General features: G+C 53.9%; 58 protein-coding genes, 1 pseudogene and 1 riboswitch (2 of these 60 running past the window's edge). Of the genes and pseudogenes, 36 read left to right on the forward strand and 23 right to left on the reverse strand.

The annotated features are described in order from the left end of the window. From nudB to ruvB, 5 genes are all read left to right on the forward strand, one after another. Positions 1-176, forward strand: partial view of a dihydroneopterin triphosphate diphosphatase gene (gene nudB / locus AC0TNG_RS07885; protein ID WP_048992232.1) — the 3' portion only. It extends 268 nt beyond the left edge of the window; only the last 176 of its 444 coding nucleotides appear in the window; the start codon falls outside the window, past its left edge; its stop codon occupies positions 174-176. 27 nt (positions 177-203) lie between these two features. Next, entirely contained in the window at positions 204-944 is a 741-nt protein-coding gene (locus tag AC0TNG_RS07890; protein WP_008500447.1) for a YebC/PmpR family DNA-binding transcriptional regulator, read from the forward strand. Positions 945-978: 34 nt separating this feature from the next. After that, a complete protein-coding gene (gene ruvC, locus AC0TNG_RS07895) occupies positions 979-1,500 on the forward strand; it encodes a crossover junction endodeoxyribonuclease RuvC (RefSeq protein WP_003859749.1) in 522 nt (173 codons plus the stop codon). Positions 1,501-1,580: 80 nt separating this feature from the next. Further along, positions 1,581-2,195: a Holliday junction branch migration protein RuvA gene (gene ruvA, locus AC0TNG_RS07900; RefSeq protein WP_023312236.1), complete on the forward strand. Its 615-nt coding sequence runs from the start codon at positions 1,581-1,583 to the stop codon at positions 2,193-2,195. Between the two features lie 8 nt (positions 2,196-2,203). After that, the gene (gene ruvB, locus AC0TNG_RS07905) at positions 2,204-3,214 is read left to right on the forward strand and encodes a Holliday junction branch migration DNA helicase RuvB (protein ID WP_023312235.1); all 1,011 of its coding nucleotides are present in this window, start codon (positions 2,204-2,206) and stop codon (positions 3,212-3,214) included. Positions 3,215-3,273: 59 nt separating this feature from the next. On the opposite strand, the gene znuB is transcribed toward ruvB, so the two are convergent. Together znuB and znuC are read right to left on the reverse strand one after the other, a co-directional pair. Next, positions 3,274-4,059, reverse strand: a complete 786-nt coding sequence (gene znuB, locus AC0TNG_RS07910) for a zinc ABC transporter permease subunit ZnuB (protein ID WP_024909692.1) — start codon at positions 4,057-4,059, stop codon at positions 3,274-3,276. Beyond that, positions 4,056-4,811 (reverse strand): zinc ABC transporter ATP-binding protein ZnuC, encoded by a 756-nt coding sequence (znuC, locus tag AC0TNG_RS07915; protein WP_023312233.1) that lies wholly within the window; start codon positions 4,809-4,811, stop codon positions 4,056-4,058. The genes znuB and znuC overlap by 4 nt, the downstream gene beginning before the upstream one ends. A 77-nt stretch (positions 4,812-4,888) precedes the next feature. Here znuC and znuA point away from each other — a divergent pair, with 77 nt between their 5' ends. From znuA to lpxM, 3 genes are all read left to right on the forward strand, one after another. Continuing rightward, positions 4,889-5,833, forward strand: coding sequence for a zinc ABC transporter substrate-binding protein ZnuA (gene znuA / locus AC0TNG_RS07920; protein WP_032642638.1), 945 nt, complete (start codon positions 4,889-4,891; stop codon positions 5,831-5,833). Positions 5,834-5,848: 15 nt separating this feature from the next. Continuing rightward, entirely contained in the window at positions 5,849-7,168 is a 1,320-nt protein-coding gene (mepM, locus tag AC0TNG_RS07925) for a murein DD-endopeptidase MepM (protein ID WP_024909694.1), read from the forward strand. A 121-nt stretch (positions 7,169-7,289) separates the two neighbouring features. Beyond that, on the forward strand, positions 7,290-8,261 hold the full coding sequence (gene lpxM, locus AC0TNG_RS07930) for a lauroyl-Kdo(2)-lipid IV(A) myristoyltransferase (protein WP_024909695.1): 972 nt from the start codon (positions 7,290-7,292) through the stop codon (positions 8,259-8,261). Positions 8,262-8,306: 45 nt separating this feature from the next. Here the strand turns inward: lpxM and pyk are convergent, their stop codons facing one another. Further along, on the reverse strand, positions 8,307-9,749 hold the full coding sequence (pyk, locus tag AC0TNG_RS07935; protein ID WP_008500455.1) for a pyruvate kinase: 1,443 nt from the start codon (positions 9,747-9,749) through the stop codon (positions 8,307-8,309). 140 nt (positions 9,750-9,889) lie between these two features. Continuing rightward, positions 9,890-10,759, reverse strand: a complete 870-nt coding sequence (locus tag AC0TNG_RS07940) for a MurR/RpiR family transcriptional regulator (RefSeq protein WP_023312229.1) — start codon at positions 10,757-10,759, stop codon at positions 9,890-9,892. A 356-nt stretch (positions 10,760-11,115) separates the two neighbouring features. On the opposite strand from AC0TNG_RS07940, the gene zwf reads away from it, so the two are divergent. From zwf to kdgA, 3 genes are all read left to right on the forward strand, one after another. Beyond that, a complete protein-coding gene (zwf, locus tag AC0TNG_RS07945; RefSeq protein WP_023312228.1) occupies positions 11,116-12,591 on the forward strand; it encodes a glucose-6-phosphate dehydrogenase in 1,476 nt (491 codons plus the stop codon). Positions 12,592-12,824: 233 nt separating this feature from the next. After that, positions 12,825-14,636 (forward strand): phosphogluconate dehydratase, encoded by a 1,812-nt coding sequence (edd, locus tag AC0TNG_RS07950; protein ID WP_024909697.1) that lies wholly within the window; start codon positions 12,825-12,827, stop codon positions 14,634-14,636. Between the two features lie 39 nt (positions 14,637-14,675). Beyond that, the gene (gene kdgA / locus AC0TNG_RS07955; RefSeq protein ID WP_024909698.1) at positions 14,676-15,317 is read left to right on the forward strand and encodes a bifunctional 4-hydroxy-2-oxoglutarate aldolase/2-dehydro-3-deoxy-phosphogluconate aldolase; all 642 of its coding nucleotides are present in this window, start codon (positions 14,676-14,678) and stop codon (positions 15,315-15,317) included. Between the two features lie 42 nt (positions 15,318-15,359). Here kdgA and purT read toward each other — a convergent pair whose 3' ends face one another. Further along, complete coding sequence (gene purT / locus AC0TNG_RS07960; protein ID WP_024909699.1) at positions 15,360-16,538, reverse strand: formate-dependent phosphoribosylglycinamide formyltransferase; 1,179 nt, start codon at positions 16,536-16,538, stop codon at positions 15,360-15,362. A 170-nt stretch (positions 16,539-16,708) separates the two neighbouring features. Between purT and AC0TNG_RS07965 the strand changes: the two genes are divergently transcribed. Then, positions 16,709-17,356 carry a tellurite resistance TerB family protein gene (locus tag AC0TNG_RS07965; protein WP_024909700.1) on the forward strand — a complete coding sequence of 216 codons (648 nt, stop codon included), beginning with the start codon at positions 16,709-16,711 and terminating at the stop codon, positions 17,354-17,356. A gap of 84 nt (positions 17,357-17,440) precedes the next feature. Then, complete coding sequence (gene ptrB, locus AC0TNG_RS07970; RefSeq protein ID WP_032647775.1) at positions 17,441-19,501, forward strand: oligopeptidase B; 2,061 nt, start codon at positions 17,441-17,443, stop codon at positions 19,499-19,501. Here ptrB and exoX read toward each other — a convergent pair. The 3 genes from exoX to AC0TNG_RS07985 all read right to left on the reverse strand — a co-directional run bounded on the left by exoX (position 19,498) and on the right by AC0TNG_RS07985 (position 21,176). Beyond that, on the reverse strand, positions 19,498-20,160 hold the full coding sequence (exoX, locus tag AC0TNG_RS07975; protein WP_010432611.1) for an exodeoxyribonuclease X: 663 nt from the start codon (positions 20,158-20,160) through the stop codon (positions 19,498-19,500). The genes ptrB and exoX overlap by 4 nt on opposite strands. Positions 20,161-20,184: 24 nt before the next feature. Beyond that, on the reverse strand, positions 20,185-20,835 hold the full coding sequence (locus tag AC0TNG_RS07980; protein ID WP_024909702.1) for a carbon-nitrogen hydrolase family protein: 651 nt from the start codon (positions 20,833-20,835) through the stop codon (positions 20,185-20,187). Between the two features lie 110 nt (positions 20,836-20,945). After that, a complete protein-coding gene (locus tag AC0TNG_RS07985) occupies positions 20,946-21,176 on the reverse strand; it encodes a DNA polymerase III subunit theta (RefSeq protein WP_008500465.1) in 231 nt (76 codons plus the stop codon). 137 nt (positions 21,177-21,313) lie between these two features. Here AC0TNG_RS07985 and yobA point away from each other — a divergent pair, with 137 nt between their 5' ends. The 5 genes from yobA to cui all read left to right on the forward strand — a co-directional run bounded on the left by yobA (position 21,314) and on the right by cui (position 24,748). Then, positions 21,314-21,685, forward strand: a complete 372-nt coding sequence (gene yobA / locus AC0TNG_RS07990) for a CopC domain-containing protein YobA (protein WP_032647771.1) — start codon at positions 21,314-21,316, stop codon at positions 21,683-21,685. A 1-nt stretch (position 21,686) separates the two neighbouring features. Continuing rightward, positions 21,687-22,556, forward strand: coding sequence for a copper homeostasis membrane protein CopD (gene copD, locus AC0TNG_RS07995; RefSeq protein ID WP_417927547.1), 870 nt, complete (start codon positions 21,687-21,689; stop codon positions 22,554-22,556). A 16-nt stretch (positions 22,557-22,572) separates the two neighbouring features. Continuing rightward, on the forward strand, positions 22,573-22,911 hold the full coding sequence (locus AC0TNG_RS08000) for a YebY family protein (RefSeq protein ID WP_024909705.1): 339 nt from the start codon (positions 22,573-22,575) through the stop codon (positions 22,909-22,911). 812 nt (positions 22,912-23,723) lie between these two features. Further along, positions 23,724-23,849 (forward strand): hypothetical protein, encoded by a 126-nt coding sequence (locus tag AC0TNG_RS08005; RefSeq protein ID WP_265589657.1) that lies wholly within the window; start codon positions 23,724-23,726, stop codon positions 23,847-23,849. Positions 23,850-24,199: 350 nt separating this feature from the next. Then, on the forward strand, positions 24,200-24,748 hold the full coding sequence (gene cui, locus AC0TNG_RS08010) for a colicin immunity protein Cui (protein ID WP_407858725.1): 549 nt from the start codon (positions 24,200-24,202) through the stop codon (positions 24,746-24,748). 37 nt (positions 24,749-24,785) lie between these two features. Here the strand turns inward: cui and AC0TNG_RS08015 are convergent, their stop codons facing one another. After that, on the reverse strand, positions 24,786-25,898 hold the full coding sequence (locus AC0TNG_RS08015) for a colicin-like pore-forming protein (protein ID WP_417927546.1): 1,113 nt from the start codon (positions 25,896-25,898) through the stop codon (positions 24,786-24,788). A gap of 187 nt (positions 25,899-26,085) precedes the next feature. On the opposite strand from AC0TNG_RS08015, the gene AC0TNG_RS08020 reads away from it, so the two are divergent. From AC0TNG_RS08020 to AC0TNG_RS08030, 3 genes are all read left to right on the forward strand, one after another. Further along, entirely contained in the window at positions 26,086-26,505 is a 420-nt protein-coding gene (locus AC0TNG_RS08020; RefSeq protein ID WP_048992217.1) for an Exc2 family lipoprotein, read from the forward strand. 246 nt (positions 26,506-26,751) lie between these two features. Further along, positions 26,752-27,003: a hypothetical protein gene (locus AC0TNG_RS08025; RefSeq protein ID WP_024909711.1), complete on the forward strand. Its 252-nt coding sequence runs from the start codon at positions 26,752-26,754 to the stop codon at positions 27,001-27,003. A gap of 438 nt (positions 27,004-27,441) precedes the next feature. After that, the gene (locus AC0TNG_RS08030; RefSeq protein ID WP_473713389.1) at positions 27,442-27,753 is read left to right on the forward strand and encodes a hypothetical protein; all 312 of its coding nucleotides are present in this window, start codon (positions 27,442-27,444) and stop codon (positions 27,751-27,753) included. A gap of 531 nt (positions 27,754-28,284) precedes the next feature. Here the strand turns inward: AC0TNG_RS08030 and AC0TNG_RS08035 are convergent. Beyond that, positions 28,285-29,226 carry a VirK/YbjX family protein gene (locus tag AC0TNG_RS08035; protein WP_417927545.1) on the reverse strand — a complete coding sequence of 314 codons (942 nt, stop codon included), beginning with the start codon at positions 29,224-29,226 and terminating at the stop codon, positions 28,285-28,287. A gap of 176 nt (positions 29,227-29,402) precedes the next feature. On the opposite strand from AC0TNG_RS08035, the gene pphA reads away from it, so the two are divergent. Next, positions 29,403-30,047 (forward strand): protein-serine/threonine phosphatase, encoded by a 645-nt coding sequence (pphA, locus tag AC0TNG_RS08040; RefSeq protein ID WP_417927544.1) that lies wholly within the window; start codon positions 29,403-29,405, stop codon positions 30,045-30,047. Between the two features lie 34 nt (positions 30,048-30,081). Here pphA and AC0TNG_RS08045 read toward each other — a convergent pair whose 3' ends face one another. The 4 genes from AC0TNG_RS08045 to yebS form a co-directional block, all read right to left on the reverse strand. Then, positions 30,082-30,321, reverse strand: coding sequence for a YebV family protein (locus AC0TNG_RS08045; RefSeq protein WP_008500472.1), 240 nt, complete (start codon positions 30,319-30,321; stop codon positions 30,082-30,084). 106 nt (positions 30,322-30,427) lie between these two features. Beyond that, on the reverse strand, positions 30,428-31,870 hold the full coding sequence (rsmF, locus tag AC0TNG_RS08050; RefSeq protein ID WP_417927543.1) for a 16S rRNA (cytosine(1407)-C(5))-methyltransferase RsmF: 1,443 nt from the start codon (positions 31,868-31,870) through the stop codon (positions 30,428-30,430). Between the two features lie 77 nt (positions 31,871-31,947). Then, positions 31,948-34,581 carry a PqiB family protein gene (locus tag AC0TNG_RS08055; protein WP_153257554.1) on the reverse strand — a complete coding sequence of 878 codons (2,634 nt, stop codon included), beginning with the start codon at positions 34,579-34,581 and terminating at the stop codon, positions 31,948-31,950. Beyond that, a complete protein-coding gene (gene yebS / locus AC0TNG_RS08060) occupies positions 34,550-35,833 on the reverse strand; it encodes a membrane integrity lipid transport subunit YebS (protein WP_032647758.1) in 1,284 nt (427 codons plus the stop codon). Before yebS ends, AC0TNG_RS08055 begins: the two co-directional genes overlap by 32 nt. A gap of 132 nt (positions 35,834-35,965) precedes the next feature. Here yebS and AC0TNG_RS08065 point away from each other — a divergent pair, with 132 nt between their 5' ends. From AC0TNG_RS08065 to htpX, 4 genes are all read left to right on the forward strand, one after another. Beyond that, a complete protein-coding gene (locus AC0TNG_RS08065; protein WP_032647756.1) occupies positions 35,966-36,463 on the forward strand; it encodes a GAF domain-containing protein in 498 nt (165 codons plus the stop codon). Positions 36,464-36,559: 96 nt separating this feature from the next. Beyond that, on the forward strand, positions 36,560-37,237 hold the full coding sequence (gene proQ / locus AC0TNG_RS08070; protein ID WP_473713390.1) for an RNA chaperone ProQ: 678 nt from the start codon (positions 36,560-36,562) through the stop codon (positions 37,235-37,237). A 19-nt stretch (positions 37,238-37,256) separates the two neighbouring features. Then, complete coding sequence (gene prc / locus AC0TNG_RS08075) at positions 37,257-39,305, forward strand: carboxy terminal-processing peptidase (RefSeq protein WP_024909720.1); 2,049 nt, start codon at positions 37,257-37,259, stop codon at positions 39,303-39,305. A 193-nt stretch (positions 39,306-39,498) separates the two neighbouring features. Beyond that, on the forward strand, positions 39,499-40,380 hold the full coding sequence (htpX, locus tag AC0TNG_RS08080) for a protease HtpX (RefSeq protein WP_014884290.1): 882 nt from the start codon (positions 39,499-39,501) through the stop codon (positions 40,378-40,380). Positions 40,381-40,429: 49 nt separating this feature from the next. Here the strand turns inward: htpX and AC0TNG_RS08085 are convergent, their stop codons facing one another. Next, the gene (locus AC0TNG_RS08085) at positions 40,430-41,803 is read right to left on the reverse strand and encodes an MFS transporter (protein ID WP_024909721.1); all 1,374 of its coding nucleotides are present in this window, start codon (positions 41,801-41,803) and stop codon (positions 40,430-40,432) included. Positions 41,804-41,982: 179 nt separating this feature from the next. On the opposite strand from AC0TNG_RS08085, the gene kdgR reads away from it, so the two are divergent. Then, positions 41,983-42,774, forward strand: a complete 792-nt coding sequence (gene kdgR, locus AC0TNG_RS08090; protein WP_023312208.1) for a DNA-binding transcriptional regulator KdgR — start codon at positions 41,983-41,985, stop codon at positions 42,772-42,774. Positions 42,775-42,840: 66 nt separating this feature from the next. Here the strand turns inward: kdgR and AC0TNG_RS08095 are convergent, their stop codons facing one another. After that, entirely contained in the window at positions 42,841-43,080 is a 240-nt protein-coding gene (locus AC0TNG_RS08095) for a YobH family protein (RefSeq protein WP_024909722.1), read from the reverse strand. Positions 43,081-43,240: 160 nt separating this feature from the next. Between AC0TNG_RS08095 and mgrB the strand changes: the two genes are divergently transcribed. The 7 genes and pseudogenes from mgrB to rlmA all read left to right on the forward strand — a co-directional run bounded on the left by mgrB (position 43,241) and on the right by rlmA (position 48,474). Next, positions 43,241-43,384 (forward strand): PhoP/PhoQ regulatory lipoprotein MgrB, encoded by a 144-nt coding sequence (gene mgrB / locus AC0TNG_RS08100; RefSeq protein WP_006175995.1) that lies wholly within the window; start codon positions 43,241-43,243, stop codon positions 43,382-43,384. A gap of 74 nt (positions 43,385-43,458) precedes the next feature. Beyond that, positions 43,459-43,749, forward strand: a complete 291-nt coding sequence (locus AC0TNG_RS08105; protein WP_024909723.1) for a YebO family protein — start codon at positions 43,459-43,461, stop codon at positions 43,747-43,749. 23 nt (positions 43,750-43,772) lie between these two features. Continuing rightward, a complete protein-coding gene (locus AC0TNG_RS08110; protein WP_024909724.1) occupies positions 43,773-44,762 on the forward strand; it encodes an MBL fold metallo-hydrolase in 990 nt (329 codons plus the stop codon). 525 nt (positions 44,763-45,287) lie between these two features. Next, positions 45,288-45,432 (forward strand): annotated as a pseudogene (locus tag AC0TNG_RS08115) (DUF2627 domain-containing protein). A 13-nt stretch (positions 45,433-45,445) separates the two neighbouring features. Beyond that, positions 45,446-45,655 (forward strand): transcription antiterminator/RNA stability regulator CspE, encoded by a 210-nt coding sequence (gene cspE, locus AC0TNG_RS08120; protein ID WP_001062678.1) that lies wholly within the window; start codon positions 45,446-45,448, stop codon positions 45,653-45,655. A 237-nt stretch (positions 45,656-45,892) separates the two neighbouring features. After that, positions 45,893-47,593, forward strand: a complete 1,701-nt coding sequence (gene ftsI / locus AC0TNG_RS08125; RefSeq protein WP_090419808.1) for a peptidoglycan glycosyltransferase FtsI — start codon at positions 45,893-45,895, stop codon at positions 47,591-47,593. A 65-nt stretch (positions 47,594-47,658) separates the two neighbouring features. Continuing rightward, positions 47,659-48,474, forward strand: coding sequence for a 23S rRNA (guanine(745)-N(1))-methyltransferase (gene rlmA, locus AC0TNG_RS08130; protein ID WP_473713391.1), 816 nt, complete (start codon positions 47,659-47,661; stop codon positions 48,472-48,474). Here rlmA and mntP read toward each other — a convergent pair. The 5 genes from mntP to manX all read right to left on the reverse strand — a co-directional run bounded on the left by mntP (position 48,471) and on the right by manX (position 52,625). Beyond that, on the reverse strand, positions 48,471-49,037 hold the full coding sequence (gene mntP, locus AC0TNG_RS08135) for a manganese efflux pump MntP (protein WP_032642447.1): 567 nt from the start codon (positions 49,035-49,037) through the stop codon (positions 48,471-48,473). The genes rlmA and mntP overlap by 4 nt on opposite strands. 10 nt (positions 49,038-49,047) lie before the next feature. Further along, positions 49,048-49,237: riboswitch (yybP-ykoY riboswitch) on the reverse strand. A gap of 198 nt (positions 49,238-49,435) precedes the next feature. Beyond that, positions 49,436-49,894: a DUF986 family protein gene (locus AC0TNG_RS08140; protein WP_473713392.1), complete on the reverse strand. Its 459-nt coding sequence runs from the start codon at positions 49,892-49,894 to the stop codon at positions 49,436-49,438. 54 nt (positions 49,895-49,948) lie between these two features. Then, positions 49,949-50,800: a PTS mannose transporter subunit IID gene (locus AC0TNG_RS08145; RefSeq protein ID WP_006810994.1), complete on the reverse strand. Its 852-nt coding sequence runs from the start codon at positions 50,798-50,800 to the stop codon at positions 49,949-49,951. 12 nt (positions 50,801-50,812) lie between these two features. After that, positions 50,813-51,613, reverse strand: a complete 801-nt coding sequence (manY, locus tag AC0TNG_RS08150) for a PTS mannose transporter subunit IIC (RefSeq protein ID WP_024909729.1) — start codon at positions 51,611-51,613, stop codon at positions 50,813-50,815. 46 nt (positions 51,614-51,659) lie between these two features. After that, entirely contained in the window at positions 51,660-52,625 is a 966-nt protein-coding gene (gene manX / locus AC0TNG_RS08155; RefSeq protein WP_032647745.1) for a PTS mannose transporter subunit IIAB, read from the reverse strand. 316 nt (positions 52,626-52,941) lie between these two features. Here manX and AC0TNG_RS08160 point away from each other — a divergent pair, with 316 nt between their 5' ends. After that, positions 52,942-53,100 carry a protein YoaL gene (locus AC0TNG_RS08160; protein WP_370883520.1) on the forward strand — a complete coding sequence of 53 codons (159 nt, stop codon included), beginning with the start codon at positions 52,942-52,944 and terminating at the stop codon, positions 53,098-53,100. Then, a complete protein-coding gene (gene yoaE, locus AC0TNG_RS08165; RefSeq protein WP_032647743.1) occupies positions 53,088-54,647 on the forward strand; it encodes a CNNM family cation transport protein YoaE in 1,560 nt (519 codons plus the stop codon). Before AC0TNG_RS08160 ends, yoaE begins: the two co-directional genes overlap by 13 nt. A 6-nt stretch (positions 54,648-54,653) precedes the next feature. Here yoaE and AC0TNG_RS08170 read toward each other — a convergent pair whose 3' ends face one another. Both AC0TNG_RS08170 and sdaA read right to left on the reverse strand, forming a co-directional pair. Next, positions 54,654-56,252, reverse strand: a complete 1,599-nt coding sequence (locus AC0TNG_RS08170; RefSeq protein WP_208763014.1) for an EAL domain-containing protein — start codon at positions 56,250-56,252, stop codon at positions 54,654-54,656. 130 nt (positions 56,253-56,382) lie between these two features. Next, positions 56,383-56,464 carry the final stretch of an L-serine ammonia-lyase gene (gene sdaA, locus AC0TNG_RS08175; protein ID WP_024909859.1) on the reverse strand. 1,283 nt of this gene lie beyond the right edge of the window, so only the last 82 of its 1,365 coding nucleotides appear in the window; its start codon lies off the right edge, out of view; its stop codon occupies positions 56,383-56,385.

Genomic DNA, 56,464 nt, shown 5'->3' on the forward strand with positions numbered 1-56,464 from the left:
CGGGTACCAGGCGCAACACGGAGTCGTGGTTCTGTCTCGCGCTCCCACATGAACGGGAGATCGTGTTTACCGAACACCTGACCTACCGCTGGGTGAATGCGGCGGAGGCCGCCGCACTGACCAAGTCGTGGAGCAACCGGCAGGCGATTGAAGAATTTGTAATTAACGCTGCCTGAAAAGGCGGGCTCTTTGAGGATATTTTTATGGCAGGTCATAGTAAGTGGGCCAACACCAAACACCGCAAAGCGGCACAGGATGCCAAGCGCGGTAAGATCTTTACCAAAATCATTCGCGAGCTGGTGACGGCAGCGCGTCTGGGCGGCGGTGACCCGGCTTCTAACCCGCGTCTGCGCGCGGCGGTTGATAAAGCGCTGTCCAACAACATGACGCGTGACACCCTGAACCGTGCTATCGCACGTGGTGTGGGCGGCGATGAAGACGCGAACATGGAAACCATCATTTATGAAGGTTACGGCCCTGGCGGTACGGCGGTGATGGTTGAGTGCCTGTCCGACAACCGTAACCGTACCGTTGCGGAAGTGCGCCACGCGTTCACCAAAACCGGTGGCAACCTGGGCACTGACGGTTCCGTTGCTTACCTGTTCAGCAAAAAAGGCGTCATCTCCTTCGAGAAAGGCGATGAAGATGCGATCATGGAAGCGGCGCTCGAAGCCGGTGCGGAAGACGTGGTGACCTTCGATGACGGTGCTATCGACGTTTACACCGCATGGGAAGAGATGGGTGCCGTGCGCGACGCGCTGGAAGCGGCTGGTCTGAAAGCGGACAACGCTGAAGTGTCCATGATCCCGTCCACCAAAGCGGACATGGATGCGGAAACCGCACCAAAACTGCTGCGTCTGATCGACATGCTCGAAGACTGCGACGACGTGCAGGAAGTGTACCACAACGGTGAAATCTCTGATGAGGTTGCAGCGACTCTCTAATGAGAGCGTGTAAATCCGTTACAGGAGACGCGTGATGTCGATTATTCTCGGGATTGACCCAGGCTCACGCGTCACCGGTTATGGCGTTATCCGTCAGGTGGGACGCCAGTTAACCTACCTCGGCAGCGGCTGTATTCGCACCAAAGTGGACGATCTGCCGTCGCGCCTGAAGCTCATTTATGCGGGCGTGTCGGAGATCATTACCCAGTTTCAGCCGGACTATTTCGCTATCGAGCAGGTCTTTATGGCGAAAAACGCCGATTCGGCGCTAAAGCTCGGTCAGGCGCGCGGGGTCGCCATCGTCGCTGCGGTCAACCAGGATTTGCCGGTATTTGAATACGCGGCACGTCAGGTCAAGCAGACGGTGGTGGGCATTGGTAGCGCGGAGAAAAGTCAGGTGCAGCACATGGTGCGTACCCTGCTGAAGCTGCCAGCAAACCCGCAGGCCGACGCCGCGGATGCGCTGGCGATTGCGATCACCCACTGTCACGTCAGCCAGAACGCGATGCAGATGAGCGAGTCGCGGCTTAATCTGGCGCGAGGCAGGTTACGATAATGAGAAATCAGGCTGGATAAACATCCAGCCTTTTTTTATTATGTCGGCAGTTAATTTCTCCCAGAACGCAGGAGCGTCACGTGATAGGCAGACTCAGAGGCATCATCATTGAAAAACAACCCCCGTTAGTGCTGCTGGAAGTGGGTGGCGTGGGCTATGAAGTCCATATGCCGATGACCTGCTTCTATGAGCTGCCGGACGCGGGCAAAGAGGCGATTGTCTTTACTCAGTTTGTGGTGCGTGAAGATGCCCAGCTGCTGTACGGCTTCAATAACAAGCAGGAGCGGACCCTGTTCCGCGAGCTGATTAAAACTAACGGCGTTGGCCCGAAGCTGGCGCTGGCGATTTTATCCGGCATGTCAGCGCCACAGTTTGTGAATGCCGTTGAGCGCGAAGATCCTGCTGCGCTGATTAAGCTTCCGGGCATCGGCAAGAAAACGGCAGAGCGCCTGATTGTCGAGATGAAAGACCGCTTTAAAGGTCTGCATGGCGATCTGTTCACGCCGGCTGCCGATTTGGTACTGACCTCGCCAGGCGGCCCTGCCACGGATGATGATGCCGAGCAGGAAGCGGTTGCCGCGCTGGTGGCGCTGGGCTATAAACCTCAGGAGGCCAGCCGTATGGTGAGCAAAATTGCCAAACCGGACGCCAGCAGTGAAACCCTGATTCGCGAAGCGCTGCGCGCTGCATTGTGAGGTAAAGGATGATTGAAGCAGACCGCCTGGTATCGGCAGGCACTATTCAGGCAGATGACGTGGTGGATCGCGCGATCCGCCCAAAACTGCTTGATGAGTATATCGGCCAGCCGCAGGTTCGTTCCCAAATGGAGATTTTCATCCAGGCGGCAAAGCTGCGCGGCGATGCGCTCGATCACCTGCTGATTTTTGGCCCTCCGGGTTTGGGGAAAACCACGCTGGCGAATATCGTCGCCAATGAAATGGGCGTCAACCTACGCACCACCTCCGGCCCGGTGCTGGAGAAGGCGGGCGATCTCGCTGCGATGCTGACCAACCTCGAACCGCATGACGTGCTGTTTATCGATGAGATCCACCGCCTGTCGCCGGTGGTGGAGGAAGTGCTCTATCCGGCGATGGAAGATTACCAGCTGGATATCATGATTGGCGAAGGCCCGGCCGCGCGCTCCATCAAAATCGATCTGCCGCCGTTTACCCTGATTGGTGCAACGACGCGGGCCGGGTCGTTGACCTCTCCGCTGCGCGACCGTTTCGGTATCGTGCAGCGTCTTGAGTTTTACCAGGTGGCGGACCTCCAGCATATCGTTGGCCGTAGCGCCCGCTATATGGGGCTGGAAATGAGCGAAGAGGGCGCGTTTGAAGTGGCGAAGCGTTCCCGCGGTACGCCGCGTATCGCCAACCGCCTGCTGCGCCGCGTGCGTGACTTTGCCGAAGTGAAGCACGATGGCTCTATTTCCGCCGAGATCGCCGCTCAGGCGCTGGATATGCTGAACGTCGATGCCGAAGGCTTTGACTATATGGACCGTAAACTGCTGCTGGCGGTGCTGGATAAGTTCTTTGGCGGCCCGGTCGGGCTGGATAACCTGGCGGCGGCAATCGGGGAAGAGCGCGAAACCATCGAGGACGTGCTTGAACCGTATCTGATCCAGCAGGGCTTCCTGCAGCGCACCCCGCGTGGACGTATGGCGACGGTGCGGGCGTGGAATCATTTTGGCATTACGCCACCGGCAATGCCGTAATGCATTGTTCCCTCTCCCTGTGGGAGAGGGCCAGGGTGAGGGCATCAGCGCCCTCGATGTTAATTTGCGGTCTTCTTCATCATACTGAAGATAAACAGCACCGCTGCACTCAACACCACAGACGGCCCCGCAGGCGTGTCATAGAACGCCGAGAAGGTGAGTCCACCCGTTACCGCAATCATTCCGACAATCACGGCCACACCGGCCATCTGCTCCGGCGTACGGGCAAAACGACGCGCCGTAGCCGCAGGGATGATCAGCAGCGACGTAATAATCAGCGCGCCGACAAACTTCATCGCCACGCCTATGGTTAACGCCGTTACCAGCATCAGCAGCAGCTTAACGCGCTGCAGCTTCACGCCGTCGACAAACGCCAGGTCCGGGCTGACGGTCATGGCCAGCAGGTTACGCCACTGCCAGAGCAGAATAGCGAGCACCACCACCACGCCAATGGCGATAGCGATGAGATCGTCTGGCGTGACGGCCAGCAGGTCACCGAACAGGTAAGCCATCAGATCCACGCGGATATTCGACATCAGGCTGACCACCACCAGGCCCAGTGACAGGGCACTGTGCGCCATAATGCCAAGCAGCGTATCAATTGCGAGGTGAGGGCGCTTCTCCAGCCAGACCAGACCGGCGGCCAGCAACAGCGTGACGACGATCACCGCGTAAAACGGGTTCACATTAAGCAACAGACCAAAGGCAACACCCAGCAGGGACGCGTGCGCAAGGGTATCGCCGAAATAGGACATTCTGCGCCAGACGACAAACGAGCCGAGCGGACCCGCGGCGCAGGCAAGCATAATCCCGGCCAGCCAGCCGGGCAGTAACAGTTCAATCATGAGTGTCCATTTCCCCGACGCAGTACGATTCGTCCCTGTAAATCATGGCGATGATTATGATGATGGCGATAGATGCCCAGCTGTTCAGCGCCGCGAGGGCCGAACATAGAGATAAACTCCGGGTGCATGGAGACCACTTCTGGCGTGCCGGAGCAGCAGATATGGTGGTTGAGACACAGCACTTCGTCGGTTTTTGCCATCACCAGATGGAGATCGTGAGACACCATCAGCACTGCGCAATCAAGCTCTCGACGTAGCTGGTCGATCAAATCATAAAGCGCAACCTGACCATTCACATCCACACCCTGAGTCGGCTCATCCAGCACCAGCAGCTGCGGGCTGCTCAGCAGCGCGCGGGCAAGTAAGACTCGCTGAGTTTCACCGCCGGACAGTTTTTGCAGCGGCGCATCGACAAGATGGCCCGCCTGCACGCGTTTCAGTGCCGGGAGAATATCGGCTTTACGCGTTCCGGGGCGCAGACGCAGGAAGCGGCTGACCGTCAGCGGCAGCGTGGCGTCGAGATGAAGTTTTTGCGGCACATAGCCGATACGCAATTTTTCCTCGCGCTTGATCACGCCTTCATCGGGGGCGACCAGACCCAGCACCACGCGCACCAGGGTGGATTTGCCTGCGCCATTGGGGCCGAGCAGCGTCAGAATTTTGCCGGGCTTCAGATCGAGCGACACGTCAGAGAGGACGCGGCGCTGGCCAAATGAGACCGAAATATTTTCAAGGGAAACCAATGTCGTCATGTCATTTTAAGCTTGAAGAAGTCAACGAATGTTATAATATCACATTCCACGCATTCACTACGATGATTAGTCGCATTATGTTACATAAAAATACGCTTCTTTTCGCAGCATTATCCGCTGCCCTTTGGGGTACAACCGCACAAGATGTTAACGCTGCGGTTGTCGCTTCGCTTAAACCACTCGGATTCATCGCGTCGGCCATTGCAGACGGGGTCACGGAAACCCAGGTTCTGCTCCCTGATGGTGCATCCGAGCATGACTATTCCCTGCGCCCGTCAGATGTAAAACGCTTACAAAACGCGGACTTAGTCGTCTGGATTGGCCCGGAAATGGAAGCGTTCATGCAGAAGTCAGCAAAACAGGTTGCTGGCGAAAAGCAGGTCGCGATTGCAGACCTCCCCGGCGTGAAACCGCTGCTCATGAAAGGGGCGGATGACGATGGTGACGAACATGACCATCACGCTGCAGAGGGTGAAAAAGGTGATGGAGATCACCATCACGGCGAGTACAACATGCATCTTTGGTTATCCCCAGAGATAGCGCGGCTTTCAGCGGTTGCAATCCATGACAAATTAGTGGAACTTATGCCGCAAAGTCGAGCCAAACTAGACGCCAACCTGAAGGATTTTGAGGCACAATTAGCCGCAACCGATAAGCAGGTAGGTAATGAGCTCGCACCGTTGAAAGGTAAAGGGTATTTCGTTTTTCATGACGCCTATGGCTATTACGAAAAACACTACGGTTTGACCCCGCTGGGTCATTTTACCGTCAACCCTGAAATTCAGCCTGGTGCGCAGCGTTTACATGAAATCAGAACACAGCTGGTTGAGCAAAAAGCGACATGCGTTTTTGCTGAGCCACAGTTCAGGCCAGCGGTCGTAGAAGCCGTGGCCAGGGGAACATCCGTGCGCATGGGAACCCTTGACCCGCTAGGTACGAATATCCAGTTGAGCAAAGCGAGCTATTCGCAGTTCCTCAGCCAACTGGCGAACCAGTATGCGAGCTGCCTGAAAGGAGATTAACGAGGAAGTGAATACGTGCAACAGATAGCCCGCTCTGTCGCCCTGGCATTTAACAATCTGCCTCGACCCCACCGCGTTATGCTGGGGTCGCTTACAGTACTCACCTTAGCGGTCGCCGTCTGGCGGCCCTATGTTTACCACCCGAGTTCTGCCCCTATCATCAAAACCATTGAGCTTGAAAAGAGCGAAATCCGTTCTTTGCTGCCTGAAGCCAGTGAGCCTATCGACCAGGCAGCTCAGGAAGATGAAGCCATCCCGCAGGATGAGCTGGACGATAAAACCGAGAACGAAGCCGGTATTCACGAATATGTTGTGTCTACCGGGGACACGCTGAGCAGCGTGCTGAACCAGTACGGCATCGACATGGGCAATATCAGCCAGCTGGCGGCTGCGGATAAAGATCTTCGTAACCTGAAAATCGGACAACAGCTCTCCTGGACACTAACGGCGGATGGCGATCTCCAGCGTCTGACCTGGGAAATGTCCCGCCGCGAAACCCGCACCTACGATCGCACTGCAAACGGTTTCAAGATGACCAGCGAAATGCAGAAGGGCGACTGGGTTAACAGCGTTCTGAAAGGCACCGTGGGCGCGAGCTTTGTCTCCAGCGCGCGAGATGCGGGCTTGACCAGCGCTGAAATCAGTTCGGTGATCAAAGCCATGCAGTGGCAGATGGATTTCCGTAAGCTGAAGAAGGGCGATGAGTTCTCCGTTCTGATGTCCCGCGAAATGCTGGACGGCAAGCGCGAGCAAAGCCAGCTGCTGGGCGTACGTCTGCGCTCTGAGGGCAAAGATTACTACGCGATTCGTGCCGAAGACGGTAAGTTCTATGACCGCAGCGGTACGGGTCTTGCGAAAGGCTTCCTGCGTTTCCCGACGGCAAAACAGTTCCGCGTCTCCTCGAACTTTAACCCGCGTCGTCTGAACCCGGTAACCGGGCGCGTCGCGCCGCACCGTGGCGTTGACTTTGCCATGCCGCAGGGCACGCCGGTACTGGCGGTAGGGGATGGCGAAGTGGTGGTGGCCAAGCGTAGCGGTGCCGCCGGATATTATGTCGCGGTACGTCATGGTCGTACTTATACGACCCGCTATATGCACCTGCGTAAGCTGCTGGTCAAACCGGGCCAGAAGGTGAAGCGCGGGGACCGTATCGCGATCTCCGGAAATACCGGACGCTCTACCGGCCCGCACCTGCACTATGAAGTGTGGATCAACCAACAAGCAGTGAACCCGCTGACCGCGAAACTGCCGCGCACTGAAGGCCTGACAGGTAAAGATCGTACTGATTATCTGGCGCAGGTGAAAGAGGTGATGCCGCAGCTGAGCTTAAACTAAGTTCTCTGTTTTTGTTAAAAAAGCCGGCGCACACTGACGCCGGCTTTTTCTTTTGTGCGTGGACGACTGCCTCGCTACACTATCTGAATAAAATTTTGCGTCATCAGACCCTGGATCCAGCATGGAAACCCAAAAAAACAATATTGAATACATTCCTGAGTTTGAAAAATCCTTCCGCCATCCGCGCAACTGGGGCGCCTGGCTTGGTGTTTACGCCTTTGCGGGGATGGCGATGCTGCCTGCCTCTGTTCGCGATCCCGTTCTGGGTAAAATTGGTCGTCTGGCGGGGCGTTTAGGCAAGAGCGCCCGCCGTCGTGCGCAGATCAACCTCTATTACTGTTTTCCTGAGAAAAGCGACGCCGAGCGCGAGGCAATCATTGATGAGATGTATACTACCGCGCCGCAGGCCATGGCGATGATGGCGGAGCTGGCGCTGAAAGGGCCGGATAAAATCGTCGATCGCATTGACTGGAAAGGGCTGGAGATCATCGAGGAGATGCGCCGCAATGACGAGAAAGTCATTTTCCTCGTCCCCCACGGCTGGGGCGTTGATATTCCGGCGATGCTGATGGCCTCTCAGGGCCAGAAGATGGCGGCAATGTTCCACAATCAGGGCAATAAGATTTTCGATTTTGTCTGGAATACGGTGCGTCGTCGTTTTGGTGGACGCCTGCATGCCCGTAACGATGGCATTAAGCCCTTCATTCAGTCGGTACGTCAGGGGTACTGGGGCTACTATCTGCCGGATCAGGATCACGGCCCCGAGCACAGCGAGTTTGTTGATTTCTTTGCGACCTATAAAGCGACGCTCCCCGCGATTGGTCGCCTGATGAAAGTCTGTCGTGCCCGCGTGATCCCGCTATTCCCGGTCTATGACGGCAAAACGCATCGTCTGAGTATTGAGGTCCGTCCTCCGATGGACGATCTGCTGACCGCAGACGACCACACCATCGCGCGTCGAATGAACGAAGAGGTAGAGATACTGGTGGGGCCGCATGCCGAACAGTACACGTGGATTCTGAAGCTGCTTAAAACGCGCAAACCGGGCGAAACAGAGCCGTATAAACGCAAAGAGCTGTATCCAACGAAATAAAAAAAGCCCTCTCCATCTGGAGAGGGCTTTTTAACAGAGACGTTTTTACTCGACGGTCATAACGCGGGTGGTGTTGGTTGAGCCGATGGTGCTCATTACATCGCCCTGGGTGACAATGACGATATCACCGGACACCAGATAGCCTTTGTCGCGCAGCAGGTTTACGGCATCGTGCGCGGCGGCCACGCCGTCATTGGTGCTGTCGAAGTGGACCGGCGTCACGCCGCGGTACAGCGCCGTCAGGTTCAGGGTACGCTCATGACGGGACATGGCGAAGATCGGCAGACCCGAGCTGATACGCGAGGTCATCAGCGCGGTGCGGCCAGATTCGGTCATGGTGATGATCGCGGTAACGCCCTTCAGATGGTTTGCCGCATACATTGCCGACATCGCAATCGCTTCTTCCACATTGTCGAACTGCACGTCCAGACGGTGTTTAGAGACGTTGATGCTTGGGATCTTTTCAGCGCCCAGGCAGACGCGCGCCATGGCGGCCACGGTTTCTGCCGGATACTGGCCCGCTGCGGTTTCTGCGGAGAGCATCACCGCATCAGTACCGTCCAGCACGGCGTTTGCCACGTCCATGACTTCTGCACGGGTTGGCATTGGGTTGGTGATCATCGATTCCATCATCTGAGTCGCGGTGATCACCGCGCGGTTCAGCTGACGTGCGCGACGAATCAGCGCTTTCTGGATACCGACCAGCTCAGGGTCGCCAATTTCCACGCCCAGGTCGCCGCGCGCAACCATCACCACGTCAGACGCGAGGATCACGTCGTCCATGGCATCCTGATCGCAAACGGCTTCCGCACGCTCAACTTTGGCGACGATTTTGGCATCGCAACCTGCATCGCGTGCCAGGCGACGCGCATAGTTCAGATCTTCGCCGCAGCGCGGGAAGGAGACGGCCAGGTAGTCAACGCCGATCAGCGCCGCAGTCACGATGTCCGCTTTGTCTTTATCGGTAAGCGCTTCAGCAGAGAGGCCGCCACCCAGCTTGTTGATGCCTTTATTGTTGGAGAGCGGGCCGCCGACGGTGACTTCGGTGAACACTTTCATGCCCTGAACTTCCAGCACTTTCAGCTGTACGCGACCGTCATCGAGCAGGAGGATATCGCCAGGTACCACGTCAGCCGGCAGGCCTTTATAGTCGATACCGACTTTTTCTTTATCGCCTTCGCCTTTGCCCAGGTTGGCATCCAGCAGGAATTTGTCGCCGATATTGAGGAAAACTTTACCTTCTTTAAAGGTTGAGACACGGATTTTGGGACCCTGCAAATCACCGAGGATAGCCACGTGGCGGCCCAGTTTTGCTGCGATTTCACGCACTTTGTCGGCACGTAATTTATGGTCTTCTGGCGTACCGTGAGAGAAGTTCATACGCACCACGTTGGCACCAGCGGCGATAATTTTCTCAAGATTATTATCGCGATCGGTGGCCGGGCCTAAGGTGGTTACGATCTTGGTTCTGCGAAGCCTTCTGGACATGTAATACTCCGTTGACTGAAACAACTTTGGTGTTGCGTGAACATTGAATCGGTCTTCATCTGCTGCAAGGCAGCGGAGAGTGGACCGAATGCCGTAAATCGTTACATCGTAATTATTGGTTACGTCTTCGTTATCAACTATCAGGGAACATCGCTCTTTATAAGCAATTCTTTATCAAAACGCGATTCCTTCAGCGCTTCCTTGACCCGCTTCAAGTTATCCCGGAATTTTGCGCCCCGACGTAAGGTAAAACCGGTCGCCAGCACGTCAATCACGGTGAGCTGCGCCAGTCTGGAAACCATCGGCATATAAATGTCGGTGTCTTCCGGCACGTCGAGGGTGATTGCCAGCGTTGCTTCACGCGCCAGCGGCGTGCCTGCCGTGGTGAGGGCAATCACCATGGCATCGTTTTCACGGGCCAGCTGCGCCAGCTCTACCTGACTCTTGGTGCGGCCGGTATGTGAAATCAGTACCACGACGTCATCCTCACTGCAATTCATACAGCTCATGCGTTGCAGCACAATGTCATCGGAATAAATAACCGGAACGTTAAAGCGGAAAAATTTGTTCATCGCGTCATGCGCCACGGCCGCCGATGAGCCGAGACCGAAGAACGCAATCCTCTTCGCCTGGGTAAGTAAATCCACCGCGCGATTCACGGAACTCATGTCCAGAGACTGTCGGACGTGGTCAAGCGAAGCCATAGCCGACTCAAAAATTTTCGCGGTATAGGCATCAACGCTGTCGTCTTCATCCACATTACGATTAACATAAGGGGTGCCGTTAGCCAGACTTTGTGCCAGATGCAGTTTAAAATCAGGGAAGCCGCGCGTTTCCAGGCTGCGGCAAAAGCGATTGACCGTGGGTTCGCTAACACCCGCTTCCTGTGCCAGAGCGGCGATGCTTGAATGAATCGCCTGAGCAGGAGAGGCGAGAATGACCTCGGCCACTTTTCGCTCGGATTTGCTAAGGTGTTCCAGTTGAAACTGGATTTTTTCCAGCATGTTCATGTTAACAGGATGCTCATGGGTGTAAACGATTTCATAAATTGATGAAATCGTGATTCGATTTAGCCGATATTACCCTCGTGGCTTCCATAAAGGGTAATAATCGACAAGATAATGTTGTTGTTTTTTTTCATTACTTGATCGGTGTCGGGTTTTGCTGTGACCCTGTTGCGCAAAGAAACGACGGTTGTTGCGTCATTAAGCCGTCGTAATCATCCAAAGGGTGAAAAATCGCGGTATCGCACGCGACGATAAGCGCTAATGGTTTCGGGAATGACGTAAAAGCAGTACAGTGCATTGTAATAAAATTACAACGATACCTGGCAGAAGTACCAGGTGATCCAACTGAGGAGAATGACATGGCGGTAACGCAAACAGCCCAGGCATGTGACCTGGTCATTTTCGGCGCGAAAGGCGACCTTGCACGCCGAAAATTGCTGCCTTCCCTGTATCAACTGGAGAAAGCGGGTCAAATTCATCCGGATACCCGTATCCTGGGTGTAGGGCGCGCCGACTGGGACAAGGACGCTTATACCAAAGTCGTCCGCGAGGCGCTCGAAACTTTCATGAAGGAAAAAATTGATGAAAGTTTGTGGGATACCCTGAGTGGACGTCTCGATTTCTGCAACCTGGACGTTAATGACGTCAGCGCGTTTACCCGCTTAGGCGCGATGCTGGATCAGAAAAACCGTGTCACCATTAACTATTTCGCCATGCCGCCAAGCACCTTCGGCGCCATCTGCAAAGGCCTGGGCGAAGCCAAACTGAACGCCAAACCGGCGCGCGTCGTGATGGAGAAGCCGCTGGGTACCTCGCTGGCAACCTCGCGTGAAATCAACGACCAGGTGGGCGAGTTCTTTGAAGAGTGCCAGGTCTACCGTATCGACCACTATCTCGGTAAAGAGACGGTACTGAACCTGCTGGCGCTGCGTTTTGCTAACTCCCTGTTTGTAAATAACTGGGACAACCGCACTATCGACCACGTGGAAATCACCGTGGCGGAAGAGGTGGGGATTGAAGGTCGCTGGGGTTACTTTGACCAGGCCGGTCAGATGCGCGACATGATCCAGAACCACCTGCTGCAGATCCTGTGCATGATTGCCATGTCTCCACCGTCTGACCTGACGGCGGACAGCATCCGTGACGCCAAAGTGAAAGTGCTGAAGTCACTGCGCCGCATCGACCGCTCCAACGTGCGTGAGAAGACCGTTCGTGGTCAGTACACCGCCGGGTTTGCGCAAGGCAAAAAAGTGCCTGGCTATCTGGAAGAAGAGGGCGCGAACAAGTCCAGCAATACCGAGACGTTCGTGGCGATCCGCGTGGATATCGACGACTGGCGTTGGGCGGGTGTTCCGTTCTACCTGCGCACCGGTAAACGTCTGCCGGCCAAATGTTCCGAAGTGGTTGTTTACTTCAAAAACCCGGAACTGAACCTTTTCAAAGAGTCCTGGCAGGAGCTGCCGCAGAACAAACTGACCATTCGTCTGCAGCCGGACGAGGGCGTGGATATCCAGATCCTGAACAAAGTGCCGGGCCTGGATCATAAACACAACCTGCAGACCACCAAGCTGGATCTGAGCTACTCTGAAACCTTTAACCAGACGCACCTGGCCGATGCTTACGAGCGTCTGCTGCTGGAAACCATGCGCGGTATCCAGGCGCTGTTCGTGCGCCGCGATGAAGTGGAAGAGGCGTGGAAATGGGTCGACTCCATCACCGAAGCCTGGGCTGCCGACCAGGATGCGCCAAAACCGTATCAGGCGGGCACCTGGGGACCGGTCGCGTCGGTGGCGATGATCACCCGCGATGGCCGCTCCTGGAACGAGTTTGAGTAAGATAATCCGCTAGCCCGAAAGTGTTATTTTACCGGTAACATGATCTAACTCAGCTAGTGGCACAATTTTCAACTTTTAAGCTCCGCGTGGATTCACCCGCGGAGCTTTTTTTATTACACTGCCGGAAGTGATTTTGCCCCTGAGCTCCGGACAGCAAGCGTTTCAGCGTTGTTAACAACTGCCAGCGACTTTGTAAACTCCCGAGCCCGGACAGATAAATTAGAGGAGCTTTTATGAATCCGACATTGTTACGCGTAACACAACGCATTATTGAGCGCTCGAAAGAGACCCGCTCGGCCTACCTCTCCCGGATTGAACAGGCAAAGAGCAACACCGTCCACCGATCTCAACTGGCCTGCGGTAACCTGGCGCACGGTTTCGCCGCCTGCCAGCCTGATGATAAAGCGTCGCTGAAAAGCATGTTGCGTAACAATATCGCCATCATTACCTCCTATAACGATATGCTCTCCGCGCACCAGCCCTATGAGGTTTACCCGGATATCATCCGTAAAGCGCTGCACAGCGTGAATGCGGTCGGCCAGGTGGCGGGTGGGGTACCCGCCATGTGCGACGGCGTGACGCAGGGCCAGGACGGTATGGAGCTCTCCCTGCTGAGTCGCGAAGTGATTGCTATGTCCGCGGCGGTTGGCCTGTCGCACAACATGTTTGATGGCGCGCTGTATCTCGGCGTGTGCGACAAGATTGTTCCGGGCCTGGTGATGGCCGCGCTGTCGTTTGGGCATCTGCCTGCGATCTTCGTGCCGTCGGGCCCAATGGCAAGCGGCCTGCCGAACAAAGAAAAAGTGCGTATCCGCCAGCTGTACGCGGAAGGGAAAGCAGACCGTCAGGCGCTGCTGGAGGCGGAAGCCGCGTCCTACCATGCGCCGGGCACCTGTACGTTTTACGGTACCGCGAACACGAACCAGATGGTGGTGGAGTTTATGGGGATGCAGCTTCCGGGCTCATCCTTTATCCAGCCGGACGCGCCGCTGCGCAGGGCGCTGACCGAGGCTGCGGCCCGTCAGGTCACGCGTCTTACCGGCAACGGCAACGAATGGATGCCGATGGGCAAAATGGTCGACGAAAAGGTCATCGTCAACGGGATTGTCGCGCTGCTGGCAACCGGGGGGTCAACCAACCACACCATGCACCTGGTGGCCATGGCGCGTGCGGCGGGCATTCTGATTAACTGGGATGACTTCTCCGAAATCTCTTCCGTGGTGCCGCTGATGGCACGCCTGTACCCGAACGGTCCGGCGGATATTAACCACTTCCAGGCCGCGGGCGGCGTACCGCTGCTGATGCGCGAGCTGCTGAAAGGCGGACTGCTGCATGAAGACGTAAATACCGTGGCAGGCTTTGGCCTTCAGCGCTATACCCAGGAGCCGTGGTTGAACAACGGCGAGCTGGACTGGCGCGAAGGGGCGAGCGCGTCTCTTGATGCGCAGGTGATCGCCACCATCGACAAACCGTTCTCTCCTCACGGCGGCACCAAAGTGCTGAGCGGCAACCTCGGTCGTGCGGTAATGAAGACCTCTGCCGTACCGGAAGAGAACCAGATTATCGAAGCGCCGGCGGTGGTGTTTGAAAGCCAGCACGACGTGTTACCCGCCTTTGACGCCGGTCTGCTCGACAAAGACTGCGTGGTGGTGGTGCGTCATCAGGGGCCTAAAGCTAACGGGATGCCAGAATTACATAAACTTATGCCACCACTTGGTGTATTATTGGACCGCCGTTTCAAAATTGCGTTAGTAACCGATGGACGCCTCTCCGGGGCATCCGGTAAAGTGCCTTCAGCCATCCACGTGACGCCTGAAGCCTACGACGGCGGGTTGCTGGCGAAAGTGCGTGACGGTGACATGATCCGCGTTAACGGTCAGACAGGCGAGTTAACCCTGCTGGTGGATGACGCCGAGCTGGCGGCACGTCAACCCCATATTCCTGACCTGAGCGCATCGCGCATGGGGACCGGACGCGAAATGTTCAGCGCGCTGCGTGAGAAGCTCTCCGGTGCGGAGCAGGGCGCAACCTGTATTACGTTTTAAGACGACTTGATTTTAACGATCTGGCGAGAGAAGACTCTGATGAAAAACTGGAAAACAAGTGCAGAAGCAATCCTGACCACTGGCCCTGTCGTGCCGGTTATCGTGGTAAACAAGCTGGAGCACGCTGTACCGATGGCGAAAGCGCTGGTTGCGGGTGGCGTTCGCGTTCTGGAAGTGACCCTGCGTACCGCCTGCGCGATGGATGCCATTCGCGCGATTGCTAAAGAAGTGCCGGACGCCATCATCGGTGCGGGTACCGTGACGAACGTAAAACAGCTGGCTGAAGTGACCGAAGCGGGCGCGCAGTTTGCCATCAGCCCGGGCCTGACCGAGTCGCTGCTGAAAGCCGCGACCGAAGGCACCATTCCGCTGATCCCGGGCATCAGCACCGTCTCTGAACTGATGCTGGGCATGGACTACGGTCTGAAAGAGTTCAAATTCTTCCCGGCTGAAGCGAACGGCGGCACTAAAGCGCTGCAGGCGATTGCGGGTCCCTTCTCTCAGGTACGCTTCTGCCCGACGGGGGGTATCTCTCCTGCCAACTACCGTGACTACCTGGCGCTGAAAAGCGTGCTGTGCATCGGTGGCTCATGGCTGGTTCCGGCGGATGCGCTGGAAGCGGGCGACTGGGATCGCATCACAAAACTGGCTCGCGAAGCGGTGGAAGGCGCGAAGCAGTAAGCCATTCGCCGCATGAAAAACGGGCCTTTCGGCCCGTTTTTTTTATCCCTCTACCTTAACGCTTGCTGCGGCCGCTTTCGCTCTCGCCACCGCGTCGTCAATATTATCCCCGGTGGCTAATGCCACGCCAAGACGACGGGTACCGTCGATCTCCGGCTTGCCGAACAAACGTACCTGCAACCCGGCACCCACTGCCGCGTCGACGTTATCAAACGTAACGTTCTGGCTGGTTAACTGCGGCAGGATGACCGCCGAGGCGGCCGGGCCGTACTGACGGATACCCCCGACGGGCAGGCCGAGGAAGGCGCGCACGTGCAGGGCGAACTCGGAAAGATCCTGCGAAATCAGCGTGACCATGCCGGTGTCATGCGGGCGAGGGGAGACTTCGCTGAAAATCACCTCGTCGCCGCACACAAACAGCTCTACGCCGAACAGGCCATAGCCGCCCAGCGCGAGGACGGTTTTACGGGCGATCGCCTGCGCACGCTCCAGCGCCAGGGCGCTCATCTGCTGCGGCTGCCAGGATTCGCGGTAATCGCCATCTTCCTGACGGTGGCCAATCGGATCGCAGAAATGGACGCCGTCAACGGCGCTGACGGTCAGCAGGGTGATCTCGAAATCAAACTTCACGACGCCTTCAACGATGACGCGACCGGCGCCGGCGCGGCCACCCTGCTGGGCGTAATCCCACGCCTTATCGAGCGTGCTGCTATCGCGAATGAAGCTCTGCCCTTTACCGGAGGAGCTCATCACCGGCTTAACGATACACGGGTAGCCAATCTCCTCTACGGCCTGCAGGAACGCGACTTTATCGCCCGCAAAACGGTAGCTCGAGGTGGGCAATCCCAGCTCTTCTGCCGCCAGGCGACGAATGCCTTCGCGGTTCATGGTCAGCTTTGCGGCTTTCGCGCAGGGCACCACGCGCTGGCCTTCCTGCTCCAGGGCGATCAGCGTATCGGTGGCAATCGCTTCAATTTCCGGTACAACGAAATCGGGCTTCTCGCGCGTAATCAGTTCGCGAAGGGCATCGCCATCCAGCATGTTAATCACATAAGAACGATGGGCGACGTGCATGGCGGGTGCGTCGGCGTAACGGTCTACGGCGATGACTTCCACACCTAAACGTTGGCACTCAATGGCGACCTCTTTTCCCAGCTCGCCCGATCCCAACAGCATCACTCGCGTCGCCGCAGGTCGCAGCGCAGTTCCTAAACGAATCATAACAATCCCCCTAAAAAAGTTGCGCGCAGTATAAACGAAAACGTTTGCGTCTGTCTTGCGCAGGGATAAACGCGAGGGCAGAAATTTGCGCTTCTTTAGCCCGACCAGACATTTCCTGACGCCCGCTCGCTTACGCTGTGGAACATGTTCACCGTTAAGTGAGGGAAATCATGTCTGGCTGGTTAAATCAATTGCAATCCCTGTTAGGGCAGAAAACATCATCTGGCGAACGGGACCTCAGCAAACTGCTGGTACCCGGAGCGCTCGGCGGGCTGGCAGGCCTGCTGGTCGCGAATAAATCCTCACGCAAGCTGCTGGCAAAATATGGCACCGGCGCGCTGCTGGCCGGCGGCGGCGCCATCGCGGGCACCGTGCTGTGGAATAAGTACAAGGACCGGGTACGGACCGCGCACAGCGATGAACCGCATTATGGCGAGCACACCTCGCCGCTGGATCTGCGTACCGAACGGCTCATTCTTGCTCTGGTTTTTGCCGCGAAAAGTGACGGGCATATTGACGACAAAGAACGATCGGCGATCGAGCAGCAGCTGCGTGAAGCCGGCGTTGAAGAGAAGGGCAGAGCGCTGGTGGCGCAGGCTATCGAACAGCCGCTTGAGCCGCAGCGTCTTGCGCAAAGTGTGAAAAATGAGGAAGAGGCGCTGGAGCTCTATTTCCTCAGCTGTGCCGCCATCGATATCGATCACTTTATGGAGCGGAGCTACCTTAACGCCCTGGGCGATGCGTTAAAGATCCCTCAGGACGTGCGCGAGGGCATTGAGCGGGATATCCGCGAACAAAAACAGGCGTTACAGGGATAGCCTCCGCCGTCGCGACGCTGTTTCGCTTGCATCATGCGTGGGTTTTGCCAACCTTATAGGGTGTAAACTTAAAAGAATGATGACATGCCACCGAAAGCCCGACGTACTCCTTATGCGATCACCACGCATGGCGATACGCGCATAGACAACTATTACTGGCTGCGGGACGATTCGCGCTCCCGGCCAGAGGTACTCGACTACCTGCACGAGGAAAACGACTATGGCCGCAAGGTCATGTCCAGCCAGCAGACGCTTCAGGACCAGCTGCTGAATGAGATGGTGCAGCGTATTCCTCAGCGCGATATCTCTGCGCCCTGGACCAAAAACGGCTATCGCTATCGCCATATTTACGAGCCCGGCAATGAGTATCCCATCTACCAGCGTCAGTCGGTATTAAGCGCCGAATGGGATGAGTGGGATATTTTGCTGGATGCCAACCAGCGCGCCGCCCACAGCGAATTTTATACCCTGGGCGGCATGTCCATTTCGCCGGATAACGCGGTGATGGCGCTGGCGGAGGATTATCTCTCCCGTCGCCAGTACGGCCTGCGTTTTCGCAATCTGGACACCGGCAACTGGTATCCGGAAATGCTGGAAAACGTCTCCCCGGATTTTGTCTGGGCGAATGATTCCGAGACGGTTTACTACGTCAAAAAGCACGCCTCGACGCTGCTGCCTTATCAGGTGTGGCGACACACCGTGGGAACGGACTCCGCTGACGACGAGCTGGTCTATGAAGAGAAAGACGAAACGTTCTATGTCAGCCTGCATAAAACCTCCTCGCGCCACTATGTGATTATCTTCCTGGCCAGCGCGACGACCTCGGAAGTTCTGCTGCTGGATGCCGAACTGCCCGACGCCCAGCCGCTCTGTTTCCTGCCGCGCCGCAAGGATCACGAGTACAGCCTGGATCACTTTCAGCACAGCTTTTATTTGCGCTCTAATCGCGAGGGTAAAAACTTTGGTCTCTATAAAACCAAAGTGCGCGATGAGCGCAAATGGGAGGTGCTTATCCCCGCGCGGGATCAGGTAATGCTTGAAGGGTTCACCCTGTTTACCGACTGGCTGGTGGTGGAAGAGCGTCAGCGAGGGCTGACCAGTATCCGGCAAATCAACCGTAAAACGCGGGAAGTGGTGGGGATCGCGTTCGACGACCCGGCCTATGTGACGTGGATTGGTTTCAACCCTGAACCTGAATCCTCGCGGCTGCGCTACGGCTACTCATCGATGACCACGCCGGACACCCTGTTTGAGCTGGATATGGATACCGGGCAGCGTCAGGTGATTAAACAGACCGAGGTCAAAGGGTTTGAGTCTGAAAACTACCGCAGCGAGCACCTGTGGGTCACCGCCCGGGATGGCGTCGAGGTCCCCGTCTCGCTCGTCTATCACAAAGCCCACTTCCAGAAAGGCAAAAACCCGATCCTGGTGTACGGTTACGGCTCGTATGGCTCAAGCATGGACGCCGATTTCAGCAGCAGCCGGTTAAGCCTGCTCGATCGCGGCTTTGTTTTTGCCATCGCCCATATTCGCGGTGGCGGTGAACTGGGGCAGCACTGGTATGAAGACGGGAAATTCCTGAAAAAGAAAAATACCTTCAATGACTACCTCGACGTCTGCGATGCGCTGATTGAGCAGGGCTACGGGGATCCGCAGCTTTGCTTTGGGATGGGCGGCAGCGCGGGCGGCATGCTGATGGGGGCGGCGATCAACCAGCGTCCCGACCGCTTTAAGGGGATTGTCGCACAGGTCCCGTTTGTCGATGTGGTGACGACCATGCTCGATGAATCCATCCCGCTTACGACAGGGGAGTTTGAAGAGTGGGGGAATCCGCAGGATGAGATGTACTACCGCTATATGAAAACGTACAGCCCGTACGATAACGTGGAAGCGAAAGCCTATCCCCACATGTTGGTCACCACCGGTCTGCATGATTCTCAGGTGCAATACTGGGAGCCGGCAAAATGGGTGGCAAAACTGCGGGAGCTGAAAACCGATGACAACCTGCTGCTGCTGTGTACCGATATGGACTCCGGTCACGGCGGGAAATCGGGACGATTTAAATCCTACGAAGGAGTTGCCCTGGAATATGCCTTTTTAATAGGCCTGGCGCAGGACACGCTGCCAGGCCGTGCGGAGCGTTAAGCGTCGCCCAGATAATGTTTCAGCGTTAAGCGCAGTTCCGGGCTCATTCTGTCGAGGTTGTTATACAGCCAGCGCAAATAGCCCGGGTCTTTATCCGCCACCTCGGACACCGGCTTCCCGCGATATTTCCCAAAGGTAAATGTGGTCAGAAGTGCAGGACGGCCGGTGATGGTCGCCATATCATCCGGCGTCCAGCCAGAGATATTCATAATATCTATCAGTAACGCGGCGGTGATATAGCAGTCATACAGGGCCCGGTGATGGTGCAGTCCCTCAGGCGTTCTGACGCTGAGCTTGCGGGACTTGTACAGCGCCATGTTGCTGTATTTAATTCCCGGCCAGAGGCGACGCGCCAGCTTCATGGTACAAATCCATTCCCCCGGCATTTCAGGTAACACCCGGCGGTCAAAACTGGCGTTATGCGCGACGTACCACGGGCTACCGTAGTAGTGCGGAATGATCTCTTCGATCCACGGCTTATCCGCCACCATCGATTCGGTAATGCGATGGATAGCCATCGCCTGAGGGCTGATGGGTCGGTCGGGACGCACCAGATGGCTCATAGGGTTGACGATTTTACCATCAACCACGTCGACAGAAGCCACTTCCACTATTCCGCCCTGAAGATCGCAAGTTTCGGTATCGATGACGCGCAGCATTGAACACTCCTGAGCTTAAAACGCCTAGCCTAAAGGAATGATATCGCCTTGCCAACCCTCTCCGCCGAGCGTGCCGGTCAACAGCAGCTCGCCCCGATCGGCGCGGACGATCAGCTGACCTTTTTCATCCCACAGCGCGCTACCGCCGCAGGCGTTCGCCATCAGCACCGCAATGGCATATTTATGCGCGAAGCGCTGCAGGGTACTGATGGACTGCCGCCAGCGGTGATCTTCCACGGACTGGCTGCTGGTAAACAGCGACGCTCTGGGATCGAGATTGGGGGAATCGGCATGCGCATCAATAATGCTGAGCTGTTTTTCCCCCGGCACCAGGCTGGCACCGCTACCTTGCGGGTAGCGCAGGATGCGGTGACGGGCGGGCGTGAAGAGTGCGAGGCCTTTCTGGCGCTGACCGTTCCGTTCCAGGGGGAGCCCGGCAATCACGGTAATCCGGTAAAAATGTGCCGCGTCAAGCAGCGGTTCCAGCTGGGCGTCATCGGGTGGGGGAGGTAACGTCGGTGCGCCTGAGCCCGTTAATGAGAGTTCAGGGAAGACCAGCAAATCACAGCGCTGCCGTGCTGCTTCGGCGATGAAGCGCAGGTGGTGCGTAACATGGTCATCCACACTCTGGTGCTGACCGCCATACTGAGCTGCCGCTATATTCCAATGTGACATCGTGACTTCCTTATACACTGAGTCGCAGAGATTTAAGAATACACCTAAATTTATCAGGGTTTTCTTATCCTGCCAGATTCCGCGTAAGGAAGTGTAACGACTCGTTAAGCTTATTTAACTTTAGGTTCGTACGGTAAACGGGAGAGGTTAACCGAGGCGAGACGGTGGGCGATTAATCTTTCGCGAAACCAGTCGCGCAGATGGGCGGGCTGTTCCCGTTCAACGACTTCAGCCACGACGGGCATGTTGTAACGCTCTTTAAACGCGACGCCAGCGGCTGCGAGATCGACATTTACTTTATCCATCTCGTCCTGCGGAAGGGCGGCCAGATTGATCTTCATTTCCTTCTCCTTTTTCTGCGGCGGCAACGTTACCGCGATTGCACGACGATGACAAGCGGAGGCAGGATGTTCCTCGACTCGCTTATTATACAGCGTTATTCTTTAGCATACAGACATAACAAAAAGGAATGATTGCGATGGGTTTCTCCACCTCCCGCGCGGTATGCGCACTGGTTTTTGTGGCTTCAACGATGATGACACCCTCCGTGCTGGCACATGCACATCTTACACAGCAGATCCCGGCAGCAGACAGCGTAGTGACCGCACCGCAGGCACTGACGCTGAATTTTTCGGAAGGTATCGAACCTGGATTTAGCGGTGTGGTGGTGACGGACGTGCAAAAGCAGGTCATCAAAACGGGTACCGCTACGCGAGACGAAAAGAACAAGGCGCAACTCACCGTTCCGCTGGAACAAACGCTGACGTCAGGGACGTACCAGGTGGACTGGCATGTCGTCTCCGTAGACGGTCATAAAACCAAAGGCAGCTATCACTTTAGCGTGAAATAGCATGCTGGCGCTGTGTTATATCGGGTTGCGCTTTATCCATTTCGGGGCGCTGATGCTGGTTTTTGGTAATGCGCTTTACAGCGTCTGGTTTGCGCCTTCCTCTCTCCAGCGACTGATGTCCCGGCGTTTCCAGCTGCAGCAGAAAGTTGCTGCCTTGTTGAGCCTGGCGGCTGCACTCCTGATGTTTATGCTTCAGGGCGGACTGATGGGTAACGGCTGGGGCGATGTATTTGCTCCGCAGGTCTGGTATGGCGTACTGAGGACACAGTTTGGTGGCGTCTGGCTGTGGCAAATTATTCTTGCTGTGATGACGGTCGGTGCGGCATGGCTCGCGCCGCTGAAGGGGTCGCGGCTGCTGCTGCTCGCCATGGGCCAGCTTATCCTGCTGGCTGGGGTAGGTCACGCGGCGATGAACGACGGTCCGATGGGGTCATTGCAGCGGCTTAACTATGCTTTTCACCTGATCTGCGCGGCAGCCTGGCTTGGCGGATTGCTGCCCCTGTTGTTCTGCATGCGTCTGTCGAAAGGACGCTGGCAGAATGCCGCCATCTATACCATGATGCGCTTCTCGCGTGTGGGGCATTACGCCGTTGCGGGCGTGCTGCTCACCGGCGTGATAAATGCGCTCATGATACTGGGCGTCCATGTACCCTGGCAGGCTGGCTACGTGCAGTTTTTGTTGTTCAAATGTGCGCTGGTGGCGTTGATGGTGGTAATTGCGCTGGCAAATCGGTATTTTCTGGTGCCACGGTTTCGTCCGGAGACCGGGCGAGCACAACAGATTTTTATCAGGATGACACAGGCAGAAGTGGTGCTGGGCGCGCTGGTACTGGCAACGGTCAGTCTGTTCGCTACCTGGGAACCCTTCTGACAAGGTTAAATATCATATGAAAAAGACAGTACTTTCTCTCATATTGCTGGCCTGCACGGGGAGCGCGCTTGCCGCACCGCAGGTTATTACCGTCAGCCGTTTTGAAGTCGGTAAGGACAAATGGGCGTTCAATCGCGAAGAGGTGATGCTGACCTGCCGTCCGGGCCATGCGCTGTATGCCATTAACCCGAGCACGCTGGTGCAATACCCGTTAAATGATACCGCAGAGCAGCAGGTAGCCAGCGGCAAGAGTAGCGGCCAGCCGATCAGCATTATTCAGATCGATGACCCGGCGCATCCGGGACAAAAGATGAGTCTGGCGCCGTTTATCGAGCGTGCCGACAAGCTCTGCTAACGCTCAGGTTTCCAATAAAAAACCGCAGATGCTTGCGAAAGCACTGCGGTTTTTCACATTTTATGATGCTCTGGCGCTTTTTTTCCGACCGCTTTAGCTGTGGACTGGAAAACCTGGCGTCGTCATCTATTCTTAAAAGGCAAGGCGACTTAGCCTGCATTAATGCCAACTTTTAGCGCACGGCTCTCTCCCAAGAGCCATTTCCCTGGACCGAATACAGGAATCGTATTCGGTCTCTTTTTATCTGTCTTATATTTCAGTCACTTACGGCGCTCTGTCCGAAAATGTCCCAAAATTGTCCGAACTTCAATATCCGGCAATTCCCGTTATACCACACCGTTTTTTAAATTAACAACCAAACTCATGCAATGCTGGGAATGCTCTGCACAGACGATCTCAGAGTTTTGCAACCATGCGATCTCTCGTTTCAAGGCAAGACTGCTTATAAGGTGCGTTTACCTTAACTCGGCGATTCATGATCCTCACACTTCCAGTTGGGAGAATTGAGAACAGACATCCTTTCGCAAATGCCACAACCCCCATGGCCTGAAAGTCGTTAATGTTAACTTCTCCATCATCAATTGTTTCGAAATCAAAAATTTCAGGATTTGTGGCAAGTAATTGAAGAACATCATTATCTATAGAGTTAAGTACCGAGGCATACGCAGATGCTGTCCCCATGTATGCGTGAGTCTGTTTTTTGCAATCATATGAACTCGAGGAAGGGCTCTGTTTACACTGTTGAGCTTGTTAGCAAATGCATAAGAGGCGTAAATATCAGGATGGTAATTTAAGACCGTAAATGAGAGAAAATGCATTTCGCCAGCCGCCCAGATGATCTGATTATTCCGTCATCGCGCCATATCTCGACCGAAATCGGCCGCACGAAAGCGAAGCTGGCTAATTTTCAGCGTCTGCAGGGGCTGGGGAATGACTGATCTACCGAAATGCCCCAATTGTGGCATGTCCTCTTCACTGAAGGTCCGAAGTCGTGAGTTGAACTGGGGGGGCGCAGAAATTAGGTGCTCTAACGGTTGTTCAAAATGGCGAGTTGGATTCTCTTTTCCGCCAGGAGGGGAGAGGGGGGCTCGAAGAGAGCTTGCAGATAACTGGCATAAGGTTGTGGAGAAAACTTAACCCACTAATTGTATTATTTGCTTTTATGTATGAAAAAAATTCAACAACACCGACAAAATGGATCGGCTAGCAGATCTGCAATATAATTATTCTATTATTCAATCCACTGACTAAACTCAGAGGGACAAGTTCCAAACACAGGGTAGGTGATATGTCTATGAAGCAAATTAAATCAAGGGATATGACAAACATTGCGGCAAAAAGGATGTATTATATTTTTCTTGTCGGGGTTATACCTTTGCTTCTGATTTTTTTATTATATGCTAACAACCAAGGGAGCGATTTTCTAAATTATTTGTATACTTTATCTGGTAAAGTTCCTGAGCTGATTTCAGCCAGTAACCCATTATTAAGTGGTATTATGAGTTTTTATGTTAAAATCGCTCCTTTGTTAGGTGTTTTGTTTTTTTTGATTGCGCGGAGAGAGTTAAATTTAAAAACCACTTTTTCTTTCACGAAAGGTATTTTGGCTTTTATGCTATTCACCGTGTTTTATATTGCAATTGTTTATTATTTGTTGGTGTGTAACGTGGAGTTAACTGAATCAGGACGATTTATGAGGCTTTTATCAGGGAACGATTATCTTCTTACCGTTTTTTTTGTAAGCGTATTTTATGTGTGTTATATACTCACCTGCTATTACATCAGCTATGCTTATGCAGTTTTCTTGATTTTAAAGTTAAAAATAAAACACCGTTGAAAGCTAAGGGGCAGATAACATCTCTGCCCCTTTTAGATTAATGAGCTGGTCTGATTATTTCATTGTTGATTTTATCAACGATTTTATCGTCAATGAATGAAGCCAGATAACTGATACCGATAATTCCAGCAATTGTTAATGCAGTAATAGGAAGCCCGACGGTTGTCGCAACAAAAGATGCCAGGGCGCCAAAGATTCCCATAGCCACACCGACAGCAATGCCACTAATAACCCAGGACTCTACCTCTAGCATCAATGGACCCCAGTTTCCTGTTTCATACCCTTCAATACTTTTCTCTCGGATTTTTTCGACTTTGATCACCAGATCTGCAGTCTTAAATGCTTTGCTTAGATTGCCGAGTTTGTTTGCCATGTCACTTGCATTCAGACTTTTCCATGCGTTAACGATCGCAGTTTTATCACCTTGATTAATTTTCATCCCCGGATTGGCAATAATCTTATTCAGAGAGGTCATTGCATCATTGTAGTTACGAATTTTTTTACCTTGGAAGTTTTTAACGTTACTTGCGATGTCCCTTGACACATCTTTATATTTTTGCCCCAGGTGACTACCAACTTTTTCCCCCATGTCAGCAATAATTTCGCTGGCTTTTTGTAATGCTTCAATTTGATTATCTTCATCGAGCATCTTCTGGACATTTTCGCGCAAATTACCCCGGGCTGCTTTTGGTATACTTCCATCCCGCACTGCTTGTTCATATAAGTTCTTAAGCGCTTTTCGGGAAACTTTATCACTGGAGCCATAGTACTTTGCCGTCCTATCCCAGGTAGATGGAGCACTCGTAGTGCTATTTCCATTTTGATTCTGGGAGTTATTACTACCAGACTGTGAACTTGAGTTACCACCATTACCACCGGAGCCTTTACCTGAATGACTGTCTACTCCGGAACTGATAGCAATTGCACCACCGGCAGAAAATACTCCAGCCGCATCACCTCTGTTAGCAGCATTCACCTGTGCACTGTTGTTTGGATCCACAGAAAATCCATTAATATTCTGTGTACGGCCACCATTCCCTCCATTTCCTGATGTACCGGAATGGCTGCCAGAACCAGAGTTACCGATGCCAGGATTTTTGCCACCACTGAACGCATTGTTGTGTGCGTTGTCGCCACCATTACCACTCATAGTTAATTCCTCTTTGACGGTTAAAAGTTAGACAATACTGTATATAAACACATTGCTATATATACAGTGGTTCGAATCCTACGCCGCTGTTTCTAACGTGTCAATGACAGATTTTGGGGTATGACTGAGAGCGGAAAATCCTGATAAGCTACTGATGGGAATATTGTTTACTGGAAAGGAGATCTTCATGAATAAATCTAACGGATTATTCGTGTGTGCGCTGTTAACATCATCTTTGATGAGCAGCGCATGCACCCCTCAAACAAGTGCAGAACGCCATGCACGCCAGTATGTATATGCTGCAGATGACGGCTTTGACCCGAATGTACGCGTTATAAAAGCCGACAGTATTAAGATGGCGGTGCCATTCTTTAAAACTTTTCATGATCTGGGAGCAAAAGACCGCTTATCAGGCATGTCTTTAGAGGACGCGAACAAGCGTGCAGATAAGTTTCGTAGCGAGGCATTTCTGAACTCCATCCAGAGTGAAACTATTTTTGCGGGCACTCGTTACGTCGACAATAAATCATGGTCTGCTAAACAGCGTAAAGCCATGAGCGACGCTATCTCTGAAGCTTACATTGATGGTTATAAAGGAAGGATGTGAGTAGTAATAACAGTAGATTTCGGTACCCGTTTCTGCATTACATTCACGAAAACACCTGGTTGTGGTTCATTAACATCAAAGTTTTAGTTAGAGATGATTCTGTATGGTTTCTCTTGAGTCAGAGAATGGTGTTTAGTGCTTTTTTATTAATCGCTTACCCGCTTGTGCGGTTTTTTGACCCAAATTCTTGACCCTCAGTTTTTAGTTGAGCTCTATAAACATACAGTTAGGTGTTAGGGGGCTATCATGGGTTTTCAATCACCTGCATTAGACCTCGCTGAGGAGATACTCACTATTACCAACCTTTGCGGTCATGAGGACAACTGCCGAACTATCGAAACATCAGCTGAGTACGTGATAATTAATATTGCCAGAAATCCGGAAATAGGTGACACCATCCTGATTGCGCTCTGCGGTAGGCTGGACTTCGCAAAAGTTCAGAGGAAGGCATTAATAACTCAGGATGGCGAGGCTATAGCGGGTGATTCAGATCATTAAAATTAATGGTGTGAAGGGTAAGTTGATTTTTGCGTATAATAAGCAATCCACTTACATTGGCTGAGGCAGAAGAATGGAAAAGTTGCAATTGAAGATTGGGTTAACTGATTTGGTTTATTCAATTACTGTTCATAGCTTTCATATTTTTTGGGTCGGCATTGGGCTTCTGTTGATAGGTGACATTGGGGTGGTGTTCAGTGGTGCATAGTCCAACATACTGACCGTATTAGGTGGCTATATGATTTTTGTAGCTTTGATAATGGAAGGTGTAAAAGCGCTTTTCAATAAGCTGGTCTGGAAGCAGTTTCTCTAAACTCATAGTCTTTAATCTATAAGACTTCTTCAGGAACAGCATAAAATAGATCTATGAGATTAGCATTCCTACATACACATTTGTTGTAGTTCTTTTAGAGTAAAGTGATGACTGGAGTTTGTGTAATGGAAGCATTTACTGAATCTGTTTATTTGGTTATTTTTAGAGAGCATGCAGCGAAGGCGGTTCAGGGTATGGAGAGACATGGCTGTTACTGGTTTACGGGTATCAGGCCATCATATGGGATTGTTGTTGAGTTGCTGGAAGATGCTGGGTATTCAGTGATAACTTTCAACCCGCCGCCTGTATACGAGTTCGCAATATATCTCTCTGATAGTTATCCATCTCAAGTTGAGCTGGAGAGAATCGCAATGTATCGACAGTCACTACGAGACAAGGGCGTATCAGAGGATAAATTACCCGTTTCATTAGCATAGCCCCCTACGGGCGGTTTTTATTGTAATATCGCTAACAAGAAAACGAGATGACAGTAAACACAGCTACGCTATGAAATATCCAGGTGTTATCTCACTATGCCTTCAGGCACTCAACGAGTTAAATCATAAGGTTGAAAATTTACAATCAGGAAGCCGCAACCCGTAGTATGCAGGAACGGGGGCGGCTGGTAAATTTGATATGAATCGGTCCGAATTTGTCCGGAATTTTAAGTAACTATATGATTTTTAGTGCCTGAAAACGCATCACCAGATGTATGCTTTTTAATCTGGTTGATGCGTATGTGTTTGATATACCGCAGAAATATAAATTGCAGGTATAAACAGGAATCGCATTCGGTCTCTTTTTATCTGTATGAAAGTAAACGAGTAATCCCAATAGTTCTTTCTCATACAGCGCGCTCGTCCTGTTCGACTGCTTAAAACATAACGCAACACAGCATGCGGAAGTCCAGCCCTTTTTGCCTGTTTTGTTAAATTTTCGTGTGCAATCAGTAAAAGCCAGAACCGTGTTTAAAAGCGGGATTTAACGGATGCCTCAATTTCATCAAGCAGTTCAAAGCGACGGCGGTATTCGGCACGCTTTTTACTGGCTATCTCCTCAAGGGATTTGCGCTCCATCTGCAATGGCAACTGCCAACTGAAGGTTGAACGTTTTTGACCGTCGATAGAGGCCCAAAACTCATCGTAACTGGCGTGGAAATGGCGACCTTTACTCAGACGATAACGCAGTGCACGGAAGATATGACCTTCATCGCTGACCGCATAAATGGCTTTGATGCCGGAAAGTGTGGCCAATTGGAAAAGCACTTCCATCAACACGCGTTTCGGGAAAAGACCATTGCAGGCTCGGGTTGCCTGTTTGATCACATCACGGGATACGCTGCGTCGCGGGCCCTGAAGACCGCCAATCACCAGAACATATTCTCCGTTTTCGCGAGCAACGCAAAATGTCACACTGGCAAGCAGGGTATTTTCGTTATCACGCAGCCACAGCGTACATTCGCCCTCACGCTCTGCTTTACTGGCATTCATGGCGTTGACGTTATAGCTCACGCCATCTTTGGCATGAAACTCAACAATGGATTGCTCTTGTGGTCCGGTTAAGGCCTTGACCAGGCCGACGTCTTTCAGGGAGTCAATCCACTGATAATGGCTGACGATAGCATCAGCACGCGCATTGGCGTTCATGCCACGCATCAGATACTGGCGATGTGTTTTGCTCGGCAGGGTGATCTGCGAAGCCAGTAACTGATCAAAATCGTCGCGGCGAGCCAGTGCATCGAGCATGCGATGCGTAGAAGACCAGAACAGCAATGAACGTAACAGAAATTTAAGACGGTACTCGCGTTTTTGCCAGATAGGGCCTGGAACGAGTTTGCCTTTCACCAGTTCGGAAATGATATGGGTACGATGCGATTGTGGCGCATCGTTTTGCAGGCGCGTATTTGACACGGGAAAACCTCAAAGTTTATGCAATGCATATTTTAGGGGGCATGCAAAAGAGTATTAATACTGGTGAAACATTTATTTATCCTTAGTTTACTGTTTGTTTAGCTTCATGAAAAGCGCTCCTGTGCAGCGTCCCTACACATAAGTCAACTGTAACTATACTTCCTATGGGAGGGCTTATGTATCAGCGAATTGAAGGTGGGATGTGGCGTCACGTCTGGGTTGTCAGCGATATACACGGCTGTTATCAGTGGCTTATGGATGAGCTTAAACGCCGTCATTTTAACCCGTATGAGGATTTGCTTATTTCTGTCGGGGATATCATCGATCGTGGCCCTGATAGCGTGAAATGCCTGCAGTTAATACATGAAAAATGGTTTCGTGCCGTGCGGGGCAACCACGAGCAAATGGCGCTCGACAGTCTGGATAATAACGATTTTTCGCTCTGGACGATAAATGGCGGAATGTGGTTTGCGCATCTTGAACGCGACCAGCAACAGCTTGCGCTGTCGTTGCTTGAGGCCTGTCGCGATTTACCGCATATCATCGAGATAACCTGTGCGAACGGTCTGAATGTGATAGCCCATGCGGATTATCCGGCTGCGGAATACCAATGGCAAAAACCGGTCAGCGCTCAGCGCGTCTTATGGAACCGCGACAGGTTGATGGGATTTATGGTGGGCAAAGGGCAGGGCATCAGCGGCGCGGATCATTTCTGGTTCGGACATACGCCCCTCGACAGAAGGTATGATTTTAATAATCTCCACTACATTGATACGGGCGCCGTATTTGACGGTTACTTTACGCTGGCGCAGCTGCAGTAATAAATAACCCGCCTTCGGGCGGGTTCTCTTTAGGTCAGGCAAGACGCATGACCCAGGCATCGGTTTTACTATCGTAATGCTCACGGTAAAGGACAGAGTGTTCGCCATCAAGTATTGCCGGGACGCTGGTATCTGCATCCCATGCATCGAGCTGCATGCACAAATCCGGGTCGGATTTGCAGGGAATACTTAACGTTCGATCGCCTTGTGCTTCGCCGCGCAGCTCTGCGTCGTCGATCTCAAAAGCGCCAATACGCACGCTGGTTTTCGTCATAGTGCTCTCCGGTTCTGTTGTCAAAATCTGGTATGACCAGTGCAGTCACCCATTTTTGATCGTAGACAAGGAGAGCAAAATCGCCAGTAAAAAAATGCGCTTTTTTTCAGCCCGTGCGATCGTTACCGGTAAACAGCCGACCATCCCGAACCAACTCGCGCGGATAGCTGTTTTTCAGCCTTGAGCCGACCTTTTTTGCCAGCCCCAGCGGGTATCCCTGATACGTCACTATCACTTCATCGCCTGATGGCGCGCTGTCCGGATAGACATCGCGACCACGATACCACTCTTCGGCTTCCTGATGCGTCAGGGCAAAGGTATTCTCGCGTCCGGCAAGCGCGATAACGGCCTCATGCTGCCAGCGATACCCTTTGTTATGCACTTCCGCCAGGCGGATCCCGATTCGCGAAAAACGGACCTTTCCGATGAGCGGCTCGATCTGTGCCGGGAACAGCCATATCTCTTTATCACGCATCCAGGGGCACAGGCTCTCATCCCAGACCAGCCCAACCTTTTTGGCGGCGGCTTCAAGCTGTGCTGCATCGCGACCTTTAAGAGGGGCAAACGGGAAGTTGCCGACCTTGAATTTAGGTGCGGGCAGGGGAGCAACCGCCTGCGTTTTACGAAGACGCGCCACAAAGAACCCTTCGCAGTCGTAAATCTGCGGGAACACGTGGAGGAAACCCTCGGGGGTGACCGCCTCTTGTGCCGAGGCAAACAGATCGTTAAGCGGCAGAAACTCGACTGCATCCGAATAGTTCGCTTTCAACCACAGACAGACGTCTTCGTTTTCATCGCGGTTAAGGGTGCACGTTGAATAGACCAGCGTGCCGCCAGGGCGCAAAGCGTGAAATGCGCTCTCGATCAGCTCTCGCTGCGTGGCGGCGATCTCCAGGTTGCTTTCCACGGACCAGTTCTTTAACGCATCTGGATCTTTGCGCACCACCCCTTCGCCGGAGCAGGGGGCGTCCAGCAGAATGGCATCGAAGGCTTCCGGTAGGGCGGCGCCAAACACGCGTCCGTCGAAGTGCGTCAGTGCAACATTATGAATACCGCAGCGGCTGATGTTGGCATGCAGCACCTTCACGCGGCTGGCGGAAAACTCGTTAGCAAGGATCGCCCCCTGGTTACCCATCCGGGCGGCAATTTGCGTGGTTTTTGAGCCGGGCGCCGCGGCAACATCCATCACGCGCTCAGGCGAATTGCCATCGGTAAACAGGGCGGCAACAGGCAGCATCGAGCTGGCTTCCTGAATATAGAACAGGCCGCTCAGATGTTCAGCGGTGCTGCCCAGCGGGAGTGAGGCTTCGTCATCGCGCTCGATCCAGAACCCCTCAGCACACCACGGTACCGGCGTAAGCTGCCAGCCGTACGGCGAGACCAGTGCCAGAAAATCATCGACGCTGATTTTCAACGTGTTGACGCGAATACTTCGGCGTAACGGACGCTGGCAGGCGGCGATAAAATCGTCTAACGACAGGTGAGAAGGAAGCGCCTCGCGCATCTGCGCCAGGAATTGTTCAGGAAGAAATACGGAGTTTTGAGCCACGGGCACACCACAGGGAAAAGTTCAGGTGCGCAGTGTAACATAAAGGCTCCGGTGCGTTGACACCGGAGCCTTGCTGTTTAACGTGGCAGGGCGGTTCCCCATTCGCGCCACTCTTTCGGTTCGCTTTCGAGCAGCAGGAAGTGTTTACCCGGCTGCGCTTTCGGCGCCAGCGGCGTTCCCGGCGGCGTGGCAAACGCGATACCGCCGCGAATGAACTGGTTGAAGGTGCCGGTTTTCACCACGCCACCCGTCAGGCCGAAGTCCAGCGAGTAGCCTGATGCCAGCCAGAATACCGAGTTATTTCGAACCAGGTGCTGGTAGCGTTCGCTGATGCGTAACGCCACCATCACGCGATCGGAGAGTGTACCGAGCGTCAGGCCCGTGACCGTACCCACCTCAATGCCGCGGAACAGTACCGGCGTGCCGATGTTCAGCGAGCCTGCTTCCGGCACTTCCACCACGATGCTCAGGCCGCCAAGGTAGCGTGAGTCGGTGATCGTGGCTTCCTGCAGCTCGAAATCGCGACGGGCATTGCCCTGGCCGGGCTCAACGTTGATGTACGGCTGCAAAATGGTGTCGAGATGCTCAACGCCCGCGGCCGAGATCTGCGGCGTGACCACCGAGAAGCGCGAGCCCGTGCGGGCGAAGGTCTGCACATATTCCGGGTAAAGCACGGCGGTGGCCTGCACCTCGTTACGTGAGGTAATCAGCGTCAGCTTCTGGATCTGCCCGATATCAATACCCAGATAGCGAATTGGCATGCCTTCCGCCAGCTTACCGGCATCAAACGCGTGCAGGGTAATCTGCCCGCCTACTGCACGTGCGGCGGTTTCGGACGGGAAGAGAATACGCTTATCACCTTTGCGCAGATTCGCACCCGCGCCGCTGAGATTATCGAAGCTAATCGCCCCGCGCAGCGCGCGTGAGAGCGGGGAGGCCTGCACGGTCAGCCCGTTACCGTTAAGCTGAACTTTCGCGCCGCCTTCGGCCCAGAAGACGCTGTTTGGCGTCAGCAGCTTGCGGTACTCCGGCTTGATGTGCAGTTCGATATCAAAGGCGTCCGCACGCGGGCGAACGGTGATCACTTCCCCGACTTCAAACTTGCGATACAGCACCACGGATCCCGCCTGTACGTCCGGCAGCGTTTCGGCGCTTAGCGTCAGCGTGGTGGTAGGAAGATCGCTCAGACTGTTTTCAATCGCTTTCTCGAGGTTGGCATACAGCGGATAGCTGTCGCGCACGGGGCCTTTATCGCCAGGCAAAATACGGATGCCGCCGTTAACCCATTCGCTGGCGCTGGCGCCGAGGAACTCCACGCCGTCCAGACCCACCTTCACATCGACGCGACTGTTCACCACGAATTTGCTGTCACCGTGCACCAGGTCGCTGTATTGCGGATCGATGGCGACCGAGAACGTCACGCCATCCGCGGAGAGCTTACGCTCCAGCACCTGACCGACCTGCACGCCGTGTAAAATTAGCGGCTGCCCGGCTTCGATACCGTAACTTTCTGGCGCATTCAGCGTGACGGTTACCACGCCCGGTTTTTGCAGCAGGGCTTTATCCGCCGGGGCAATCACGAAGCTATTGCTGGGTTCACCTTCACCGGGGATGAGCTCAAACGTATTGCCGGTCAACAGCGTGCTGAGGCTGGCATCGTTCAGAGAGAGCTTTGGACTGCGCATTTCGATGCGCGTTTTCTCGCGCAGGAGATCGACCACGCTCGGGTCGACCGTCATTTCGCCGGTGACTGAGCCGCCCGGGTTGAGCGTCATTTTGGTGAGCTGACCAACCTGCAATCCCTGATACATCAGCGGCGTTGAGCCCGCTTTTAGCCCTTTAGCATCGGGCAGGGCGAGTTTGACGATCACGCCGCGCTGGCTGTGCGCCAGGTCAGCATACAATCCAAATGAGTCATCAGCGGTGGCAGGGCTTGAGTTTTCCGGGGAGTCAAAGGCAATAGCGCCATTCACCAGCGCGGCCAGACTCTCCAGCTTCACTTTCGCACCGCTCAGGCTGAGATCCGCATCCACGCCGGAGACGTTCCAGAAGCGGCTGCCTTTTTTCACCAGATTGGTGAAGCGACGCTCGATCAGCACGTCGATGGTGACGCCCTGTTTATTCGGGTTAATCGCGTAGTCGTACACGCGGCCAACCGGGATCTTGCGGAAATAGACCAGTGAGCCACTGTTCAGAGAACCGAGATCCGGCGCCTGCAGATGGATCATCAAATCGCCGTTATTGAGGCGGTACTTGGGCTGCGTATCCAGAGCAACAAAGTGATCCTGCGGCTCGCCTTTACCCGGCATCATGCCAATATAGTTACCGCCCACGAGCGCATCCAGCCCGGACACGCCGGCCAGAGAGGCTTTAGGCGTCACCAGCCAGAACTGCGTTTCGCTGCGCAGGGCATCCTGCATATCAGATTTAATACTGACCCGCACCTGAATCTTGTTCAGCCCTTTTCCAAGGGAGATGTCCTGAACCGTACCTACTTCAACCCCCTGGAAGCGAACGGGCGTTCGCCCGGCGACGATGCCGTCCGCGGTCTGGAAATCAATGGTGACCGTACTCCCGCGATCTTCATAGCTCGTCCAGATTAGCCAGCCTGCAATCATCAGGGCGATGACGGGCAGCAACCAGAATGGCGAAATGCGGCGTTTTGTTTTAATTCTCGCTTCAGTCGGCGAAGCGGGGGTTTCCTGACTCATGTGCATCCCAAAGTAAGCGGCTATCCAGCCATTCCACAGCAAGAATAGTCAATATCACCGCAGAGCCGAAATAAAAAGCCGCGGGTCCCATTGTAAAAGCAAGTAGCTGGTCGCGATTGATGAGCGACATCATCAGCGAAATCACGAACAGATCTAACATTGACCAGCGGCCAATCCAGGTGACGAACCGCAGAAGCAGAATGCGTGTTCGTAAGCCTTGTTCACATTTAAAGTGAATGCTGATGAGCAGGGTAAACATCACCACCACTTTGGTAAAGGGAACCAGGATACTGGCAATAAAGACGATCGCCGCCACCCCGACGTTACTGTGTGCAAGGGAGATAATCCCGGAGAGGATAGTATCCTCCTGACGCCCGCCATTCACGTAAATGATAGAAATCGGCAGCATATTGGCTGGGATCAGAAACACCAGGGAGGCGATCAGCGCGGCCCAGCATTTTTGCAGGCTATTGTTGCGGCGCAGTCTCAGCGGAATGTGGCACCGCGGGCAGCGTCCACGCGCGTCGGGTAAGCCGGTATAGTGGCATCCCAGACAGACGCGCAGATTTTCATCGGGGCGTGTAGCGGGGCGCTGAGGGTAAAACCGTTCCCAGAGCTGCTCAACGTTCAGGTGGATCAGCGTCAGGATGCTTAGCAATACCAGGCAGATGAAAGCAAAGAGCCCGATACCGGGCTGCAAAAAGGCGTAGTCCTGTACCTTTATTGACGCAACGCCCACGCCCACCAGATAAATATCCAGCATCACCCACTCTTTGAGCTTATCCAGCATCAGCAGCACCGGGCGAAGGTTCATGCCGAGGATATTGCCAAACCAAAGATAGGCAATGGCGGCAACCAGCACCAGCGGCGCGCCAACGGTGCAGAACAGCACCATGGCGGCGGTGATGGGATCGCCCTGACGGGTCATCTGCCAGATACCCTGCAGCACGTTGGCGTCAATGCGCACGCCAAGCAGGTAGAGTTTCAGCAGCGGTTCGCTCCAGGCGAAGGGCATCAGCAGCAGCATGGTGACGGCCATGGCGGCGAGACGGGTTAACGACCAGTCTCGGCCATCGCGAATTTTGGCGTCGCAGCGGGGACAGAAGGCACTTTGGTGCGATTTCATCTTCGGCAACATAAAAAGCGTATCGCACTGGGGGCAACGCTGATAATGTGCACGTGGCAAAGCTTCGCTTACCGTATGGACAGTTATCTTTCTTGTCGGCGTAATTTTGGTTGTTTTTAAGGCCATCAGCTGCGCACAAATAAGTATTGTTGAAAGTTATAATAACTCATGAACGGATTCATCTTGAGCATGAGCGCATTTAATGCTTATTTTAATAGGCTATGCGGTAAATTTGTAAGACAACTAAGTGATTGAATAATGAACAAAACAGAATTCTACGCGGATCTGAACCGCGATTTTAAGGCATTGATGGCGGGTGAGACCAGCTTCTTAGCCACTCTGGCAAATACTAGCGCATTGCTGTTTGAACGTCTCTCTGAGGTGAACTGGGCCGGCTTTTACCTTCTGGAAGGTGAAACGCTGGTGCTCGGTCCGTTCCAGGGCAAACTGGCCTGCGTGCGTATTCCGGTAGGGCGCGGCGTATGCGGCACGGCGGTGGCCGAGAATCAGGTCCAGCGTGTGGAAGATGTTCATGCATTTGACGGGCACATTGCCTGCGATGCCGCCAGTAATTCTGAAATCGTTCTGCCTCTGGTGGTCAAAAATCAGATTATTGGCGTTCTGGATATCGACAGTACGGTCTTCAGTCGCTTTACAACCGAGGACGAACAGGGGCTGCGCGAGCTGGTGGCTAATCTGGAAAACGTACTCGCGGCAACCGATTATCAAAAATTCTTTGCGAGCGTCGCAGGATAATCAACGGATAACGTAGCATTTACTGATAGCGTCATTATAATGACGCCTGTTCATGCCTGCGCTTGTTGGCAACGTCCGTTGTAATCAGGAAATTTCATGGAAAATCAACCTAAGTTGAATAGCAGTAAAGAAGTTATCGCATTTCTGGCCGAGCGTTTCCCGCAGTGCTTCAGCGCGGAAGGTGAAGCGCGTCCCCTGAAAGTCGGTATTTTTCAGGATCTGGTGGCACGTGTTGAAGGGGAAATGAACCTCAGCAAAACTCAGCTGCGTTCCGCCTTACGTCTTTATACTTCGAGCTGGCGTTACCTGTACGGTATCAAAGCTGGCGCGACCCGTGTGGATCTCGACGGCAACCCGTGTGGTGAGCTGGACGAGCAGCACGTTGAGCACGCGCGCAAGCAGCTTGAAGAAGCCAAAGCACGCGTTCAGGCACAACGTGCAGAACAGCAGGCGAAAAAACGCGAAGCCGCCGCGGCAAACGGCCAGGAAGATGCGCCTCGTCGTGAGCGTAAACCACGCCCTGCGCCGCGCCGTCACGATAATAACGATCGCAAACCGCGTGCAGACAAACCAGCAGCAAAAGCCCCTCGTGAAGAGCCGCGCCATACGCCGGTTTCTGACATTAACGCCCTGAGCGTAGGTCAGGCGCTGAAGGTAAAAGCGGGTAACAATGCTATGGACGCCACCGTACTGGAAATCACCAAAGATGGCGTTCGTGTACAGCTGACTTCTGGTATGTCAATGATTGTACGCGCAGAACACTTGTTGTTCTGAAACGGAGGCCAAGCCTGGCATGAACACTTTTTTTAAGCTCACCGCGCTGGCGGGCCTGTTTGCCATAACAGGTCACGCTTTTGCAGTGGACGATATCACGCGTGTTGATCAAATTCCGGTTCTCAAGGAAGAGACGCAGCACGCGACGGTGAGCGAGCGCGTGACCTCACGTTTTACCCGCTCGCACTATCGTCAGTTCGATCTCGATCAGGCCTTTTCGGCCAAAATCTTTGACCGCTATCTGAACTTGCTGGATTACAGCCATAACGTTTTGCTCGCCAGCGATGTCGAGCAGTTCGCTAAGCGCAAATCCGAGGTGGGTGACGAGTTGCGCTCAGGCAAGCTGGATCTGTTCTACGATCTCTACAACCTGTCGCAAAAGCGCCGCTTCGAACGCTATCAGTACGCGCTGAAAGTGCTGGAACGTCCGATGGACTTCACCGGCAACGACACCTTTAATCTGGATCGCAGTAAAGCACCCTGGCCGAAAGATGAAGCCGAATTGAATGCGCTGTGGGACGGTAAAGTTAAATACGATGAACTGAGCCTCAAGCTTACCGGCAAAGACGAAAAAGAGATCCGTGACACGCTGACGCGTCGTTACAAATTCGCCATTCGTCGTCTGGCGCAGACCAACAGTGAGGATGTCTTCTCGCTGGCCATGACGGCCTTTGCTCACGAAATCGATCCGCACACCAACTATCTTTCTCCACGCAACACCGAACAGTTCAATACCGAGATGAGCCTGTCTCTTGAAGGTATCGGCGCGGTGCTGCAGATGGACGATGATTACACGGTGATCAATTCGATGGTCGCAGGCGGCCCGGCATCCAAAAGCAAAGCGATTAGCGTAGGCGATCGTATTGTGGGTGTAGGACAAACCGGACAGAACATGGTCGACGTGATCGGCTGGCGTCTTGATGACGTGGTTGCGCTGATCAAAGGTCCGAAAGGCAGCAAGGTTCGTCTGGAAGTCCTGCCAGCCGGAAAAGGCACCAAAACCCGTATCGTTACCTTGACCCGCGAGCGTATCCGTCTGGAAGACCGCGCGGTGAAAATGTCGGTGAAAACCGTGGGTAAAGAGAAGGTGGGTGTCCTGGATATTCCTGGCTTCTACGTAGGGCTGACTGACGATGTGAAAGTTCAGCTGCAGAAGCTTGAAAAGCAGAACGTCAGCAGCATTATCATCGACCTGCGCAGTAACGGCGGCGGAGCGCTGACGGAAGCGGTTTCACTCTCTGGTCTGTTCATTCCATCGGGTCCCGTGGTGCAGGTGCGCGATAACAACGGTAAAGTGCGTGAAGATGCCGACAACGACGGTGTGGTCTACTACAAAGGCCCGCTGGTGGTCCTGGTTGACCGCTTCAGTGCTTCCGCGTCTGAGATCTTTGCCGCTGCCATGCAGGATTATGGCCGCGCGCTGATCGTCGGTGAGCCAACCTTCGGGAAAGGTACCGTTCAGCAGTATCGTTCTCTTAATCGTATCTACGATCAAATGCTGCGTCCGGAATGGCCTGCACTGGGCTCGGTTCAGTACACCATTCAGAAATTCTACCGCGTGAATGGCGGCAGTACGCAGCGTAAGGGCGTAACGCCGGACATTATGATGCCGACAGGCACGGAAGAGACGGAAACCGGCGAGAAGTTTGAAGATAACGCGTTACCGTGGGACAGCATCAATGCCGCGACCTACGTGAAAGCGGGTGATATGACGCAATTTGGCCCTGAACTGCTGAAAGCGCATAACGACCGCATCGCGAAAGATCCGGAATTCCAGTACATCATGAAGGACATCGCACGCTTCAATGCCCTGAAAGATAAGCGGAATATCGTTTCTCTGAACTACGCACAGCGTGAGAAAGAGAACAACGAAGACGATGCAACCCGCCTGGCGCGTATCAACGATCGCTTCAAGCGTGAAGGCAAGCCTCTGCTCAAAAAACTGGACGATCTGCCAAAAGATTACCAGGAGCCGGATCCGTATCTGGATGAGACGGTGCATATCGCTCTCGACCTGGCGAATCAGGAAAAAGAGAAACCTGCCGTACAGCCCGCTCCGGCAAAATAATCTCCCAACAGGCACAAGAAATTGTGCCTGTTTCTTTTTGTTCTTCATCCTTCCGTCAGCCAGATTTCCAATTGTGTAAAGTTGTGTCTTTCTGGTGACTTACGCCCGCCGGATGCTTGAAAATAACCGGAATACCCATACGATGTGGGTAATCGCATAGTGCGTTTTGTTAAACTGAGGTAAAAAGAAAATTATGATGCGAATCGCGCTCTTCCTGCTCACCAACCTGGCGGTCATGGTGGTTTTCGGGCTCGTGCTAAGCCTGACAGGAATTCAGTCGAGCAGCGTTCAGGGTCTGTTGATTATGGCGCTGCTGTTTGGTTTTGGTGGCTCGTTCATCTCCCTGCTGATGTCGAAGTGGATGGCACTGAAATCGGTGGGTGGTGAGGTTATTGAACAGCCGCGTAACGATATGGAACAGTGGCTGATGAATACGGTGGCTCAGCAATCCCGTCAGGCCGGCATCGCCATGCCGCAGGTGGCGATTTACCATGCCCCGGACATCAACGCGTTTGCCACGGGCGCCCGTCGCGATGCGTCACTGGTTGCCGTCAGCACCGGTCTGCTGCAGAACATGAGCCGTGACGAAGCTGAAGCGGTTATCGCCCACGAAATCAGCCATATCGCAAACGGTGACATGGTGACCATGACCCTGATTCAGGGCGTGGTGAACACCTTCGTGATCTTCATCTCCCGCATCCTGGCGCAGATTGCGGCAGGCTTCATGGGCGGGAACCGCGACGAAGGCGAAGAGAGCAACGGCAACCCGCTGATCTACTTCGCCGTGTCGATGGTTCTGGAACTGGTATTCGGTATTCTCGCCAGCATCATCACCATGTGGTTCTCTCGTCACCGTGAATTCCACGCGGATGCCGGCTCTGCGAAGCTGGTTGGTCGTGAGAAGATGATTGCCGCGCTGCAGCGTCTGAAAACCAGCTACGAGCCGCAGGAAGCGAACAGCATGATGGCCTTCTGCATTAACGGTAAATCCAAATCGCTGAGCGAGCTGTTTATGTCTCACCCGCCACTGGATAAACGTATTGAAGCGCTGCGCAGTGGTGAATACCTGAAGTAACGCAGGAACCCTAATAAGCCGGGCAGGAGTACACTCTGCCCGGCTTTTTTTATGCCTGAACCCTGGGCTGTGTCACCCGCAGGCCGCTGACGACCGCCGCGAGTGAAGCAAGGGCACCTGCGGTGAGAAGCGCAATGTGGTTACCGTTTTGTCCGGCAAGGTTAAACATCAGGGCGACCAGTGCCGCACCGCTGCTTTGGCCCAGCAGACGCGCGGTCCCCAGCATACCGCTGGCTCCTCCGCTGCGATGACGCGGCGCGGAGGTGATAATGGTGTGGTTGTTAGGGGACTGGAACAGACCAAACCCCGCGCCGCACAGGATCATGCGCCAGATGATGTCCAGATCGGTTGGCGATGACGGTAGCAATGCCAGCGCGAAAAGGCCTGTCGCCATCACCGCCAGTCCCAAAGCACCCAATAAACCGGCATGGACGCGTTCAATTAAATAACCTGCCAGCGGTGCCATCACCATGGTCGCCAGCGGCCAGGGGGTGAGCAGCAGGCCGGTCTCCACCTCTGAACGTCCAACCACGCTTTGCAGAAAGAAGGGTAGGGAGACCAGTGCCAGCATCTGGGCGCAGAACGAGCAGACAGACGTGCAAATGGAGAGGGAAAAGAGGGGAATACGCAGCAGATCAACAGGCAGTAGAGGCACAGGGAGAGTGAGCTGGCGGCGAACAAAGAAGAAGCCGATCGCCAGCAGGGCGATAAGCTCCGCGCCGGTAAGCATCAGAGACTGTCCCTGCGCAAAGCCGCTCAGCGCCGTAATCAACAGGCCAAAGGTCAGGGCATTCATCACCGCACTCGCCACGTCGAAGCGCGGCATGGTGCTTTTGGGACCGTTAGCGGGAAGAAAGCGCAGGGCAAAGAAGATGGCGACAATACCCAGCGGCACGTTGATGGCGAACAGCCACTGCCATGACGCAACGGAAAGGATCGCCGCCGCAATCGTTGGCCCGGCGGCAGAAGAGACGGCGACAATAAACGAGTTTATCCCCATTCCTCGCCCCAGATGACGCTGCGGATAAATTAAGCGGATCAGCGCCGTGTTTACGCTCATGAGCGCCGCGCCGCCAAAACCCTGCGCAATGCGGGCAAGCGTCAGGGTATGCAGTGAATCTGAAAGAGCACAGAACAAAGACGTAAAGGTGAAAACCACCAGACCGCACTGATACACCCGACGGTAACCGAACATATCGCCCAGGAAAGAGAACGAGAGCAGGGAAACCACGATCGCAATCTGATAGGCGTTAACAATCCATATCGAACTGGCGGGAGAGGCGTGCAGGTCGCTGGCGATGGTTGGCAGGGCAACGTTTGCGATTGCGCCGTCAAGGACCGCCATTGATATACCGATAATGATGGTCGCTATCGCGCCATACCGCTGGGGTAAAGGCAGGCCATCGGAAAGGGTCTTTTCCATTAGGGTTAAAAAAGCTCAGCGTGAAATTATTCTCAGGGTAACTATTTTAGCATTGTTACAGCCGCGATATGTCGCAGATTTGTAACGAAGTAAACGGGGATTGATTGCAGGTGACATGACGGGAACTTATAATAAAAACCGGTTCTGATTTTTATAAAACACTCGCTATGAGGTGGTAAATGGCTATTGCGGATTTGGATAAACAGCCAGATTCTGTTTCTTCCGTGCTGAAGGTGTTTGGCATCTTACAGGCTCTGGGAGAGGAGCGTGAAATAGGTATTACAGAGTTGTCACAGCGCGTGATGATGTCAAAAAGCACCGTATATCGCTTTTTGCAGACCATGAAATCGCTGGGTTACGTTGCCCAGGAAGGCGAATCTGAAAAATACTCCCTGACGCTGAAGCTGTTTGAGCTGGGTGCCCGCGCGCTACAAAATGTTGACCTGATCCGCAGCGCCGATATTCAGATGCGTGAAATCTCTCGCCTCACTAAAGAGACCATCCATCTCGGCGCGCTGGATGAAGACAGCATTGTTTACATCCATAAAATCGACTCCATGTACAATCTGCGCATGTATTCGCGCATTGGTCGTCGCAACCCGCTCTACAGTACCGCCATTGGTAAAGTTCTGCTGGCGTGGCGCGATCGTGAGGAAGTGAAGCAGATCCTCGAAGGCGTGGAATACAAGCAAAGTACCTCACGAACCATTACCAGCACGGACGCGCTGCTAACGGTGCTCGATCGCGTACGCGAGCAGGGGTATGGCGAAGATAACGAGGAGCAGGAAGAGGGACTGCGCTGCATCGGCGTTCCGGTATTTGACCGTTTTGGCGTGGTGATCGCGGGCTTAAGTATCTCCTTCCCAACCTTACGTTTCTCCGAAGAGCGTCTGCATGAGTATGTGGCTATTCTCCACACTGCCGCACGTAAGATTTCTGAACAGATGGGGTATCACGACTACCCGTTCTAATCTCTGTTCACATAAAAAAACGCCGCATCTGTTGCGGCGTTTTTTGTCGGTCATTTACCCGGCTGACTAGCCATTATCAATCACGACGGAAGTCTTACGCAGGACTGGACAGTGGGTTAAGCCAACAATCCCGCTGTCAGTATGCAGATATTGTGCAGTGCTCATTCCTTGTGCTGTTAAGTATTTACACTGAATGCCTAACCCGGCAGCGTTTTCGGTGCTTCCCACAAGCACGCCATAACCCGTTAGAAGAAGGCCAATCCAGACAAGGGCCAGTGCAATAATTGTTCGAATGATTAAGCGCATCATTACCTCTTTTATCGTTGTTATCATAATGCTAGCGTAAACGGTTTACGAAACGAAACAAGTGCAGGATTCTGAAAAAAGCGCGATGGCGGCACAGTTAGCCCTTGTTTAAGATAAGCGTGATAACCTCGTTACATCAGGTCATTAGACGGAGTGTGGAGTGAAAAAAATACGCTGGGTAATTCTGATTATCGTGCTGATAGCGTGCGTGGTGTTATGGACGCAGACGATCAATGTGATGTGCGATCAGGATGTACAGTTTTTTAGCGGCGTTTGCGCAATCAATAAATTTATTCCGTGGTAACACGCATTTTTTCTCAAGGTGATTTCCTTCCTTCGCGCCAGTGGTAAAATAGACGTTTTTATTGAGGTGGTGAAATGGGTGAGTTACTGAATTCAGGGCTGCTGAATATAGCATCCCTGATGATTTCTTTGGTTGTTCTGCTTGTCGGGCTGGTCATTTGGTTTTTTGTGAATCGCGCCAGTTCCCGTACTAACGAGCAGATTGAACTGCTGGAAGCGCTGCTCGATCAGCAAAAACGTCAGAATGCGCTGCTACGCCGTCTGTGTGAGGCTAACGAACCGGAAGAGAAAGACGCGCCGAAAGACGCAGTCGCTGAAGATAACAAAGACGAAGACGACTTTATCCGCCTGGTGGCTGAGCGTTAATTTTTTTGTCCTGGGAGGTGGCTGTGGTCTGGAAAAACCCCTGGTATGACCCCTCCCTGAAACATCACACCCCGAACGGTTTTCGTAATACCGATCCTGTTGGACATCAACCCGGCGACCTTGACCGCTGGCGTAAAGCGCGTAAAGAGGCCGGATTACCGAAGCCGCCCGCGCTGGGTTATGAAGACTTTATCCGCCAGTGGTGGCAACCGGTTGAGCTTACGCAATCTCAGGAAGATGGGGTATGGTGGCTCGGACACGCGAGCGTGTTGCTGCAGCTGGACGGCAATATCATCCTTACCGATCCGGTGTTTTCTCGACGTGCTTCTCCGCTCCCTTTCCTGGGACCACAGCGCAAAACGCCTCCCGCGCTGTCAGTCGACCAGCTTCATCAGCTTGATGCGGTCGTCATCTCCCATAATCATTACGATCATCTTGATGACGCAACCCTTCGCCGAATCCTCAAACGCTTTCCCGACGTCAGTATTTTTGTTCCGTTGGGCCTCGCCGACTGGTTTCGTCGCCGGGGAGCAAAACGCGTGGTCGAACTCGACTGGTGGCAGAGTTTCACCTCGCAGGGGATGACGCTGACCGCCGTACCGGCACAGCACTGGAGCATGCGCACGCCATGGAACCGCAATCGTTCCTTATGGTGCGGCTGGGTGATGGAAGGACGGCATCACCGTTTCTGGTTTAGCGGTGATACCGGTTATTCACCTGAGCTGCTGTTAATTCCTGAACGCCTGGGCCAGATAGATGCCGCCGCGTTACCGATTGGTGCCTATGCCCCACGATGGTTCATGGCTGTCCATCATATGGATCCGCAATCTGCGGTGGCATTGTGGCAGCAGCTGGGCTCACCTCTGGCGTTCCCTATTCACTGGGGCGTGTTTGAACTGGCAGATGAATCCTTAGATGAACCTGTGCAGGAGTTAACTCACGCACTCGATAATTTAGCACCAGTTAACCATTCTTTCAGGATACTGAAGATTGGTGAATATTTATCCTTATAAACGAAGCGATAAATTGTTGCATATATTGTTGATGTAAAGGCGCGCAGGAATGTTTTATTTTTATCGAAACGTTTTGCTTGCCTTCTTTTGATGCAGAGTCATAAAAATTTCATTATTTTGGTGCATAACGCTGTTTATTCGCTGGTGCATTTTAATACAGCTGGGCGCGGGTTATTAACACTGTTTTTTCTCTGAAACAATTTGGTCGCGTTACAATGATTTAAGCATAAGTTTTCACAAATTGTTCTAACTCAATCAAGACGTAAGATTTCTTTTCCTGTTTGCTGGACGGTTCGTTATGATTGAGCTATGTTAAAAAAGTCTTAGATTACAGCGGTTGTGAAAGCAACGCTGGGTCTTTGTTACGCAGCAGGGCTGTCTGTACGTGATGCGCATAATTGTGCAAAACCTGACAGGCACTGTTCGAATTTGTGCGGCGGATCGAGACATGTTTAAAAATGGCTTGCCATATTAAACATAGTGTGTGATAACACGTTTTGGGTCAAACGAGGTACAGTTCTGTTTATGTGTGGCATTTTCAGTAAAGAAGTCCTGAGTAAACACGTTGTCGTTGAATACCGCTTCTCTGCCGAACCTTATATTAGTGCCTCATGCAGTAATGTCTCAGTTTTATCTCAGTTAATGCCTGCGGGCTAAGAAAACACTCTAAGGAATTTTGCAAAATGGCAAAGATTAAAGGTCAAGTTAAGTGGTTCAACGAGTCTAAAGGTTTTGGTTTCATTACTCCTGCTGACGGCAGCAAAGACGTGTTCGTACACTTCTCTGCAATCCAGGGTAACGGCTTCAAAACTCTGGCTGAAGGCCAGAACGTTGAGTTCGAAATTCAGGACGGCCAGAAAGGCCCAGCTGCAGTTAACGTAACTGCTATCTGATCGAACCGCTGCTGACTGAAGCGCTTAGCACTTCACTCTCAGACATAAAGCCTCGCATAACGCGGGGCTTTTTTATGTCCTTAATCTTTCAAAATATTACCATTCACGGTCTTGTTAGTAACTTGTTGCAAAGCTGCGAGGTTAGTAGCACTGTTTCGCCTCCCTAAGCGCATCTTTTCCCGTTAAATCAGGGCGTTGTTTAACAGTCCTGGGGTTCAGGTGAAGAAGAAATTGATAATGACCGCTGGCAATTTCACGCCAGCGCGTTTTGCGCTGCTCTGTTTAGCTATTTTCTGTAGTCTGGCCTTTTTACTTGGCCGCGTAGCCTGGCTGCAAATCATCAAGCCTGACAATCTGGTGAAGCAGGAAGATATGCGTTCCCTCCGCCAGCTGGCGATTGATGCGCCGCGCGGCATGATAATGGATCGCGAAGGTCGTCCCCTGGCGGTGAGCGTGCCTGTACGGGCCGTTTGGGCCGATCCTAAAACGGTGCTGGCAAAAGGAGGCGTTGGCGTCGACGAACGCTGGCAGGCGTTGGCAAACGCGCTACATCTCTCCCTGGGCGCACTCTCGGCGCGAATCAACGCCAACCCGCAGGGCCGTTTTATTTATCTTGCCCGTCAGGTCGATCCGGCACAGGCAAAGTGGATAGATAAACTCAATCTGCCCGGCATCAATTTACGCGATGAATCCCGCCGTTTTTATCCTGCCGGCCATGTGGCAGCGAACCTGATTGGCTTCACCAATATTGACGGGCAGGGCATTGAGGGCGTGGAAAAAAGCTTCAACGCGCAGCTGACCGGCAAGGCGGGTGTGCGCCAGGTAAGGGAAGATCGCTATGGACGCGTGGTTGAAAACCTGACGGAAGTTGCGCCCGCGCCGGCGCATAACATCCAGTTAAGTATCGATGAGCGTCTGCAAACCATCACCGAGGATGCGCTCGATAATGCCGTGGCCTGGAACAAGGCCGAGTCTGGGGCCTCGGTGCTCATCAATATCCCCACCGGGGAAATACTCGCCATGGCGAGCTATCCGGATTTCAACCCCAATAACCGGGAAGGCGCGACGATAAACGATTTTCGCAACCGTGCGATCAGCGATACGTTCGAACCGGGTTCCACGGTCAAGCCGCTGGTGCTGATGACGGCCCTGCAGCAGGGGCTGGTCCAGCCGGACAGCGTGATTGACACGCATCCGTATACCCTCGACGGGCATCGTATCCGCGATGTGGGCTATTATCCTGAACTGACAATGACCGGGATCCTGCAAAAATCGAGCGACACCGGCGTGTCCCGACTGTCCCTGGCAATGCCTGTCCAGCATCTTATTGATACCTATCGAAATTTTGGATTCGGCACGAATACGGGGCTTGGCTTAACGGGTGAGAGCGCGGGGCTGTTGCCCCAGCGTAAATACTGGAGCCAGCTGGACCGCGCGACATTTGCCTTCGGCTACGGGCTGATGGTGACGCCGCTCCAGCTGGCGCACGTCTACGCCACGATTGGCGGCTTCGGGCTTGAGCGACCTCTCTCGATTACGCGTATCGATCCCCCCGTTATCGGGCAACGCGTCATGCCGGAAGAGATTGCACACGAGGTGGAGCACATGATGGAGAGCGTTGCGCTGCCCGGCGGCGGAGGGGTTAAGGCCGCCGTTCGTGATTACCGGGTGGCGGTGAAAACCGGTACGGCGAAGAAAATTGACGATAGCGGGAAGTATGTCGATAAATACGTCGCCTACACCGCAGGGGTTGCACCTGCCAGCAATCCGCGTTTTGCCCTGGTGGTGGTGATTAACGATCCGCAAAATGGTGCCTACTACGGCGGGGCCGTCTCCGCCCCTGTCTTCAGTGAGATTATGGGTAACGTGCTGCGTCTGGAAAATGTGAAACCTGACGGGTTACCGGCAGGGTCCGATCACCTTATCGTCATGCGTTAACCGGGCGTTTATAACCAGGGCGAATAGCGGTACACTTCGCCCTTTGATTATGCTCCGGAGTCACCATGTCCTTCAGCTGTCCCCTTTGCCACGCCCCCCTGACGCACTCAGATAAAAGTTATACCTGTCCGCAGGGGCATCAGTTTGATAGGGCAAAAGAAGGCTACGTGAATCTTCTGCCGGTACAGCATAAGCGTTCCCGCGATCCTGGCGACAGTGCTGAAATGATGCGGGCGCGCCGCGCGTTTCTTGATGCCGGGCACTATCTGCCGCTGCGGGAGGCCGTCGCGCAGATGCTGAATGACATTCTGCCGGATTCAGCCACCGCCATGCTCGATATCGGCTGCGGGGAGGGGTACTACACCGCGCGGTTTGCCGAGATCGCCCGTGAGAAGGGCGCACAGACGTTCGGTCTGGACGTGTCGAAAGTGGCGATTCGCGCAGCGGCAAAGCGTTACGCGGACGTGACGTTCTGCGTGGCATCCAGCCACCGACTGCCGTTTGACGATGCCAGCATGGACGCGGTTATTCGCATTTACGCGCCGTGCAAGGCGGAAGAGCTGGCTCGCGTGGTAAAACCGGGCGGATGGGTAGTCACCGTGACCCCGGGCCCGCGTCATCTGATGGAGCTGAAAGGGCTGATCTACGACGAAGTGCGTCTGCATGCCCCTCATTCTGAACAGCTGGCCGGTTTTACCCTGAAGCAAGCGGAATCGGTGGCGTACGAAATGACGCTGAAAGGGGAAGAGGCCACCGCGTTATTGCAGATGACGCCGTTCGCGTGGCGGGCAAAACCGGAAGTATGGGAAGCGTTAGCGGCACACTCAACATTTGGCTGCCAGACGGACTTCAGTATCCACCTCTGGCAGCGCGAAGATTAACCGGCGAAGTGTGCCCAGAGGATTTGGGCACCAATGCCAATCAACACAATCCCCCCCAGGATCTCGGCGCGTTTACCCAGCAGCGGGCCGATAAACCGTCCGACCATCATGCCCAGCGTGGACATAATCAATGTTGCGCAGCCGATGGCCAGCGCGGTGGCGATGATATTGACCTGCAGGAATGCCAGACCGACACCGACGGCCATCGCATCAAGGCTGGTGGCAATGGCCGTAGTGACCAGCAGCCAGAACCCGTGGCGGTGCTGAGGCTCCTCGTCTTCTTCATCGCCGCCGCGAAAACCTTCAATCACCATTCGGCCACCGAGAAATACCAGCAGGACGAAGGCAATCCAGTGGTTCCACTCCAGCACGAACTGGCTGGCGAGCATGCCAAGACCCCAGCCGATAAGCGGCGTCAGCGTTTCGATAGCGCCAAAAATCAGACCGGTACGCAGGGCTTCTGAGAACTTAGGTTTGTGAAGCGTGGCGCCTTTTCCGATGGAAGCAGCGAATGCGTCCATGGACATGCCAAAAGCGAGAAGGATCGTAGCGGAGATATTCATAACAGCGTCCAGACCGGGGATATCCATATGACACATCACTGCCCCCAGTAAACAGCAGTTGATGTATCTATGGTCTCGCCTGATCGCGCTGCACATAAGATGTGCTGTCAGCGATCCGTACGTGCCACGTTTTTCAACGAGTATGTTGACACGTACATTTCCTGCGAACAGGAAATCGGCTACTCCCCAACGACGGGCGCAACCTTAACATATTTTGAGAATATAAAACAACAATGAAGAGGCATTATTTAAAATGCTTGTTGATAACGATTTTCATTTGTCTTTAAGCGTGAAAATATCGTTAACAAATAGAGATAAAATTAACGAAGGAGATATAGCTTTGGCTATATTTCTTGCGCAAGATAAACGCAGTATATAGCCATTGCTATATATCTAACTCATTGAGTTTTAACAAGTAACTTGTATATCTTTTCCAGGTCGTCAATATTCTTCACCCGAATAAGCAGGCGGCGTTGTTCTAATTGCATCACCAGCACACCGTCTTCGGATAAATTCATCTCTTTAATACGGTTATATTCTATCCACACATTGGCGAAGAAAAATCCGCGGGATTTAAAAAGGATTTTCGGCGTGCGGATCCAGAACAGATAAATCGCCATTAATGCCAGCGCACATAATAACCATGTGGTTAATATTGCACCATGGCTGGTGACGTTATTGTAAATAAGAATGGCGATGAGACCCACGAAGATAAAGGCGTCCACGCGCCCGCGTCGCAGAAGGGGAAGGGAGAGCAGCGTCTCGCCGTGACGGCGGGGCATAATGAACTCGTCATAGATCGCGTAAGCCAGAAGGGCAACAACAAATAAAACCAGTACGATGTCCGTGACAGTCATTCATCCTCCAGATAAAAAAACCGGGGGCAAGCCCCCGGCCTATAGCATTGAAACTTACAGACCCAGCAGGCCGACGGCGTAGCCCGCAATACCGATGACGAAGAAGCCAACGATAATCCACAGCGGGTTCACTTTCTTACGCAGCAGCCACATGCAGGCGAAGGTCAACAGCAGCGGCACCAGGCCCGGCATCAGCTGGTCCAGAATCGTCTGCACGGTGGTGACGCGGGTCTGACCATCCTGTCCGGTGATGGTTGATACCACCAGCGGGATGTTCACGTGCGTCCACTTGTTAACCAGTGCCCCCATGACAAACAGGCCGAGGATTGACGCCCCCTCAGTCAGTTTCTGCAGGAAGCCGCCGCCCATGTCCTTAACGATGTCCACCCCTTTACGGTAGCCGTAGGCCACACCGTAGTAACGGGTCAGCAGACGCACGGCGTTGAACAGGATGAAGAACAGCAGCGGGCCAAGCAGGCTACCGCTCATCGCGATACCGGCACCCAGTGCCGCGAAGACCGGACGCACGGTACCCCAGAAGATAGGGTCACCGACACCGGCCAGCGGACCCATCAGACCGACTTTGATACCGTTGATAGCACCATCGTCAATCTCTGCGCCGTTTGCACGCTGTTCTTCCATTGCCAGCGTTACGCCCAGTACGGGAGCCGCAACGTAAGGATGGGTGTTAAAGAATTCCAGGTGACGCTTGATGGCCTGACGGCGCGCTTCGTTGTTTTCCGGGTACAGGCGTTTGATCGCCGGTACCATGGAGAAGCAGAAGCCCAGCGCCTGCATACGTTCGAAGTTCCATGAACCCTGAAACAGGTTAGAACGGATGAACACGCCACGAATATCACCCGGAGTGAGTTTTTTCTCGGTGGTAGTTTTTGTCATATCAACCATTTCGCTCACCTGTTAGTCCAGTTCGTTATCGAGATCGTTGTTACCAGCAGCCTGCGCTGGGGCACCCGCGACGCGGTTATATTTCGGGCTGAGCTGGATGTAGAGAATCGCCATCACCGCACCAATCACGCCCAGTGCAACCAGATTGAAGTTGGTGAAGGCTGCAGTCACGAAGCCGAGGTAGAAGAACGGCATCAGGTAGCCTGCGCGCATCATGTTGATGACCATCGCATAACCAACAACCACGATCATACCGCCCGCGATGTTCAGGCCGCCGGTGACCACTTCAGGAATGGCGTTCAGCATGCTCTGGACTTCACTGGTACCGACAGAGATCGCCACGATAACCGCCGGGATCGCAATACGCATCGCCTGCAGGAACAGGGATGAAACGTGGATCCACGACAGGGCCGTGAGGTTGCCGTTGTCGGCCGCCTTATCCGCCGCGTGCTGGAAGGCAACGGTGATAGTACGAACGATGATGGTCAGAACCTGGCCTGCGGCTGCCAGCGGGATCGCCAGGGCGATACCGGCACCAATACTCTGGTGACCGGCAATAACCAGAACGGTCGAAATGATAGAGGCCAGCGCGGCATCGGGCGCAACTGCCGCGCCGATGTTCATCCAGCCCAGGGCGATCATTTCCAGGGTACCACCGATGATGATACCGGTTTTCATGTCACCCAGAACGGCCCCAATCAGCGTACAGGCCACCAGAGGACGGTGGAACTGAAATTCATCAAGTACGGATTCCATACCCGCAATACATGCGACCACGAACACCAGCACAATCTGAAGAGTGGTAATCTCCATTGCACTTCTCCTATTACGTAAACTTTATATGAGAACCGGCGCGGGCTTATTTCCCAACTTTGCCGATCAAATCCATCATTTTCAGTTTCTGGTCCGTGGAAACCTTACGGGCTTCCAGCTCAATACCGCGCGCATTCAGCTTGTTGAATGCCTCGATATCTTTCGCATCGACTGAAATGGCGTTGTTGACCTGCGTTTTGCCCTGACGGAATGCCATACCACCAATGTTCACGGAGGTGATTTTTACGCCGCCTTCAACAATGCGCTCAACGTCTGTCGGGTTAGTGAACAGGAGCATCACGCGTTCGCCCGCGTATTTCGGGTTGTTGTAAACGCGGATCATCTTGGCGACATCCACGACGTGCGCGGTAACGCCAGGAGGAGCAACCTGAGTCAGAAGGGTTTTACGAACGGTATCGGCGGCCACTTCGTCGCTGACCACGATAATGCGTCGAACGTTGGTCTCTTTGGTCCAGCGCGTGGCGACCTGGCCGTGGATTAAGCGGTCATCAATACGCGCAAGGCCGATAACCATGTAATCGTTCGGGCCCATCGGTTTTGCCGGTGCTGCCGCTTTTGGTGCCGCTGCAGGCGCAGGGGCAGGTTTTTCAACCGGCTGCGCTTTCAGGGCCTTAACCCCTTCGCGACCGGTTTCAACGGCCAGTGCCACCAGCTCATCGAACGCCGGATTGTCGTCGCGCGCCATGAAGGTTTCCACCAGCATGGGAATGTTGACCCCGGCGACAACTTCATAGTGCTCTTTATCGACGACAATGCGGCTGGCAGCATTGAACGGGCTGCCGCCCCATGTATCAACGAGAAACAGCACGCCTTTGCTGGTATCCAGCTTCTCGAGTTGAGCGTTGTACTTCTCAATCAGCGTCTCGGCGTTTTCACCGGGAACGAAATCGATCCAGCCGACGTTTTCCTGCTCGCCCAACAGCATCTCTGCCGTTTTGAGTAGCTGCTCAGCAGCCCAACCATGTGTGCCTATGACAATAGCAATGGTCACTTGCTACCTCCTTTTATTATCATTAATACGCCTGCCAGGCAGTCGTACTGAGAATCGTATTGGCGAACCGAATCGATTCAGATAAGGGTTAGAGTTCAAAAAACTAAGACTTCCGCGAATTATTTTAGATAGTGAAAAAATAATTTATGTGATGAAGATCCGTAATTTAGCCACGCGTTACAGATTTATCTGTAGCGTAAAGCGGCTGTGTTACAGAACTTTGCAAAGGAACGTAAATCTTTGCTAAAAACACAGTGTCTCTGATATGTTTAGCCTCCGTTTAATTGTTCAGGAGTATAGGGCTACAGCCCACTATATGGACCGTCACCGACGTCAGTCATCTACCAGGCCATTTCGCGCCTTATTCACCGGCGATCCTCGCCACGTATCGACTCTGTTTACCTCTGTTTTGCCCACATTGAGTGGGGCACCGTTTCGTCATTCCTTTAGCAGGAGCTTGTCATGGAATTCTTAATGGACCCGTCAATCTGGGTGGGATTGCTCACGCTGGTGGTGCTGGAGATTGTTCTCGGCATTGATAACCTGGTGTTTATCGCCATCCTTGCGGACAAACTGCCGCCAAAACAGCGTGATAAAGCGCGTCTGATTGGTCTCTCGCTGGCGCTGGTCATGCGACTGGGGCTGCTCTCCGTCATCTCCTGGATGGTCACACTGACCAAACCGCTGTTCTCCGTCATGGATTACACCTTCTCCGGGCGTGATTTAATCATGCTGATCGGGGGGATATTCCTGCTCTTCAAAGCGACGACAGAGCTTCACGAGCGGCTGGAAAACCGTCAGCACGATGATGGGCACGGTAAAGGCTATGCCAGCTTCTGGGTGGTGGTACTGCAGATCGTGGTGCTTGATGCGGTCTTCTCGCTGGATGCGGTGATCACTGCGGTCGGCATGGTCAACCATCTGCCGGTAATGATGGCGGCTGTCGTTATTGCAATGGCGGTTATGCTGCTGGCCTCGAAGCCGCTGACGCGCTTCGTCAACCAGCATCCGACGGTGGTCGTGCTGTGTCTGAGCTTCCTGCTGATGATTGGCCTGAGCCTGGTGGCGGAAGGTTTTGGCTTCCATATTCCGAAAGGCTACCTGTACGCCGCGATTGGCTTCTCGATCCTGATCGAGTTGTTCAACCAGATTGCGCGTCGTAACTTTATTAAGCAGCAGTCGAATCAGCCGCTGCGTGCCCGTACCGCAGATGCCATTCTGCGCCTGATGGGCGGTCGTCGTCAGGTGAACGTTCAGTCTGATTCCGAAAACCATAATCCGGTTCCGGTCCCGGAAGGGGCGTTTGTGGAACAGGAACGCTACATGATTAACGGCGTGCTCTCCCTTGCCTCCCGTTCGCTGCGCGGCATCATGACGCCGCGCGGGGAAATCAGCTGGGTCGATGCTAACCTGAGCGTTGATGAAATTCGCCAGCAGCTGCTCTCTTCACCGCACAGCCTGTTCCCGGTGTGTCGTGGTGAGCTGGATGAGATCATCGGCGTCGTGCGGGCGAAAGAGATGCTGGTGGCCCTGGAAGAGGGCGTCAACGTGGAAGCCGTTGCTGCGGCGTCGCCTGCGATTGTCGTGCCGGAAACCCTGGATCCGATCAACCTGCTCGGGGTGCTGCGTCGCGCTCGCGGTAGCTTTGTTATCGTCACCAACGAGTTTGGCGTGGTGCAGGGGCTGGTCACGCCGCTGGACGTGCTGGAAGCGATTGCCGGTGAGTTCCCGGATGCAGACGAAACGCCAGAGATTGTTGCCGACGGTGAAGGCTGGCTGGTTAAAGGTACCACCGACCTGCACGCGCTCTCGCACACGCTGGGGCTGGAAAACGTGATTAACGATGAAGAAGACATCGCGACCGTTGCCGGTCTGGTGATCGCCGTTAACGGGCAAATCCCGCGCGTCGGAGATGTGATCGAGCTTTCGCCGCTGCACATTACGATCGTTGAAGCCAACGACTATCGCGTTGATATGGTTCGTATTGTTAAAGAACAATCAGCCCACGACGAAGATGAGTAAGCCGGCTTAGCGCAGCGGCATTAAGGGCACGATGTGCCCGTTATGATGCGCTGGCGGGGGCGCGCTCCCCGCCAGCCACTTCGGAAAATCCCGTAGCGGCATGGGCCGCGCATAGAAAAAGCCCTGCAGGACAGGCACGCCGTGGCGGCGCAAATAGCGCGCCTGCTCCTCTGTCTCGACCCCCTCAGCAACCAGTTCAATATCAAGCCGCTGGCCCAGCGCAATAATCATATCCGTCACCGTCGAGTTCACGGCGTCGGTGCCGATGGCGGTGGTAAAGGACTGGTCGATTTTCAGTACGTCCGGGTGCAGCTTCTCAAGCCAGGAGAGAGAGCTGTTTCCGGTGCCAAAATCGTCGATGGCGAGCTTCACCCCTTTGCGATGCAGTTCGCGCACGATGCGATAATCCGCATCCAGCAGCGCATCCCGTTCCGTGAGTTCTATCACCAGCTGCTGGCGCGGAAAGGCGCTGAACCAGAGACGGTTCAGGTCCTGTATCAACACCGCGTGACGGAAATGGCTGGCGGCAACGTTAATGCCGATGTGAAAACCGGCGCTGGAAGGGAAGTAGCCTATCTGGCGCACCGTTTCGGCGATGACATAGCGGGTCAGGGGGACAATCTGGTTATGTTCTTCTGCCAGAGGAATAAACACCTCCGGGGTGATCCAACCCTGACGGGGGTTGTTCCAGCGCAGCAGGATCTCCACGCCAGTACACGCCTGGGTGCGGGCATTCACCAGCGGCTGGCAGAAAAGCTCAAATTCCCGCCCCGCAATGCCCATATCAATCTCCCACGTAAAGCTCATCCGGTTTGCCGTCGCCAGCCAGGCGAGATAGCCCAGCAACAGGCTCAGCATAAGCCCCAGCGGCAGCTGGGCTGGCAGGCTTTTTAAGGCTAATGCTCCAGGACCTGGCCCGCTGACCGTAATGGTGAAAGGATTTCGGGTTGATGACTGCTGGAAAAGAGAGTCTTCATCATCAAACGTCAGGCTGTCGCTGACGCGTTGACCATAGCGCAGAAAGCGATCGCCCACGGTCAGCGCCACGTCATTGATAAGCGGGCGCTGGGGCTCGAGGATCATTTTGGCGATCAGATCGATATTGATGATCTCGATGACGCCTGCTTCACCGTCCTGAGAAACGGGATACCACTGAATCAATATCGGGCTGTCCTTAAGCAACCACTGGTCGGTGGATAAAATCAGCTTCGTCGTGCTGGCGGGGAGTTCTTTCAGGAAGTCACGAACGGGCACATCGCGGCTTCCGAAAATACTCGAGCAGTACAGGATACCGTCTTTAATCAGGGCGATAGAGCGTACCGTCTGCAAAATGGCGGCCTGCTTTCGCAGCGCCAGGTGCGCCTGGGGACAGGGCTGTCCCACCAGGGGCTGCAGCACGCTGCGGCGGTTCTCCAGAGAAAGCAGTATGTTATCAAGAGCGCGGACGGTGTGGCTGGTAAAATCGAGGATCCGCTGTTGATTAACATTGCGCTGTGAAATAAAGCGAATGCCTAACGTCAGGATGAGTGTGAGGAGCGCAACCGTGACACAGACGATAACGCGTTTTCGGCGATAGTTTTTAATGATCGTTTGTGCAGTTTGCATGAACGGTCGCCTGATAAGCCACCAGCCACAAAAGCCGGACGCAACAGTGAAAGTGTAGTGGGGAAAACAGCGGGAGACGAGGAAGAAGAGGGAAATTCGCCCATCCGTTGCAGATGGGCGAAAGGCAGTATTAGTCGCACTGCACCTTAATGGCCAGGCCACCACGGGACGTCTCGCGGTATTTCGCGTTCATGTCTTTGCCGGTTTCGTAC

This window comes from Enterobacter sp. PL_is514 (assembly GCF_055816715.1).

Bases quoted from the DNA above. Each gene is read 5' to 3' on its own strand.
- AC0TNG_RS07890 (WP_008500447.1), top strand. From the start codon at position 204: ATGGCAGGTCATAGTAAGTGGGCCAACACCAAACACCGCAAAGCGGCA.
- ruvC (WP_003859749.1), top strand. From the start codon at position 979: ATGTCGATTATTCTCGGGATTGACCCAGGCTCACGCGTCACCGGTTAT.
- ruvB (WP_023312235.1), top strand. From the start codon at position 2,204: ATGATTGAAGCAGACCGCCTGGTATCGGCAGGCACTATTCAGGCAGAT.
- znuB (WP_024909692.1), bottom strand. From the start codon at position 4,059: ATGATTGAACTGTTACTGCCCGGCTGGCTGGCCGGGATTATGCTTGCC.
- znuC (WP_023312233.1), bottom strand. From the start codon at position 4,811: ATGACGACATTGGTTTCCCTTGAAAATATTTCGGTCTCATTTGGCCAG.
- znuA (WP_032642638.1), top strand. From the start codon at position 4,889: ATGTTACATAAAAATACGCTTCTTTTCGCAGCATTATCCGCTGCCCTT.
- lpxM (WP_024909695.1), top strand. From the start codon at position 7,290: ATGGAAACCCAAAAAAACAATATTGAATACATTCCTGAGTTTGAAAAA.
- pyk (WP_008500455.1), bottom strand. From the start codon at position 9,749: ATGTCCAGAAGGCTTCGCAGAACCAAGATCGTAACCACCTTAGGCCCG.
- AC0TNG_RS07940 (WP_023312229.1), bottom strand. From the start codon at position 10,759: ATGAACATGCTGGAAAAAATCCAGTTTCAACTGGAACACCTTAGCAAA.
- zwf (WP_023312228.1), top strand. From the start codon at position 11,116: ATGGCGGTAACGCAAACAGCCCAGGCATGTGACCTGGTCATTTTCGGC.
- edd (WP_024909697.1), top strand. From the start codon at position 12,825: ATGAATCCGACATTGTTACGCGTAACACAACGCATTATTGAGCGCTCG.
- kdgA (WP_024909698.1), top strand. From the start codon at position 14,676: ATGAAAAACTGGAAAACAAGTGCAGAAGCAATCCTGACCACTGGCCCT.
- purT (WP_024909699.1), bottom strand. From the start codon at position 16,538: ATGATTCGTTTAGGAACTGCGCTGCGACCTGCGGCGACGCGAGTGATG.
- AC0TNG_RS07965 (WP_024909700.1), top strand. From the start codon at position 16,709: ATGTCTGGCTGGTTAAATCAATTGCAATCCCTGTTAGGGCAGAAAACA.
- ptrB (WP_032647775.1), top strand. From the start codon at position 17,441: ATGCCACCGAAAGCCCGACGTACTCCTTATGCGATCACCACGCATGGC.
- exoX (WP_010432611.1), bottom strand. From the start codon at position 20,160: ATGCTGCGCGTCATCGATACCGAAACTTGCGATCTTCAGGGCGGAATA.
- AC0TNG_RS07980 (WP_024909702.1), bottom strand. From the start codon at position 20,835: ATGTCACATTGGAATATAGCGGCAGCTCAGTATGGCGGTCAGCACCAG.
- AC0TNG_RS07985 (WP_008500465.1), bottom strand. From the start codon at position 21,176: ATGAAGATCAATCTGGCCGCCCTTCCGCAGGACGAGATGGATAAAGTA.
- yobA (WP_032647771.1), top strand. From the start codon at position 21,314: ATGGGTTTCTCCACCTCCCGCGCGGTATGCGCACTGGTTTTTGTGGCT.
- copD (WP_417927547.1), top strand. From the start codon at position 21,687: ATGCTGGCGCTGTGTTATATCGGGTTGCGCTTTATCCATTTCGGGGCG.
- AC0TNG_RS08000 (WP_024909705.1), top strand. From the start codon at position 22,573: ATGAAAAAGACAGTACTTTCTCTCATATTGCTGGCCTGCACGGGGAGC.
- AC0TNG_RS08005 (WP_265589657.1), top strand. From the start codon at position 23,724: ATGCATTTCGCCAGCCGCCCAGATGATCTGATTATTCCGTCATCGCGC.
- cui (WP_407858725.1), top strand. From the start codon at position 24,200: ATGTCTATGAAGCAAATTAAATCAAGGGATATGACAAACATTGCGGCA.
- AC0TNG_RS08015 (WP_417927546.1), bottom strand. From the start codon at position 25,898: ATGAGTGGTAATGGTGGCGACAACGCACACAACAATGCGTTCAGTGGT.
- AC0TNG_RS08020 (WP_048992217.1), top strand. From the start codon at position 26,086: ATGAATAAATCTAACGGATTATTCGTGTGTGCGCTGTTAACATCATCT.
- AC0TNG_RS08025 (WP_024909711.1), top strand. From the start codon at position 26,752: ATGGGTTTTCAATCACCTGCATTAGACCTCGCTGAGGAGATACTCACT.
- AC0TNG_RS08030 (WP_473713389.1), top strand. From the start codon at position 27,442: ATGGAAGCATTTACTGAATCTGTTTATTTGGTTATTTTTAGAGAGCAT.
- pphA (WP_417927544.1), top strand. From the start codon at position 29,403: ATGTATCAGCGAATTGAAGGTGGGATGTGGCGTCACGTCTGGGTTGTC.
- AC0TNG_RS08045 (WP_008500472.1), bottom strand. From the start codon at position 30,321: ATGACGAAAACCAGCGTGCGTATTGGCGCTTTTGAGATCGACGACGCA.
- AC0TNG_RS08055 (WP_153257554.1), bottom strand. From the start codon at position 34,581: ATGAGTCAGGAAACCCCCGCTTCGCCGACTGAAGCGAGAATTAAAACA.
- yebS (WP_032647758.1), bottom strand. From the start codon at position 35,833: ATGGCCTTAAAAACAACCAAAATTACGCCGACAAGAAAGATAACTGTC.
- AC0TNG_RS08065 (WP_032647756.1), top strand. From the start codon at position 35,966: ATGAACAAAACAGAATTCTACGCGGATCTGAACCGCGATTTTAAGGCA.
- proQ (WP_473713390.1), top strand. From the start codon at position 36,560: ATGGAAAATCAACCTAAGTTGAATAGCAGTAAAGAAGTTATCGCATTT.
- prc (WP_024909720.1), top strand. From the start codon at position 37,257: ATGAACACTTTTTTTAAGCTCACCGCGCTGGCGGGCCTGTTTGCCATA.
- htpX (WP_014884290.1), top strand. From the start codon at position 39,499: ATGATGCGAATCGCGCTCTTCCTGCTCACCAACCTGGCGGTCATGGTG.
- AC0TNG_RS08085 (WP_024909721.1), bottom strand. From the start codon at position 41,803: ATGGAAAAGACCCTTTCCGATGGCCTGCCTTTACCCCAGCGGTATGGC.
- kdgR (WP_023312208.1), top strand. From the start codon at position 41,983: ATGGCTATTGCGGATTTGGATAAACAGCCAGATTCTGTTTCTTCCGTG.
- AC0TNG_RS08095 (WP_024909722.1), bottom strand. From the start codon at position 43,080: ATGCGCTTAATCATTCGAACAATTATTGCACTGGCCCTTGTCTGGATT.
- AC0TNG_RS08105 (WP_024909723.1), top strand. From the start codon at position 43,459: ATGGGTGAGTTACTGAATTCAGGGCTGCTGAATATAGCATCCCTGATG.
- cspE (WP_001062678.1), top strand. From the start codon at position 45,446: ATGGCAAAGATTAAAGGTCAAGTTAAGTGGTTCAACGAGTCTAAAGGT.
- ftsI (WP_090419808.1), top strand. From the start codon at position 45,893: ATGACCGCTGGCAATTTCACGCCAGCGCGTTTTGCGCTGCTCTGTTTA.
- rlmA (WP_473713391.1), top strand. From the start codon at position 47,659: ATGTCCTTCAGCTGTCCCCTTTGCCACGCCCCCCTGACGCACTCAGAT.
- mntP (WP_032642447.1), bottom strand. From the start codon at position 49,037: ATGAATATCTCCGCTACGATCCTTCTCGCTTTTGGCATGTCCATGGAC.
- AC0TNG_RS08140 (WP_473713392.1), bottom strand. From the start codon at position 49,894: ATGACTGTCACGGACATCGTACTGGTTTTATTTGTTGTTGCCCTTCTG.
- AC0TNG_RS08145 (WP_006810994.1), bottom strand. From the start codon at position 50,800: ATGGTTGATATGACAAAAACTACCACCGAGAAAAAACTCACTCCGGGT.
- manY (WP_024909729.1), bottom strand. From the start codon at position 51,613: ATGGAGATTACCACTCTTCAGATTGTGCTGGTGTTCGTGGTCGCATGT.
- AC0TNG_RS08160 (WP_370883520.1), top strand. From the start codon at position 52,942: ATGGACCGTCACCGACGTCAGTCATCTACCAGGCCATTTCGCGCCTTA.
- yoaE (WP_032647743.1), top strand. From the start codon at position 53,088: ATGGAATTCTTAATGGACCCGTCAATCTGGGTGGGATTGCTCACGCTG.
- AC0TNG_RS08170 (WP_208763014.1), bottom strand. From the start codon at position 56,252: ATGCAAACTGCACAAACGATCATTAAAAACTATCGCCGAAAACGCGTT.